At 66.1% G+C, this 56,160-nt stretch carries 54 protein-coding genes and 4 tRNA genes (1 of these 58 only partly in view); 18 read left to right on the top strand and 40 right to left on the bottom strand.

The window, feature by feature from the left end; all coding sequences use genetic code 11:
- The 11 genes from BW971_RS02790 to rplJ form a co-directional block, all read right to left on the bottom strand.
- A partial coding sequence (locus tag BW971_RS02790) for an MlaD family protein (protein WP_143690168.1) occupies window positions 1-623 on the bottom strand: 623 nt, incomplete at its 3' end.
- Window positions 620-1,936: an MCE family protein gene (locus BW971_RS02785; protein WP_083709189.1), complete on the bottom strand. Its 1,317-nt coding sequence runs from the start codon at window positions 1,934-1,936 to the stop codon at window positions 620-622. The genes BW971_RS02790 and BW971_RS02785, both read right to left, overlap by 4 nt.
- Complete coding sequence (locus BW971_RS02780; protein WP_407701182.1) at window positions 1,936-3,243, bottom strand: MCE family protein; 1,308 nt, start codon at window positions 3,241-3,243, stop codon at window positions 1,936-1,938. The genes BW971_RS02785 and BW971_RS02780 overlap by 1 nt, the downstream gene beginning before the upstream one ends.
- Complete coding sequence (locus BW971_RS02775) at window positions 3,243-4,289, bottom strand: MlaD family protein (protein WP_076476454.1); 1,047 nt, start codon at window positions 4,287-4,289, stop codon at window positions 3,243-3,245. Before BW971_RS02775 ends, BW971_RS02780 begins: the two co-directional genes overlap by 1 nt.
- A gap of 78 nt (window positions 4,290-4,367) precedes the next feature.
- Window positions 4,368-5,435, bottom strand: coding sequence for an MCE family protein (locus tag BW971_RS02770; protein WP_076476185.1), 1,068 nt, complete (start codon window positions 5,433-5,435; stop codon window positions 4,368-4,370).
- Window positions 5,432-6,769, bottom strand: coding sequence for an MCE family protein (locus BW971_RS02765; protein WP_076476183.1), 1,338 nt, complete (start codon window positions 6,767-6,769; stop codon window positions 5,432-5,434). Before BW971_RS02765 ends, BW971_RS02770 begins: the two co-directional genes overlap by 4 nt.
- 1 nt (window position 6,770) lies before the next feature.
- Window positions 6,771-7,631: an MlaE family ABC transporter permease gene (locus BW971_RS02760; protein ID WP_076476181.1), complete on the bottom strand. Its 861-nt coding sequence runs from the start codon at window positions 7,629-7,631 to the stop codon at window positions 6,771-6,773.
- 14 nt (window positions 7,632-7,645) lie between these two features.
- Complete coding sequence (locus tag BW971_RS02755; RefSeq protein ID WP_076476179.1) at window positions 7,646-8,452, bottom strand: MlaE family ABC transporter permease; 807 nt, start codon at window positions 8,450-8,452, stop codon at window positions 7,646-7,648.
- A gap of 46 nt (window positions 8,453-8,498) precedes the next feature.
- Entirely contained in the window at window positions 8,499-9,710 is a 1,212-nt protein-coding gene (locus BW971_RS02750) for an ABC transporter ATP-binding protein (RefSeq protein WP_076476177.1), read from the bottom strand.
- Between the two features lie 259 nt (window positions 9,711-9,969).
- Window positions 9,970-10,362: a 50S ribosomal protein L7/L12 gene (rplL, locus tag BW971_RS02745; RefSeq protein ID WP_076476175.1), complete on the bottom strand. Its 393-nt coding sequence runs from the start codon at window positions 10,360-10,362 to the stop codon at window positions 9,970-9,972.
- Between the two features lie 81 nt (window positions 10,363-10,443).
- Window positions 10,444-10,977: a 50S ribosomal protein L10 gene (gene rplJ / locus BW971_RS02740; RefSeq protein WP_076476173.1), complete on the bottom strand. Its 534-nt coding sequence runs from the start codon at window positions 10,975-10,977 to the stop codon at window positions 10,444-10,446.
- 593 nt (window positions 10,978-11,570) lie between these two features.
- Here rplJ and BW971_RS02735 point away from each other — a divergent pair.
- Both BW971_RS02735 and BW971_RS02730 read left to right on the top strand, forming a co-directional pair.
- Window positions 11,571-13,574, top strand: a complete 2,004-nt coding sequence (locus BW971_RS02735; protein WP_083709188.1) for a CocE/NonD family hydrolase — start codon at window positions 11,571-11,573, stop codon at window positions 13,572-13,574.
- A gap of 257 nt (window positions 13,575-13,831) precedes the next feature.
- Entirely contained in the window at window positions 13,832-14,320 is a 489-nt protein-coding gene (locus BW971_RS02730; RefSeq protein WP_076476171.1) for a TIGR04338 family metallohydrolase, read from the top strand.
- A gap of 25 nt (window positions 14,321-14,345) precedes the next feature.
- Here BW971_RS02730 and BW971_RS02725 read toward each other — a convergent pair whose 3' ends face one another.
- Window positions 14,346-15,170, bottom strand: coding sequence for a DUF2786 domain-containing protein (locus BW971_RS02725; protein ID WP_076476169.1), 825 nt, complete (start codon window positions 15,168-15,170; stop codon window positions 14,346-14,348).
- A gap of 95 nt (window positions 15,171-15,265) precedes the next feature.
- On the opposite strand from BW971_RS02725, the gene BW971_RS02720 reads away from it, so the two are divergent.
- Window positions 15,266-15,958, top strand: coding sequence for an alpha/beta fold hydrolase (locus tag BW971_RS02720; RefSeq protein WP_076476450.1), 693 nt, complete (start codon window positions 15,266-15,268; stop codon window positions 15,956-15,958).
- A gap of 62 nt (window positions 15,959-16,020) precedes the next feature.
- On the opposite strand, the gene rplA is transcribed toward BW971_RS02720, so the two are convergent.
- The 10 genes from rplA to BW971_RS02670 all read right to left on the bottom strand — a co-directional run bounded on the left by rplA (window position 16,021) and on the right by BW971_RS02670 (window position 21,086).
- Window positions 16,021-16,734, bottom strand: a complete 714-nt coding sequence (gene rplA, locus BW971_RS02715; RefSeq protein WP_076476447.1) for a 50S ribosomal protein L1 — start codon at window positions 16,732-16,734, stop codon at window positions 16,021-16,023.
- 80 nt (window positions 16,735-16,814) lie between these two features.
- A complete protein-coding gene (gene rplK / locus BW971_RS02710) occupies window positions 16,815-17,249 on the bottom strand; it encodes a 50S ribosomal protein L11 (protein ID WP_076476168.1) in 435 nt (144 codons plus the stop codon).
- Between the two features lie 149 nt (window positions 17,250-17,398).
- Window positions 17,399-18,214: a transcription termination/antitermination protein NusG gene (gene nusG, locus BW971_RS02705; protein WP_076476166.1), complete on the bottom strand. Its 816-nt coding sequence runs from the start codon at window positions 18,212-18,214 to the stop codon at window positions 17,399-17,401.
- A gap of 85 nt (window positions 18,215-18,299) precedes the next feature.
- Entirely contained in the window at window positions 18,300-18,752 is a 453-nt protein-coding gene (gene secE / locus BW971_RS02700) for a preprotein translocase subunit SecE (protein ID WP_076476445.1), read from the bottom strand.
- Window positions 18,753-18,900: 148 nt separating this feature from the next.
- Window positions 18,901-18,973: transfer RNA gene (locus BW971_RS02695), tRNA-Trp, on the bottom strand.
- A gap of 198 nt (window positions 18,974-19,171) precedes the next feature.
- Window positions 19,172-20,239, bottom strand: a complete 1,068-nt coding sequence (locus BW971_RS02690; RefSeq protein WP_234974196.1) for a fused (3R)-hydroxyacyl-ACP dehydratase subunits HadA/HadB — start codon at window positions 20,237-20,239, stop codon at window positions 19,172-19,174.
- Between the two features lie 154 nt (window positions 20,240-20,393).
- Entirely contained in the window at window positions 20,394-20,561 is a 168-nt protein-coding gene (gene rpmG, locus BW971_RS02685) for a 50S ribosomal protein L33 (RefSeq protein WP_076476163.1), read from the bottom strand.
- Window positions 20,562-20,677: 116 nt separating this feature from the next.
- A tRNA-Met gene (locus BW971_RS02680) sits at window positions 20,678-20,754 on the bottom strand.
- Between the two features lie 36 nt (window positions 20,755-20,790).
- A tRNA-Thr gene (locus tag BW971_RS02675) sits at window positions 20,791-20,863 on the bottom strand.
- Between the two features lie 142 nt (window positions 20,864-21,005).
- Window positions 21,006-21,086 (bottom strand) — tRNA-Tyr (locus BW971_RS02670).
- 192 nt (window positions 21,087-21,278) lie between these two features.
- Between BW971_RS02670 and BW971_RS02665 the strand changes: the two genes are divergently transcribed.
- Together BW971_RS02665 and BW971_RS02660 are read left to right on the top strand one after the other, a co-directional pair.
- Complete coding sequence (locus BW971_RS02665; protein WP_076476443.1) at window positions 21,279-22,124, top strand: TIGR03621 family F420-dependent LLM class oxidoreductase; 846 nt, start codon at window positions 21,279-21,281, stop codon at window positions 22,122-22,124.
- Between the two features lie 73 nt (window positions 22,125-22,197).
- On the top strand, window positions 22,198-22,689 hold the full coding sequence (locus BW971_RS02660; RefSeq protein ID WP_076476162.1) for a YajQ family cyclic di-GMP-binding protein: 492 nt from the start codon (window positions 22,198-22,200) through the stop codon (window positions 22,687-22,689).
- A gap of 36 nt (window positions 22,690-22,725) precedes the next feature.
- Here BW971_RS02660 and htpX read toward each other — a convergent pair whose 3' ends face one another.
- Both htpX and BW971_RS02650 read right to left on the bottom strand, forming a co-directional pair.
- Window positions 22,726-23,595, bottom strand: coding sequence for a zinc metalloprotease HtpX (gene htpX, locus BW971_RS02655; RefSeq protein WP_076476160.1), 870 nt, complete (start codon window positions 23,593-23,595; stop codon window positions 22,726-22,728).
- Window positions 23,596-23,750: 155 nt separating this feature from the next.
- The gene (locus tag BW971_RS02650) at window positions 23,751-24,767 is read right to left on the bottom strand and encodes a polyprenyl synthetase family protein (protein WP_076476440.1); all 1,017 of its coding nucleotides are present in this window, start codon (window positions 24,765-24,767) and stop codon (window positions 23,751-23,753) included.
- A gap of 189 nt (window positions 24,768-24,956) precedes the next feature.
- Between BW971_RS02650 and BW971_RS02645 the strand changes: the two genes are divergently transcribed.
- Together BW971_RS02645 and BW971_RS02640 are read left to right on the top strand one after the other, a co-directional pair.
- On the top strand, window positions 24,957-26,216 hold the full coding sequence (locus tag BW971_RS02645; protein WP_076476438.1) for a geranylgeranyl reductase family protein: 1,260 nt from the start codon (window positions 24,957-24,959) through the stop codon (window positions 26,214-26,216).
- Window positions 26,213-27,427, top strand: a complete 1,215-nt coding sequence (locus BW971_RS02640) for an MFS transporter (RefSeq protein WP_083709187.1) — start codon at window positions 26,213-26,215, stop codon at window positions 27,425-27,427. The genes BW971_RS02645 and BW971_RS02640 overlap by 4 nt, the downstream gene beginning before the upstream one ends.
- Here the strand turns inward: BW971_RS02640 and BW971_RS02635 are convergent.
- Entirely contained in the window at window positions 27,387-28,079 is a 693-nt protein-coding gene (locus BW971_RS02635; RefSeq protein WP_076476159.1) for a demethylmenaquinone methyltransferase, read from the bottom strand. The genes BW971_RS02640 and BW971_RS02635 overlap by 41 nt on opposite strands.
- A gap of 106 nt (window positions 28,080-28,185) precedes the next feature.
- Window positions 28,186-28,962: an MBL fold metallo-hydrolase gene (locus BW971_RS02630; protein ID WP_083709186.1), complete on the bottom strand. Its 777-nt coding sequence runs from the start codon at window positions 28,960-28,962 to the stop codon at window positions 28,186-28,188.
- 71 nt (window positions 28,963-29,033) lie between these two features.
- On the opposite strand from BW971_RS02630, the gene BW971_RS02625 reads away from it, so the two are divergent.
- Window positions 29,034-30,023, top strand: coding sequence for a GlxA family transcriptional regulator (locus BW971_RS02625; protein ID WP_076476157.1), 990 nt, complete (start codon window positions 29,034-29,036; stop codon window positions 30,021-30,023).
- Between the two features lie 217 nt (window positions 30,024-30,240).
- On the opposite strand, the gene BW971_RS02620 is transcribed toward BW971_RS02625, so the two are convergent.
- A complete protein-coding gene (locus BW971_RS02620) occupies window positions 30,241-31,380 on the bottom strand; it encodes a glycosyltransferase family 4 protein (RefSeq protein ID WP_076476156.1) in 1,140 nt (379 codons plus the stop codon).
- A 71-nt stretch (window positions 31,381-31,451) separates the two neighbouring features.
- Window positions 31,452-31,922, bottom strand: a complete 471-nt coding sequence (locus BW971_RS02615) for a DUF3592 domain-containing protein (protein ID WP_076476154.1) — start codon at window positions 31,920-31,922, stop codon at window positions 31,452-31,454.
- A 92-nt stretch (window positions 31,923-32,014) separates the two neighbouring features.
- On the opposite strand from BW971_RS02615, the gene BW971_RS02610 reads away from it, so the two are divergent.
- From BW971_RS02610 to BW971_RS02600, 3 genes are all read left to right on the top strand, one after another.
- Window positions 32,015-32,782, top strand: a complete 768-nt coding sequence (locus BW971_RS02610; protein WP_076476152.1) for an HAD family hydrolase — start codon at window positions 32,015-32,017, stop codon at window positions 32,780-32,782.
- A complete protein-coding gene (locus tag BW971_RS02605; protein ID WP_234974195.1) occupies window positions 32,779-35,211 on the top strand; it encodes a glycoside hydrolase family 65 protein in 2,433 nt (810 codons plus the stop codon). Before BW971_RS02610 ends, BW971_RS02605 begins: the two co-directional genes overlap by 4 nt.
- A 90-nt stretch (window positions 35,212-35,301) precedes the next feature.
- A complete protein-coding gene (locus BW971_RS02600; RefSeq protein WP_234974194.1) occupies window positions 35,302-36,711 on the top strand; it encodes a lipase family protein in 1,410 nt (469 codons plus the stop codon).
- An 18-nt stretch (window positions 36,712-36,729) separates the two neighbouring features.
- Here the strand turns inward: BW971_RS02600 and menD are convergent, their stop codons facing one another.
- Entirely contained in the window at window positions 36,730-38,373 is a 1,644-nt protein-coding gene (gene menD, locus BW971_RS02595; protein ID WP_083709185.1) for a 2-succinyl-5-enolpyruvyl-6-hydroxy-3-cyclohexene-1-carboxylic-acid synthase, read from the bottom strand.
- A gap of 114 nt (window positions 38,374-38,487) precedes the next feature.
- On the opposite strand from menD, the gene BW971_RS02590 reads away from it, so the two are divergent.
- The gene (locus tag BW971_RS02590) at window positions 38,488-39,078 is read left to right on the top strand and encodes a TetR/AcrR family transcriptional regulator (protein WP_076476428.1); all 591 of its coding nucleotides are present in this window, start codon (window positions 38,488-38,490) and stop codon (window positions 39,076-39,078) included.
- 77 nt (window positions 39,079-39,155) lie between these two features.
- Here the strand turns inward: BW971_RS02590 and BW971_RS02585 are convergent, their stop codons facing one another.
- The 4 genes from BW971_RS02585 to BW971_RS02570 all read right to left on the bottom strand — a co-directional run bounded on the left by BW971_RS02585 (window position 39,156) and on the right by BW971_RS02570 (window position 43,127).
- Window positions 39,156-40,127, bottom strand: a complete 972-nt coding sequence (locus BW971_RS02585) for an alpha/beta hydrolase (protein ID WP_076476149.1) — start codon at window positions 40,125-40,127, stop codon at window positions 39,156-39,158.
- Between the two features lie 266 nt (window positions 40,128-40,393).
- On the bottom strand, window positions 40,394-41,524 hold the full coding sequence (locus tag BW971_RS02580) for a saccharopine dehydrogenase family protein (RefSeq protein ID WP_076476147.1): 1,131 nt from the start codon (window positions 41,522-41,524) through the stop codon (window positions 40,394-40,396).
- Window positions 41,525-41,570: 46 nt separating this feature from the next.
- Window positions 41,571-42,380, bottom strand: a complete 810-nt coding sequence (locus tag BW971_RS02575; RefSeq protein WP_234974193.1) for an SDR family NAD(P)-dependent oxidoreductase — start codon at window positions 42,378-42,380, stop codon at window positions 41,571-41,573.
- Window positions 42,381-42,413: 33 nt separating this feature from the next.
- Complete coding sequence (locus tag BW971_RS02570) at window positions 42,414-43,127, bottom strand: type 1 glutamine amidotransferase domain-containing protein (protein WP_076476143.1); 714 nt, start codon at window positions 43,125-43,127, stop codon at window positions 42,414-42,416.
- A gap of 143 nt (window positions 43,128-43,270) precedes the next feature.
- Here BW971_RS02570 and BW971_RS02565 point away from each other — a divergent pair, with 143 nt between their 5' ends.
- From BW971_RS02565 to BW971_RS02555, 3 genes are all read left to right on the top strand, one after another.
- Window positions 43,271-43,885, top strand: a complete 615-nt coding sequence (locus tag BW971_RS02565) for a TetR/AcrR family transcriptional regulator (RefSeq protein WP_076476141.1) — start codon at window positions 43,271-43,273, stop codon at window positions 43,883-43,885.
- 86 nt (window positions 43,886-43,971) lie between these two features.
- On the top strand, window positions 43,972-44,892 hold the full coding sequence (locus BW971_RS02560; protein WP_076476139.1) for an acetoacetate decarboxylase family protein: 921 nt from the start codon (window positions 43,972-43,974) through the stop codon (window positions 44,890-44,892).
- A 147-nt stretch (window positions 44,893-45,039) separates the two neighbouring features.
- Window positions 45,040-45,975, top strand: coding sequence for an NAD-dependent epimerase/dehydratase family protein (locus BW971_RS02555; RefSeq protein ID WP_076476137.1), 936 nt, complete (start codon window positions 45,040-45,042; stop codon window positions 45,973-45,975).
- A gap of 41 nt (window positions 45,976-46,016) precedes the next feature.
- Here BW971_RS02555 and BW971_RS02550 read toward each other — a convergent pair whose 3' ends face one another.
- From BW971_RS02550 to BW971_RS02535, 4 genes are all read right to left on the bottom strand, one after another.
- A complete protein-coding gene (locus BW971_RS02550; protein WP_076476136.1) occupies window positions 46,017-46,325 on the bottom strand; it encodes an antibiotic biosynthesis monooxygenase family protein in 309 nt (102 codons plus the stop codon).
- 50 nt (window positions 46,326-46,375) lie between these two features.
- Window positions 46,376-47,608, bottom strand: a complete 1,233-nt coding sequence (locus BW971_RS02545; RefSeq protein ID WP_076476134.1) for a metal-dependent hydrolase family protein — start codon at window positions 47,606-47,608, stop codon at window positions 46,376-46,378.
- Between the two features lie 95 nt (window positions 47,609-47,703).
- Window positions 47,704-48,564: a MurR/RpiR family transcriptional regulator gene (locus BW971_RS02540; RefSeq protein ID WP_083709184.1), complete on the bottom strand. Its 861-nt coding sequence runs from the start codon at window positions 48,562-48,564 to the stop codon at window positions 47,704-47,706.
- A 117-nt stretch (window positions 48,565-48,681) separates the two neighbouring features.
- The gene (locus tag BW971_RS02535; protein ID WP_234974192.1) at window positions 48,682-49,161 is read right to left on the bottom strand and encodes a MarR family winged helix-turn-helix transcriptional regulator; all 480 of its coding nucleotides are present in this window, start codon (window positions 49,159-49,161) and stop codon (window positions 48,682-48,684) included.
- A 90-nt stretch (window positions 49,162-49,251) separates the two neighbouring features.
- Between BW971_RS02535 and BW971_RS02530 the strand changes: the two genes are divergently transcribed.
- From BW971_RS02530 to BW971_RS02525, 3 genes are read left to right on the top strand one after another with little or no spacing between them, the layout of a single operon-like run.
- Window positions 49,252-50,361 (top strand): AbrB family transcriptional regulator, encoded by a 1,110-nt coding sequence (locus tag BW971_RS02530; protein ID WP_076476424.1) that lies wholly within the window; start codon window positions 49,252-49,254, stop codon window positions 50,359-50,361.
- 55 nt (window positions 50,362-50,416) lie between these two features.
- Window positions 50,417-50,557, top strand: coding sequence for a hypothetical protein (locus BW971_RS21435; RefSeq protein ID WP_159441823.1), 141 nt, complete (start codon window positions 50,417-50,419; stop codon window positions 50,555-50,557).
- Window positions 50,558-50,603: 46 nt separating this feature from the next.
- Window positions 50,604-51,908: a saccharopine dehydrogenase family protein gene (locus BW971_RS02525; protein WP_076476132.1), complete on the top strand. Its 1,305-nt coding sequence runs from the start codon at window positions 50,604-50,606 to the stop codon at window positions 51,906-51,908.
- 25 nt (window positions 51,909-51,933) lie between these two features.
- On the opposite strand, the gene pdxR is transcribed toward BW971_RS02525, so the two are convergent.
- From pdxR to BW971_RS02510, 3 genes are all read right to left on the bottom strand, one after another.
- Window positions 51,934-53,313: a MocR-like pyridoxine biosynthesis transcription factor PdxR gene (pdxR, locus tag BW971_RS02520; protein WP_076476423.1), complete on the bottom strand. Its 1,380-nt coding sequence runs from the start codon at window positions 53,311-53,313 to the stop codon at window positions 51,934-51,936.
- Between the two features lie 437 nt (window positions 53,314-53,750).
- Window positions 53,751-55,085, bottom strand: coding sequence for a UDP-glucose dehydrogenase family protein (locus BW971_RS02515; RefSeq protein ID WP_076476130.1), 1,335 nt, complete (start codon window positions 55,083-55,085; stop codon window positions 53,751-53,753).
- A gap of 108 nt (window positions 55,086-55,193) precedes the next feature.
- Window positions 55,194-56,160: the 3' portion of a sugar transferase gene (locus BW971_RS02510; RefSeq protein WP_327200236.1), read on the bottom strand. Its footprint extends 428 nt past the window's final position; the window shows 967 of its 1,395 coding nt (coding positions 429-1,395); the start codon falls outside the window, past its right edge; the stop codon is at window positions 55,194-55,196.

Here is a 56,160-nt window from a genome sequence, read left to right as displayed (position 1 = left end):
GTCCCCAACACCACATCACTGTTCTGGATCAACGACACCGTCTGCGGCAAACTGTCCAACCCGGCCTTCGACAAATCACTCAACGAATCCAACAACTTCCGAAGATTCTCCCCCTGACCGTTCAACGCCTTGCCCAACTCGGTCACCACCGTGGACAGATCATTCACCGGCACCGAATCAGTCAGATCAACCGCGCTCTTCAGCACATCCTGCAACGGAGTCGGAATCTGCGTATTCGTGATCACCGAATTCTGCTTGAGGTACGGACCCGCGGTGTTGGCCGGCCGCAGATCCACGAACTGCTCACCCACCGCCGACCGATCCGCCACCACCGCCACCGCCGAGGCCGGGATCTTCGGACCACTCGAATTGATCAGCAGATCGACCGCCACACCATCCTGCTGCAACCGCAACGTCCCCACCTGACCCACAGGCACACCCTGATACGTCACCTCGGCGTTCTGGAAAATGCCACCCGAGTCAGGGAAAATCGCCTTCACCGTGTACGTACCCACACCCAGCAACCGATCCACCCGGGCATACGTGATCGCCGTATACACCAACGCAGCAATACCGACGATCGCAAAGATCACCAACTGCCACTTCGCAACCCTGGGTATCACGCCGCACCCTTCCCGTTTGTCAGCATGGCCGCCGCACCGGCCAGGAACGGCTGGTTCTGTGCCGGTGTCGGCAAGACCGAGTACTGGCCACCCGATGGCGGTGTGTTCGGTCCGGGTCGCGCGTTGAGCAGCGGCAGCAGCGTGATGGTCGGATAACCCAGCCGCGGCCCGTTGCCGTTGTAGTAGGGGTTCTTCGGATCGATCTTCGGTTGAGGTCCGGAATCCGGCGCCCGGTACACCGGATCACCCTGGCCCACGCCCAGATCGTCGAGCTGGTTCAACAGTCGTAGATCCAGCGTGGCGTACAGGTTGGTCGAGTCCCCGTGCACGCCCGGCAGCAGTGAGTCCGGGAACGGGTACGTCGGCAACAGCGGGAGCGCGGTGATCAGATCCGGCGCGGAGTCCGCCAGCGCCTGCAACGTGGGGCGCAGCGCCTTGAGGTCGGTGACGATCTCGTTACGCGCTCGTCCCAGGACGTCCACGCCCACCTGGCCCAGCTTGTCCAGCTGCTGGAGGAGGCTCACCAACTGCGGGCGCTGATCCTCGAGGACACCGATGCCGGCAGGCAGATCCCGCAGGATCGCCTCGATCTGTGACTTCTGTGCGACCGCACGGTTGGACAGTTGCGCCAGGCCGTCGATGGCGCTGACGATGTTGTCCTTCTGCACGTTCAGGCCGTTGATCAACGTGGCCGTCTGATTCAGCAGGGACTTGACGCGGTCCTCGCGTCCGCCGAATGCGGTGTTCAACTGGTCCACGATCGGTTTCAGTTGCGCCAGACCACCACCGTTGAGGAGCATCGACAGCGCACCCAACACCTGCTCGACGTCGGTGGCGGTCCGGGTACGAGCCAGCGGAATCGGCTGCGCGGGGTCTTGGCGCGCCGCCCCCTGGGAGTTCTTCGACTCCTCCAGCGAGATGAACTTCTCACCCAGCAGGTTGGTCTGCTGCACCTCGGCACGCGACTGATCGGAGAGGTTGACGTCGTCCTTGACCTCGACCTTGACGTTGGCGGTCCACTGATCGGGCGCGATGCTGATCTTCTTCACCGACCCCACCACCACACCGTTGAACTTGACGGCCGACTGCGGCACCAGGTCGAGTACGTCGGCGAACTGGATGTTGTACGTGCGCGGGTGATCGCCGGTGTCGGCGCCGCCCGGCAGCGGCACCGAGGAGATGCCGCCACAGCCGGTGATCCCCGCCGCGGTGACCACCGACACGGCGGCCAACACGATTCGACGTGGACCGATGCGGTCCAGCCCCGCCGCCAGCTGCTGCGCGCGAAGCGGCCAGATCGTCGCTTTCGACATCAGTTGGTCCCCGTTCCCTGCGAGGGGTTGTTCGGCGCGGCAGGGCCCGAGGGCACCGCGCCCTGCAGGTCCGGCGCCGGGGTACCCGGCTGCGTTCCCGGGACTCCTCCGCGCTTGTTGTTGTAGTAGTTGCTCATGATTCCGAAGGGGAGATTGAGCAACGGGGTCTGCACGTTGTTGTTGATCTGCTTGGCCACGTTGCCGCACTGGTCCAGCAATGGCCGCAAGGTGTTGGAGAACTGCTGGAAGGCCGGGTCGCCGGGCTTCAACTTGCCAAGGTCGAGCAACTTGCACGCCGCACCCGGGATGTTCTGCAACTCCGGGATGACCAGCTGCAGATCGAGGGTTCCCGATTCGGCGTTGTACGAGTTCACCAAGTTGTTCAACACCAGCGGCAGCAGCGTCAGGATCTCTTTCTGCTTGGCCTTGGTGTCGGCGAGAGTCTTGGTGGTGGGCAACAACTCGTTGACCCGGTCACCGAGTGCGTCGCGGTTGTCCTGGACGAAGGTAGCCACGTCACCGAGTGCGATCGACAGCTTGTTCAGTGCCTCACCCAGCTGACTGCGCTCACCGGCCAGGAAGCTGTTGAACGACGCCATCTGCGTGTTGAAGGTGCGCACCTGGTCGTCGTTCTGCCGCAGCATCCCGACAAAGCTGTCCAGGTTCTTGATCGTGTCCACCAGGTTTCCCCGCGACTCGTCGAGCGTGTTGGCCGCCTTGGTGAGTTGGGTGAAGGTGTTGCCCAACTTCTCGCCGTTGCCGGCCAGGTTCTGGGCGGTGGTCGTCACGAGGTTGGTCAACGCACCGTCTTTGTTGGCGCCTTGGGGACCCAGCGAGACGGACAACTTCTTGACGCTGCTGTACAGCTCGTCGACCTCCACCGGGATCATGGTCTGATTCAGCTGGAGCGTGATGTTCTTGTCCGCCTTGGGCTGACCCGGTTGCCATGTCGGGGTGAGCTGGATGAACCGGTCGGCGACGATCGACGGCGTGATCTGTACGGCCCGCACGTCACGGGGCAGCTTGATGTCGCTGTCCACCGACATGGTCACCTTCACCCGGTCGCCCTGGGGGGTGACGCTGTCGACGTTGCCCGCGGGCAGGCCCAGGATCCGTACGTCGGACCCCTTGTAGATGCCGATCCCTCGTTCGAAGTACGCGGTGATCTTGGTCTTGCCGGCGGCGTTGAACACCCACCACAGCGCCACCGCGACGATCAGGGCGAGCACCAGCGCGATCACGATGACGACGACATGGCGGGCGGTGAACCACTTGCCCGGACCCGAGTTGGTCTGGCTGTTGGCCATCATCCGGTCGCCTCCGTTCCACCGTTGTTGAGTTGCTTCGTCTTACCCGGCGGACGCGTGGTGTTCGGCGCGCCGACCAGCGGACCCTGCGGCAGGCCCGGCGGCAGGATGTTGGTGATCGCGGCGTTGAACCAGCGTCCGTTGCCCAGCACGTTGGAGTACAGGCGATAGAACGGCGCCAGGTAGTTGATGGAGTCGCGCAGGTTGTTCTGCTGACGATTGAGCAGTGCCGTGACCTGCTTCAGCGAGTCCAGCGTCGGACCGATCTGCTTCTCGTTGTCCCGCACGATCCCGGTCAGCGTGGTGGACAGCGCCGTGGTGCTGGACAACAGCTGCGAGATGGACTTCTGGCGGTTGTTCAGCTCGGTGAGCAGACCACCCGCGCCGGCGATGAGCTTCTGGAACTCGTCGTTGCGGTCGGCGAGCAGCTTCGACGTGTCCTTGGTGGTGGCGAGCAGGGTCTGTACCTGCTGGTCACGACTGGAGACGGTCTGCGACAGTCGGGTCAGGCCGTCGAGCGCCGGTCCGAGGTCGGACGAGGTTCCCGACAGCGAATCCGACAGCGTCCGGAAGCTGGTGGCGAGCTGGTCGGTGTTGATGTTCGTGACCTGTCGGCTCACGTCCGAGACCGCCTCGATCACGTCGTACGGAGACGTGGTCCGGGTGATGAGCTTCTTGGGGTCCGCCAACTCCGAACCGTTCGGTTCGAGCGCCAGATACTTCTGACCGAGCACGGTCTTGATCTGGATGGACGCCGATGTCTGATCACCGATCCAGGCGTTGTTGACCTGGAACTTCGCGATCACGCGGTTGTTGTCGTCGTTCAACTCCACCGAGTTGACCTTGCCGACCTTCACACCGGCCACTCGCACCTCGGCACCCTTGCGCAGACCAGCGGCCTCGGTGAAGGAGGCGCTGTAGGTCACACCGGCGCCGACCAGCGGCAGCGAGCTCAGATAGAACGCCGCCACCGTCACCATCAGCAAGATCAGGATGCCCAACGCACCCACGGTCACCGGACTACGTCCCTCAGTCCTGCCGGCCATGGTCACCTCCCCTGCTCACCGTTGGTCCGTCGATCCCCGTTGGTCTGTCGTTCGCGGTCTGCTGCCCTGCCATCGCCGTCAACCCGGCCGATTGTCTGACCAGCAACGCGTCGCGGCGTTGGTGTACAGCACGTGGTTGATGTCCGGCAGCGGCACCAGCGGCTGGGTGAGCACGGTGCTCTTACCGTTGCCCGCCACGATGTCGAGTCCGCACAGATAGAACTGGAACCACGAGCCGAAGGTCGCGGCACGGCCGATCTTCTGCGCCTTCACCGGCAGGGTGGACAGGGTCTTCTCCAGATCCTTCTGGCGACTGTTGATGACCCCGGCGACCTGGTTCAGCGCTGAGATCGAACCCTGGATTGCCGGCCGGGTGGGCGACAGGATCGAGTTGGTCACCCCGGTCAAGTTGGCCAGCGAGGTGATCGCCGATCCCACCGAGCCGCGCTGCGCGGCGAGCCCGCTCACGAAGGCCGATGTGTTCTGCAGCAACGAGGTGAACTGATCGTCGTGGTCGTTGACCGTCTTGAGCACGGTCGTCAGGTTGGTGATCAGCTCGCCGATCACCCGGTCGCGATCGGCGAGGGTGTTGGTCAGGCTCGAGGTGTCGCTGATCAGCTCGCTGACCGTGCCGCTCTCACCCTGGAACACCTGGATGATCTCGTTCGACAACTTGTTCACGTCGTCGGCGGTCAGCTGCTGGAACAGCGGCTTGAGCCCGTTGAACAGATCGTTGAGGTTCAGCGACGGATGGGTCTGTGACAACGGGATGGTGCTGCCGCTGGAGATGGTCGACGACGGGTCTCCGGCGCCCTTCTCCAATGCCACGTACCGCTGGCCCTGCAGGTTCTTGAACCTGATGTAGGCCTGCACGCCGTCGGGAAGTGTCTTGCGGTTGACGTTGAACTTGACCTCGGCCTGGGAGCGATCATGGATCTTCACCTCGGTGACCTGACCCACCCGCACGCCGGCGACGCGGACGTCGTCACCCTTGTTGAGCAGCACCGCGTCGGAGAAGATGGCCGTGAAGTCGTCGTCTCCGGACGTCCCGGAGTTGGCCATCGTGATCCCCAGCAACGCGGTGGCCACCACGGTGACCACCGCGAAAACCACCAGCTTGACGAGTGGACCGAGCAGACCTCTCACTGGACCGTCACCTGCGCTCCCTGCATCGTCGGGGCGATGATCTGTCCGATCCAATCGGGAACATCGGCCGGGTCGGTGCCCGCAGTGGAGGCGATGATCGCCTTCAGCGCCAGCTTGTTACGTGGGTCGTTGTACACCGAGGGCGTGATCGTGCCGGCAGGCGTCGGGGAGAACTGCGGTTCCGCGAGCGTCTTGACCGTTGCCGGTCCGGGGTTGCGCGACGGCGGCTGATAGGAACCGTCGTTGAGCGATCCGCCGGGATACTGACCGAACGGGCGACCCGGGGTCGGCTTGTCGTAACAGATCGGGCCGCGGTCGGCGAACAGTCGGGGCTCGTCCTGGTTCGGCAGATAGCGTCCGCGGGGGTTGGAGAACGTCAGGGTGACCTTGACGCCGGGGTTACGCGTGCCTTCACCGGTGATCTTGCTCGACTCCGGGACGATGCCCGCGAAGTTCTTGAACGTGCAACCGAACGCCGGTGACTGCTTGGCCAGCGTTGTGAGCAGCGGCTCGGACTTGATGAACAGGTCGAGCAGGTCCTGCCGGTTGGTGCTCAGGAAATTCGTGGTGTCCACCGATGCCTGCGAGAGCGTGGAGATCAACGAGCGGAGGTCACCTTGCTTCTCCACCAGGGTGTTGCTGGTGGTGCGCAGCGTGTCCAGAGCGTCGATGACATCCGGCAACGCGGTCTTGTAGGTCTGCGAGAAGCTGGCCAGTCCACGCAACGTCCCCTGCAGTTCGGGCATGTTGTCGTTGACCTGGGTGAACACCGTGTTCAGCTGGTCGACCGTCGTCCCGAGCTTCTCGCCGTTGCCGTCGAGCGCCTTCGACAGCGCGCCGAGCGTGATGTTGAGGTCCTGCGGCGGGATGGCTTTGAGGACCGGCAGCAGCCCATCGAAGAACTGCTGGATCTCGAGTGCATTACCGCTGCGGTCCTGCTCGATGGTGGTGTTGTTGCTCAACGCGGGCTTGGTGTCCACCTGACCGTCCGGGACCTGCAAAGCCACGTAGCGTTCACCGAACAATGTCTTCGGCAGGATGCGTGCGGTGGTGTCGCGGGGCAGCATCTTGGCCATGTCCGGCTTGAGGCCGAGAGTCACCACCACCGAGCCGTCGGCCTGGTCGGGTGCGACCGAGCGCACCTCCCCGACGACCACGCCACGGGCCTTCACGTCGGCCCGGTCCGGCAGGGCGTTGCCTGCCGAGTCGGTGACGAGTTTGACGTCGGTGAACGAGGTGAACGTCTGCGTGAACTTGAGGATCGCTCCGCCGATGAAGACGATGACGACGATGAAGAACACGAGGCCCAGCAGGCGCGTACGCAGTGCCTTCATGTCAACCCGCCACTCGAACGGTCGTCGTGGTGCCCCAGATGGCGAGACCCAGGAAGAAGTCCAACAGGGCGACGAGCACCAGAGCCGTTCGCACGGCGCGACCGACGGCCACACCCACCCCGGCCGGACCGCCGCTGGCGTTGTAACCGTAGTAGCAGTGGATGAGGATGATGACGAAGGCGAAGATCAACACCTTGCCGAACGACCACAGCACATCTTCCGGCGGCAAGAACAGATTGAAGTAGTGGTCGTAGGATCCCGTCGATTGCCCGTTGAAGGTCACGTTGATCAATCGAGAGGCGATGTAGGCCGAGAGCAGTCCCAGGACGTACAGCGGGATGACGGCGACGAACCCGGCCACCACCCGGGTGGTCACCAGGAACGGCACCGACGGGACGGCCATCACCTCGAGCGCGTCGATCTCCTCCGAGATGCGCATGGCGCCGAGCTGTGCGGTGAAACCACAACCGACGGTGGCCGACAGCGCCAGACCGGCCACGATCGGGGCGACCTCACGAGTGTTGATGTAGGCCGACAGGAAGCCGGTGATGGCCTGCGAACCGATCTGTTCCAGCGCCGAGTACCCCTGTAGGCCCACCACCACACCGGTGAAACCCGACAGCAGCACCATCACGCCCACGGTGCCGCCGATCACGGCGAGGCCACCGGATCCGAAGGCCACCTCGGCCAACAGTCGGAACACCTCTTTGGGGTACTGCTTGATCGTTCGCGGTCCCCAGCCGATGGCGCGACCGTAGAACGACAACTGTTCCCCGGCACCGTCGAGTGTGTTCAGCGGTACCTGCGCGACCTTGCGGGTGCGTGCGGCGAGGGCGTCTGATCTGCTCTTGGCGATTGTCATGGTGTGGCCACCTCCTACGATCCCTTGGCAGGAATGACCTGCAGATAGACGGCGGTGAGAATCAGGTTGGCGAAGAACAGCAGGAGGAAGGTGATGACCACACTCTGGTTCACCGCGTCGCCGACACCCTTCGGACCGCCCTTGGGATTGAGCCCCTTGTAGCAGGCGACCACCGCGGCGAGCACACCGAAGATCGCCGCCTTCAGCTCGGCGACGTACAGGTCCGGCAGTTGGGCGAGCGCGCTGAACGAGGCCAGATACGCACCCGGCGTTCCCTGCTGGATGACGACGTTGAAGAAGTAACCGCCGCCGATGCCGACCACACAGACCAGACCGTTGAGCAGCACGGCGACCAACACCATCGCGAGCACGCGCGGGACCACGAGGCGCTGGATCGGATTGATGCCCAGCACCATCATCGCGTCGATCTCCTCGCGGATGGTGCGGGCACCGAGGTCGGCGGCGACCGCCGAGCCCGCCGCACCGGCGATGAGCAGCGAGGTGACCAGGGGCGAGCCCTGCTGGACGACCACCAGGACGCTGGTGGCGCCGGTGAACCCTTCCGCGCCCAACTGCTTGATCAGCGAGCCGGTCTGCAGCGACACGATCGCGCCGAACGGAATGGCGACGAGGGCGGTCGGCAGAATGGTGACGCTGGCGATGAACCATGCCTGCTCGATGAACTCCCGGAGCTGGAACGGCCGCGCGAAGATATTACGTGCAACATCGATGAACAGCTGAATCAGATTGCCGGCCTGCGTCATCGCAGAGTTTCCGGCCTTCGTCACCCGATCGATGCCACGCGTGGTGGCTGAGGTCATCTACTTTTCTCCGGCGCGATCATCGTCGGTACGGATGGGCACCACGTCACCGCCCGGGATGGTTGCCGGGTCGGTACGCAGGGAACTGCTCGGTGTTGGCCTCGGACGGCTCGTAGCCGCTCCCCGACCCAGAATTGGCGTAGGCCTCGTCGCGGTCGGTGTCTCCGCCGCGCTCGTCGCCTCGCCGCTCGTTGTTGTTGTTGTCGGAACCGTTCTCGTCACCGGAACCGTTCTCGTCGAGCTGGTCGCCGACTTCCTGGCGCTTCTCCTCGAGCTCCTGCTCGTCTTTCATGCTCTCCTCGATCGCCCGCTGGGCGTTCTCGGGGAGGGTGTGCATGATCTCGCGGACGCGTTCGCGACGTCTGGCGACGGCCTTGCGCTCGGGCATTCCCGGGGTGGGCTGGACCTGCGGCTGGATTCCCTCGGAGAGCTCGGTGCCGCCGTCGGTGTGGCCGGCGTCGACCATTGCCTGCTCTTTTTCCCTGGTCGCGTCGTCCTTCTCCTCGGACATGCCGATGGGGCCGAGTCGAGAACCGGTGAGGAACTGCTTGATCACCGGCTCCTCGGAGGTCAGCAACACCTCACGCGGACCCATCATCACGAGCTGCTTACGGAACAGCATCCCCATGTTGTCGGGGATGGTTCGTGCGATGTTGATGTTGTGACTCACGATCAGCATCGTCGCGTCGATCTGCGCGTTGATGTCGATGAGCAGCTGCGAGATGTACGTGGTACGAACCGGGTCTAGGCCGGAGTCGGGCTCGTCGACGAGGATGATCTCCGGGTCGAGGACCAGTGCGCGGGCCAGACCGGCGCGCTTGCGCATACCACCGGAGATCTCACCGGGAAGCTTGCTCTCGGCGCCGTTCAGGCCGACGAGCTCCAGCTTCTCCATGACGATGTCACGGACTTCGTCTTCCTTCTTCTTGGTGTGCTCGCGCAACGGGAACGCCGTGTTGTCGAAGAGGTTCATCGAGCCGAAGAGGGCGCCGTCCTGGAACAGCACTCCGAAGAGCTTGCGGATCTCGTACAGCTCTTTCGAGCTGCACTCCGTGATGTCGGTGCCGTCGATGATGACTTTGCCCTCGTTGGGCTTCAGGAGGCCGATGAGCGTCTTCAGGAACACCGACTTGCCGGTGCCGGACGGTCCGAGCAGCACCGAGACCTCGCCCTTGGGCAGTGTGAGCGTCACATCACGCCAAATCGTCGACGACCCGAACGATTTGGTCAAGTGTTCAACACTGACTTCAACACCCACGGAATGACCTCTCGACTTCCCCCAAGCCCCTGTGGCTGGAGTCACTCTAACCTACGTCTGCGTCAGGTCCGACACATATCGGATCATTCGCCACGGCAAGATTGCCGATCGTTTACGGCATGCGTGCCATCAGCAGCGCTGACCTGCGTAAACGACCTTCGGAATGCGGATACGAGGCCGCGATGACACAGGGCCGGTGTGGGGTATACCCCACACCGGCCCTGTGAACGCCTGATCCGCGGCTGCGGACGCGGCGGAATTACTTGACCGAGACCTTCGCGCCGGCCTCTTCGAGCTTGGTCTTGGCAGCCTCGGCGGACTCCTTGTCGACCTTCTCCAGCAGCGCCTTGGGCGCGCTCTCGACGAGGTCCTTGGCCTCCTTCAGACCCAGACCCGAGACGATCTCGCGGACCACCTTGATGACCTGGATCTTCTTGTCGCCCGCACCCTCGAGCACGACGTCGAACTCGTCCTGCTCGGCGGCGGCGTCGGCGCCACCGGCGGCCGGGGCAGCACCACCGGCGGCAACGGCGACCGGAGCGGCCGCGGTGACCTCGAAGACTTCTTCGAACTTCTTCACGAAATCGCTGAGCTCCAGCAGGGTCAGTTCCTTGAACTGATCGATGAGCTCGTCAGCGGTGAGCTTCGCCATGGTCGGCGTCCTTCCTCTTTGTTTCCCCCGCGGGGGTTGTGATCCCCACGTGAGGGTCAGATGTGGTGAAGCGGGCGAGGACTACTCGCTCGCCCCGCTTTCGGTGGATTGCTTCTCCTGCAGGGCCGCCGCCAGGCGAGCGACCTGCGATGCCGGCTGGTTGAACAGTCCGGCGGCCTTTGCCAAATTGCCCTTCATGGCACCGGCGAGCTTGGCCAGCAACACCTCACGGGTCTCCAGGTCGGCGATCTGCTCGATCTCCTGCACGGACAGCGCGCGGCCGTCCATGTAGCCGCCCTTGACCACGAGGGCCTTGTTGTCCTTGGCGAAATTCTTGATCGCCTTCGCCGCAACGACCGGCTCGCCCTCGATGAAGGCAATCGCGGTCGGTCCGACGAACAACTCGTCGAGACCCTGCACGCCCGCCTCATCGGCAGCGCGCTTGACCAGGGTGTTCTTGGCGACGGAGTAGGTTGCGCCTTCGCCAAGGGAACGTCGCAGCTCGGAGATCTGCTTCACCGACAGTCCACGGTATTCCGTGATCACAGCCGCCGTGGCGCCCTTGAACTGCTCGGTGATCTCCGCGACTGCGGCGACCTTCTCGGACTTGGCCATACTTCGCCTCCTCTCGTGTCGATGGAGTTGGCCACCCGACATCGACATCGTCTGCGCGACACACGCACAGACGACAAACGCCCCGGCCGCAGAGGGCACGGGGCGCACTGGAGACGGCAACCGAGGTCACCACCGGTACTTCCACGTTCTCCCTGCGTGGGCCGCCGACGATGTCGGACCTTCGATCGGCGCCCTCACGGACTCCGACGACCAACGGTCTCTGGTTGAACCGGCTCAGAACAGGACACTTCCCGATCTGACCTGCGTCGAGAGTACCCGAACGGGCAGGTGAGGACCAAATCGCCGTCGCCGCAGCGTCATCGTGGATGTGCACCCCATCCGCCGTTACCCGTTCGAGACCGAGTCAAGATTTGCTCACGACTGGTACGCGGGATGGGCACCGAGCGGACGGTCGGTTACATTGTGCTGACCCGCCGGGAGTGATGTGCAACACATCGAGGTGCTCCCGACGACACACCAGGTGAGCGGCGGATCGGCCCCCGTCGTCACCTCACCTTCGAGGGAGGTCGCGGCCGACCCCGCACGCTCGGTGCTCGCCAGACGAGGCCCGAGCTCCGCACCAGGAGGACACCGTGGCCTACCAGCCCACCCCGTTCGACACGCGGCCCATCGCAGCGCCCGTGCCCACGCGACCGACCCTGCCGCTCGGCGACCCGACCGGTGGCGCCGACGGACTCCGGTGGCGTAGCACGGTCGACGGTGAGCAGACCCACCCACGCGTGCACCTCGACCGCGACATCGAGATCACCATGAGCGACGGGGTCCGGTTGCGAGCCACTCTGGTCCGTCCCGCGGACCGGACCGGGACACCGGTGTCCACGCCGTATCCGGCCATCGTCAACGTCAACCCCTACAACCGCGCCCTGGTCGACGTCATCGATCAGGTGCTGCATGCTCCGGTGCTCGGCAAGGCGCTGCACACCGCCTCGGCCCGGATCGACCTGTCGGGCACACCGTTGGAGGGGGTCACCGACTTCACCAAGGTGCTCGCCGGCGGCGTCTTCGACGCGTTCGGCATCAACCGCAGTCTGGTTCGCTCGGGGTACGCGCAGCTCATCGTCGACGTTCGCGGCACCGGTGCGTCCCACGGCAAGTGGCAGATCCTGGGTGACCGCGAACAGCGGGACTCCGTCGAGATCATCGAGTGGGCCGCCGCCCAGATCTGGTGCAACGGCAAGGTCGGGATGGCCGGCTGGTCGTATTCGGCCATCAACTCCCTGCAGGCGGCCGACAAACGTCCCGCCGCTCTGGGTGCGGTCTTCGCGGTGGAGGGCTGCGAGGACATCGTCCGCGACATCTACATCACCGGTGGCATGCCGTCGATGTTCATCCCGTTGTGGTTGTCCGTGGTCAACGCCCTGAAGTGGGTACCGCATCCGGCGACGGCGCTGCGCGACGCCGCCCGAGGCAACCTGCACCGTTGGCTCCGCGACCGACTTGCCTCACCCGCCACCGAGGTCGGGTCGCTGGCCTGGGGATTCCTCACCGGACGCGACGACAGGATCTACGACGACCAGTACTTCGACGAGCGCGACCCTCAGGTCGACCGGATCACCGCACCGACCTTCCTGTTCGGAGCCTGGCACGACCTGTTCGGCCGCAGTGCGACCACCGTCTACAACCGGCTGAACCTCCCGCCCGGGCACAAACAGCTCATCATCGCCGACGGCTACCACCTCGACGCTGGGGCCGGGTTCGGCGGTGCCGGTTGCCCACCGCGTATCGACGTCCTCGAACGCGCCTGGTTCGACCGCTGGCTCAAGTCCGACGACAACGGCGTCGACGAATACGGACCCGTCACCCTCCAGCAACAGGGCGGGATCTGGAGCTCGGCAGACTCCTACCCCCGACCGTCGGCGACGCTGCACCGCCTGTATCTCAACGAGCGGCGCTCCGGCACCGCCGAGCACAGCCAGTTCGACGGCGGGCTCAGCCATTATCGACCGTCGACCGTGACCACCGTCGCGGCCCGGCCGGACATCCGCGGACTGCGGTCGCGGGACATGACGCAGGTAACCGCGGGCGCATCGATGGTGTTGGGCCGGTCGTACACCCACGACGCCCGGTTCCAGGAACGCGGTGCCCTGTCGTTCACCACCGCGCCGGTGGACGTGCCCACCCAGCTGACCGGTGCGATCAACCTGCGGCTGTACGTCAGCACCAGCGCCGACGAGGGGATCTGGGCCGTCACTGTCAACGACGTCGCGCCCGACGGCACCTCCACGGTCCTCACCAACGGCGCGCTGAGCATGTCCAACCGCGCCATCGACCCGGCGTTGTCGGAGTACGCGGAGGACGGCAGCCTGCTGATGGCCCATCACTTCCTCAGCCGTGTCCGTAAGCTGCCGGTGCCCTCGGACGTTCCGTTGGCCCTCGACGTGGACCTGGTACCCACCGACGCCCTGATCGACATCGGGCACCGCTTGCGGGTCGACGTCTACGCGGCGAGTTTTCCGCGCTACATGACCACCGTGCCGGATCTGATCAAGGCCCGCGGTCGTCATCAACAGCTGGTCCTCGACCCCGACAAGCCCGGTCACCTCACCTTCCGCGCCATCGGCACCCCCGGCTGGTGAGCACCGGCTCAGCCGGGCCTCACGTTCCACACCGCCGTCACCGACCGGTCGACGGCTGGCTGTAGGTGACCCGCCACGTCCGCTCCTGTGCGCCCACCAGCACTTTGTTCAAGCAATGCCGTTGCGTCCCAAGGCAACCCAACGCGACACGACACGAGTGGTCATATCCTGGGTGCTACGCTGGGCCCGCACAGGTACAACCGTGGGGGTGTTGTGGGCGACGGCCGGGTTCCGCTCTCCGGCGGCAGGTGTGCGGTGTGAGCGCGTCGGCGGTCTACGAGGCCGAACAGCTCTGGTCCGCGGTTCTCGACCGGGGCGGTCTGGTGGATTTCCACGGGTCACAGCTCTACATCGACGCCCAGAAGCGATTCGCCGACATCCCGTCGGTTCAGCGATATGCCGACCGCGTGCTGGCCCTGCCATCCGTGCGTGACGCGTACCCCAGCGTCGCGCCGGTCCGCGTCCGCGAACGTCGCGGGCAGGCTGCGGCGCATTACGAACCGTCGACCGCGACGATCGCGATTCCCCTGCACAACAGGGAATACGGGCGGGAGAGCACCGTGCTGCACGAGCTCGCTCACCATCTGACCGTCGGCAAGGGCCTCGCCGCCGGTCCGTCCGGGACGCGTTGGCACGGGGTGGAGTTCCGCGAGGCCATGCTCCATGTGGTCGGCATCGTGGTGGGAGAGCCCGCGGCACTCCTGCTGCGCGCGTGGTATCACGATTCCGGGGTGCGCAACAGTTGACGCGACGGGACTCCTGCCCATTCCGTCAGGAGCCCAGTTGCCCACCCGGAGCGCCGAATTCACGGTCGTTACCGATCCTGGCCCGACGTCCCGCATGGTCACCCGCCCGCCGAGCCGCCTCCGAATAACCCGCCGAGGCGCTGCTCGATCGCCAGGAACCCCGCGCCTGCGACTCACTGCGATGAAAGTCCACCACCTCGATCTCCTTGTCGCGTAACGCTATCGCGGTACTGCCACCGGACGCGCCGGTCTCGGCACCGGTCGCCTGCGCCCGTGCCTGATCGCGCGCCTCGGTCAGCCGGGTACCGATGCGGTCCGCGAACGCGGTCTGGAAGTTCAGGCGTGCGGTTATGGGCGATAAGGGTTTGTGTTCGACCACCCGCCTGCTGACCCATCGGCCGTGCTGGGTGACCACCCGTGCCGCGGTCTCGCCGCGATATGCCCCCGACTTCAGATAGCCGTCGCTGGCGGCGACCATCTGGATCACCAACGACGAGTACAGCGCCTCCACGCTGTCGATGTCGCCGGCGAAGCCGTACGCGATCACGTAGGTCGAGTTGCCTGCCACATCGACCTTGAGATCGTTGGCGTGCGCGATGGCCACGAACAACAGCACGTAGGTGCGCAGTCCCTTCTTGCCCGCGGTGCCGATGCGCACCTGACGGGAGACGGGGACGGTCGCGGCGCGGGCGTTCGGGTCGTGTGCCCGAGCAACCGCGAGGTCGATCGACGCCGCGGTCGCCAGTCGTTGCGCGGCCTGCATGAACGTCTGCGCCTCGTGCTCGTTGTCGGTGCCCTCGGCCTGGCGGAGGAGACCCGAGATCCGGGTGAGCAACTTGTCGTCTCGCATACCCGTGAGACTAATGAGCACGGCACCCGGTTCCCCAACCCGACGATGTGTCGTTCGGCGGAGCGGCGTGGATCCGGCGTGCTAGCTTCCGCGCCATGGCCACCTACGTACTCGTTCCCGGGGCGGCATCGGATCCCGCGTACTGGCGGTTCGTGATCGACGAGTTGACTGCACTCGGGCACACGGCCATCCCGGTGGATCTGCCGTCGGAGGACGACACCGCCGACCTGACCGATTACGCCGAGACGGTGGTCACGCAAGTGGTCCACGCGCGGCCGCCGGACTCCGACGACCCCGTGGTGGTGGTCGCGCACTCCTTCGGCGGCTTCACCGGTCCCCTGGTGGTCGACCGACTGGCCGCGGCAGCGCTGGTCTTCGTCTCCGCGATGGTCCCGCGACCGGGCGAGCGGCCCGCCGACTGGTGGTCGAACACACAGACCGCATCCGCCCAACGACGCGCCGCCGCCGAGGGCGGCTGGGACGCATCCGACATGGATGCGCTGTTCTACAACGGCGTCGACGCCGCGCTGGTGGCCACGGAGATCGAACGGGGCCAGTCCGAGACCCCGTCGCGGGCGCCATGGCCCGGCGTCGGTCTACCCGAGGTCAGCACCAGATTTCTGGTGCTACGCGACGACCGCTTCTTCCCCGAGGCGTTCATGCGTGGAATGGTCGCCGAGCGGCTGCCTGGGGTCGAACCCGACATCGTCGACGGCGGGCACATGGCGATGCTCTCGCACCCACGCGCCATCGCCCGCTACCTCCATGACGTGGCGTCGAGCCTGTGAGACGACGACAGCCGCGGAGGATCGTCAGATCCTCCGCGGCTGTCTGGGACTTGCGACTCTCGCTACGCTTCGTCGTCCGCGTAGTTGCGGGTGCGCGCCGGGTCGACCGGGATACCCGGGCCCGACGTCGTCGAGACCGTCACCTTCTTCACATAACGACCCTTGGCCGCCGACGGCTTGGCCCGCAGCACCTCCTCGAGCGCGGCACCGTAGTTCTCGGCCAGCGCCTTCGGCTCGAACGACGCCTTGCCGATGACGAAATGCAGGTTCGACGCCTTGTCGACGCGGAAGTTGATCTTGCCGCCCTTGATGTCGTTGACCGCCTTGGTGACGTCGTTGGTCACGGTGCCGGTCTTCGGGTTCGGCATCAGACCGCGCGGCCCCAGCACGCGGGCGATGCGTCCCACCTTGGCCATCTGATCCGGGGTGGCGATCGCGGCGTCGAAGTCGAGCCATCCGTCCTGGATCCTGGCGATCAGATCCTCGGCACCCACCTCGTCGGCGCCTGCGGCCTCGGCCTCTGCGGCCTTGTCGCCCGCGGCGAACACGATCACCTTCGCGGTCTTGCCGGTACCGTGCGGCAGGTTCACGGTGCCGCGCACCATCTGGTCGGCCTTGCGGGGATCCACACCCAGACGAACCGCGACCTCCACGGTCGGGTCGTAGTTGGTCGACGCGGTGTCCTTGGCCAACGCTGCAGCCTCCAGCGGGCTGTACAGCTTGTCTCGGTCCACCTTGGCGGCGGCGGCCTCGTAGGCCTTGCTCTTCTTGCTCATGTTGCTCATTCCTTCTCCGCGCGGACGCGGATGGGTGGTCGTCGGGCCGAAGCCGGCCCTCCCACTACTGGTGTTTTTTGTCAGCCCTCGACGGTGAGGCCCATCGACCGGGCGGTGCCGGCGATGATCTTGGCGGCCTGTTCCACGTCATTGGCGTTGAGGTCCTCGGCCTTGGTCTTGGCGATCTCACGAACCTGGTCCATGGTGACCTTGCCGACCTTCTTCACGTGCGGCTCTCCCGAGCCCTTCTGCACGCCTGCCGCCTTCAACAGCAGCTTGGCCGCGGGTGGGGTCTTCAACTTGAAGTCGAAGGACCGGTCCTCGTAGACGGAGATCTCGACCGGGACCACGTTGCCGCGCTGCGACTCGGTGGCCGCGTTGTAGGCCTTGCAGAACTCCATGATGTTCACGCCGTGCTGACCGAGCGCCGGACCGACGGGCGGTGCAGGGTTGGCCTGCCCGGCCGCGATCTGGAGCTTGATGATGCCGGCGAGCTTCTTCTTCTTGGGGGGCATCTCTCTTCGTTCCTTACTCGTTCTCGGTTCTCCGCGTCCGCTGGAGACGCGGAAGTCTCGTGCTCAGATCGGCGATCTGAGAAATCGTCAGATCTTCTCGACCTGCGATCTGATGAGGCCTGCGACGACCTGACGCGCGCACGCTCTCATCAGATCTTCTCGACCTGATTGAAGGCCAGTTCCACCGGCGTCTCGCGACCGAAGATCGACACCAGCACCTTGACCTTGCGCTGCTCGGTGTTGACCTCGCTGATCGAGGCGGGCAACGTCGCGAACGGCCCGTCCATGACGGTGACCGACTCGCCGACCTCGAAGTCGACCTCGATTCCTGCCGCGGCGGCTGCTTCCTCGACGCTCTCGGCGCCGGTCTTCGACGTCGATGCGGCTTTCTTGGTGTCGGCACGCGGCAGCAGGAACTGCAGCACTTCCTTCATCGACAACGGCGACGGCTTGGACGTCATACCGACGAATCCGGTCACCCCAGGGGTGTTGCGCACCGCGCCCCACGACTCGTCGTTCAGGTCCATGCGCACCAGGATGTAACCCGGCAGCACCTTGCGGTTGACCTTCTTCTGCTGGCCGTTCTTGATCTCGGTGACCTCTTCGGTGGGCACCTCCACCTGGAAGATGTAGTCACCCACGTCCAGGTTCTGCACGCGGGTCTCGAGGTTGGCCTTCACCTTGTTCTCGTAACCGGCATAGGAGTGGATGACGTACCAGTCACCGGGGGCACGGCGGAGCTGCTTCTTCAGCGCCTCGACCGGGTCCTCTTCCTCCTCCACCTCGACGTCAGCGGTCGGGGCGTCAGCGGTGTGGTCGGTCGACTCGATCGATTCCGCCACCGTCTCGGTCAGCTCTTCGGTCGCCGCGACGTCGACGGGTGCGTCGAGCGCATCCGCGCCCGACTCGATCGCCTCGACATCGGCGTCCTGGATGCGCTCGGTGTCGTTCTCGGGGGTGCTCACTGCAGCCCACTCTCCCTTTCCTGGTGGTGACGCTTCGCCCGCTGTGAATCCGCCCGCTGCGAGTCCGTCACCGACGGGTCCGGCGTCAGCCGAACAACCACAGCACGGCCTTGGCGAAGCCCACGTCGAGTCCGCCGATGATCGCGGTCATGATCACCACGAAGATCAACACGACGATCGTGTACTGGATCATCTCGCGCCGCGAAGGCCAGATGACCTTCTTCAGCTCGCCGACGACCTGCTTGAGGAAGATCCAGATCCGGACGAACGGATTCCGGGACTCCCCCGTGCGCTTCTTGGTCTTCTTCTCTTTCACGGCGACCGCCGAGGCGTCAGCCGCCTCGGTGCCCGTCGCCTCGCTCCGCGAGCGTTTGCCGCGCGGAGCCGCACGCTTACCCGAGGGGCGCTGAGCCTCGACCGCGTCGTCACCGGATGAGCCGTCGAGGTCAGCCGCATCGACGTCGGTGTCGTCGACCTTAGTGACACCGGCCTCGTCCGCGGCTTCCTTGGCGCGGATTGCCCTGTCGCGCTTGCTCAACCTGTTCCTCTCGTCGCGAGCGTGCGGTCGCATGCTCCTCACGGATGCGCGCCGTACGGTCATCGACCCGGGATACACCGGCGACGGCGTGCGTACGCGCACACGTGATGCCCTTCGGCGCCGACCGTCGTGCCCGATCGGCCAAGGGCAGGGGCGACAGGACTTGAACCTGCAACCTGCGGTTTTGGAGACCGCTGCTCTGCCAGTTGAGCTACGCCCCTCTGGGCCGTCCGCATCGCTGCGGGTGACCCACGTCCGGTGCATCGCTACACCGCACAGATGTTTCTGCGCTACACAAAACCAACGCGCCACCCTAGCGGGTAGCGCGCAAGTCCAGTATCAGACACTTGAGTGTACGTCACCGCACGCACCGAACTCCAACTCACCTGTTCACGACCACGGGCAGTGCCGTCGACGCGTCAGTTGAACTGGACGTTGGCGGTCGCCCGACCGAAGATCTTCCGGCCGTCCTGCTTGGCGACGATGGCGATCTGACCGCGCCGCGTCTCCGGGTCCAACGACTTGATCTTGCCGGTGAACTCCACCTCGGCGAATCCGGCCGCGGGCACGTACACCGGGCTGGTGAACCGCACGTTGTACTCGTAGAAGGCGGCCGGATCACCGACGAATCCGCCGATGTAGCTGCCGCCGAGGCCCATGGTCTGCATTCCCTGCGCGACGACGTCGTCGAGGCCTGCGGCCCTGGCCACGGTGTCCGAGAAATGGATGGGATTGGGGTCGTAGGCGACGCCGGCGTAGTTGACCAGGTTGCCGCGGGTCAGGGTGAACACCCGCGTCGGGAGTTGCTGACCCACGGTGAGGTCGTCGAAGGAGATCGCCGAGTACGGCTTGGGATCCACCTGCGGATCCGGGAGGTCGTAGCGACCCTCGGGACGCTCCACGGTGCGGCCGCCACCGGGCTCGACGATGCTCTTGATCATCACGTGGTCGAGCACGTCGAGCAGTTCGGGGTCCACCTGCACGCTGGCACGGGCGACCAGGCCGGTCCACGTGGTCATCACCGGCTCGTCGTATTGGTTCCAGATCACGTTCTTGGTGACCATCACGTCGGTGCCCGCCACCTGGCGGAACGAGTCCAACGAGACGTCGCACACCAGCTGGTCACCCACCTTGATCGGCTGGTGGTACTGCAACCGCTGGTCGCTCTGCATGATCTGCCAGAACTCGTAACCGGTGATGTGCTCCTGAAACAGTTTGCGCTGAGCAACCAGTCCGAGCACCGAGACGAAGGTCGGCGCGGCGATCAGGGTGTCGTGGCCCATCTCCTTGGCCGTGGCCTCGTTCCAGTGCACCGGGTTGTCGTCCTGCACCGCGAACGCATGCTTGCGCACCTCTTCACGTCCGACCTCGTAGTAGTCGTCGACCGTGTAGTGGAAACCCACCAGCGCGGAGTTGTGCGCGGCGATCTCGTCGGCGGACAGCGGTGACTGGTCGGCGTCGTCGACCTGCGTCTGGATGTCGGTCACGGCAACCTCGGTTTCTGTGCTCGGTGCTTCGTCTGCGGGCGACAACGGCGCGTTCACGGGCATATGACTGATGGGGACACCGCAAGCGGTGCCCCCATCAGTCGGGATCGGTGTGCGGGGCTCTCGGTTCGGCGAGGCCGGAACGCGGGAGCCGTCAGCGCGATTCTTTGTGGCTCTGGTGTGTACCGCAGTTCGGGCAGAACTTCTTCATCTCCAGGCGATCGGGGTCGTTACGCCGATTCTTCTTGGTGATGTAGTTGCGGTGCTTGCAAACCTCGCAGGCCAAGGTGATCTTGGGGCGCACATCTGTTGAGGAGGCCACGGGATTGCCTTTCGATCGGTGTTCGGTACAGCGTCGTCGCGAACTCGGATGCCGTGGCTCGGCCCACGAGTTCGTATGTCGCCGCTGGTGCAGTGCGCTCCTGGTAGCGCCCACTGTGGTAGCGATGGCCGGACTTGAACCGGCGACCTAACGATTATGAGTCGTTCGCTCTAACCAACTGAGCTACACCGCCACGGTGGCCCAAAACCAGGTGGTCCTGAGTCCAGCGAGCCCCCTAACGGAATCGAACCGTTGACCTTTTCCTTACCATGGAAACGCTCTACCGACTGAGCTAAGGGGGCGTGCCCGGGGCGGTTCACACCGTCCCGAAAGCCTTGTCGAGGTTACACACCGGCGACGTCGAGCACCAAATCGCTGTGCGAGCCCCTCCGCACAGTTGCGGCCCCGAGCTGATCTCCGCAGCTCAGGGCCGTTCTGCACGGGTGGCAGGTATAGGATTCGAACCTATGTAGCTTGCGCGACGGATTTACAGTCCGCTCCCTTTGGCCGCTCGGGCAACCTGCCGTGGGTGATCTCCGCCGGAGAACATCTCCGCGGGGAACAACCGGGAGAACAGTACAACGGCTCCCCGATCCGGAGGAAATCCGCAGGTCAGATCATCTTCCCGGAGCGAGCGACAACCCCCGCGACGCCGTGGCCGCGCATCGTTTCCACCATCGCAGGAATGTCCAGCCGCAATGGCGCGCTGACGTGACCATGACCCCACCTCTGCGTTTCGGCGTGAATCTCATGGGCACCGGCACCGGCGCCGAATTCCTGGATCGTGTCCGAGCGTCGGCGGACGCCGGCGTCGACGTGATCATGGTTCCCGACCACCTCGGTCTCATCGGTCCCGCGCCTGCTCTGGTCGCTGCGGCCGCGGCCGCACCGCACGCCAGAGTGGGCACCTTCGTGCTCAACACCGCCTTCTACCGACCGGCCCTGCTGGCCCGGGATCTGGCCAGCGTCGACCAACTCACCGGAGGACGCCTGGAGATCGGTCTCGGCGCCGGCTACGTACGCGACGAGTTCGACGCCGCCGGTATCCCGTTCCAACGAGCGGGCGCGCGGGTAGAACACCTCGAGGAGACCGCGCGGTTCCTCCGCGACGCCGCACGCGGTGACGACCACGTACCCGCGTTCGTACAGTCGCCGCCGCCGATCATGATCGCGGGCGTCGGCGACCGGGTCCTGCGCCTGGCCGCGCGGACGGCCGACATCGTCGCGTTGTCCCAACTGCCCGACGAGGCCACCGCGATCGAACGGGTGTCGTTCATCCGCGCGGCCGCCGGCGAGCGCGCCGACGCCCTCGAGCTCAACGTGATCATCCTCGACCTCGCCGTGGACCGGGCCCCGGTACTGCCGAGCCTGCCGGGCACCGACTACGACAGCAGCGAATCCGCGGCTCGTCGATCGATGAACACCCTGTCCGGATCGGTCACCGAGGTCGCCGCGGAGATCACCCGCCTGCGCGACGAGGTGGGATTGAGCTATTTCACGTTCATCGAGCCCGACGAGACGCAGATGGCCCGGATCGCGGAGATCATCACAACGGTGCGGTGATCAGCCGGCTCGCGGTGCGACGCGCCCAGGTGGGGCCACCTGCGCTCGGCACCCGATGACTACGCTGGCCCTCATGGCAGATTCATCCTTCGACGTGGTCAGCAAGGTCGATCGACAAGAGGTCGACAACGCGCTCAACCAGGCCGCCAAAGAGCTGTCCCAGCGCTACGACTTCCGCGGCACCAACACCACCATCGCCTGGTCGGGTGAGGAGGCGATCGTCATCACCTCCGACGCCGAGGAACGCGCGCAGGCCGGTCTCGAGGTGTTCAAGGAGAAGCTCATCCGCCGCGACATCTCGCTGAAGGCGTTCGACGCCGGCGACGTCGCCGCATCCGGCAAGCAGTACAAGATCACCGGCTCGCTGGTCCAGGGAATCGACTCCGAACACGCCAAGAAGATCTCCAAGAAGATCCGCGACGAGGGCCCCAAGGGTGTCAAGGCGCAGATCCAGGGCGACGAGTTGCGGGTCTCCAGCAAGAAGCGCGACGACCTACAGGCCGTCATCTCCTTGCTCAAGGGTGACGACTTCGGCATCGCGCTGCAGTTCATCAACTACCGGTAGATCCCCCGGACGGCGGACTCCCGCAGCGGCGGATGCTCAGCGACCGTCGCGTGCCATCTGCTCGAGCCGATTGATGCGGTCGTCCATGGGCGGGTGTGTGGAGAACAGAGCGCCCACCCGGTCGCCGCCGCGGAACGGGTTGGCGATCATCGCGTGCGACTGCGCTGCGATGTCGGGTTTGGGTGGTAACGGCGCCGCCTGCACCCCGCCCGAGATCTTGCGCAGCGCCGAGGCCAGCGCCAGCGGATCGCCGGTCAGCTCCGCGCCGGACGCGTCGGCCTGGTATTCCCGCGACCGGGACACCGCGAGCTTGACCACCGTCGCCGCGATGGGCCCCAGCAGCGACACCAGGATCAGCGCGATCGGATTGGGACCGTTGTCCCGGCTACCGAACGCGCCGAACAGCATCGCGAAGTTCGCCAGTCCGGTGATCACCGCCGCCATCGCGCCGGCCACCGAGGAGATGAGGATGTCGCGGTTGTAGACGTGCGACAGCTCGTGACCGAGAACCGCACGCAGTTCGCGCTCGTCGAGGATCTGCAGGATCCCCTGGGTGCAGCACACCGCCGCGTGTTGTGGGTTGCGGCCGGTCGCGAACGCGTTCGGTGCCTCGGTCGGGCTGATGTACAGCGCGGGCATGGGCTGACGTGCCGCGGTCGCGAGCTCCCGCACGATGCGGTAGATGACCGGTGCCTCCACCTCGGTGACCGGCTGGGCGTGCATCGCCTTCAGCGACATCGAGGCGCTGTTGAAGTACACGTAGGCGTTCATGCCCACCGCGAACAGCACCGCGAGGACCAGGATCAGCGGATTGCGGAATGCCGCGCCGATGGCGACGATGATCGCCGACATGACCCCCAGCAACAGGACGGTCTTCAGTCCGTTGGCCCCGCCATGTCCGTGCATCTTCCTCGCGCTCCTCAACTCTGTGGTGAGCGACCGCGGTCTCCGGCCGCCCTCGGGCGTGATCACGGTGCCGTGATCAACCGGTCAACGACGGACGCACCGACAAAGTTTCAGCGAGCCCCCCAACCCATCCGGTTTCACCAACCCGACCCCGGTCAGCCGACACGGTCGATGGTGTAGCGCACCAGCGATGCCATCGCCGTGTTGGCCGCCCCCTGGGGCAGCTCCGACAACACGGCCGTCGCCTGGTCGGCCAGCTCCTGCAGCGTCGCCAAGGCCTGCGTCATGCCCGGACTGCGGACCAACAGCTCCAGCGCTTCGGCGACCAGGTCGTCGTCGTCCAACGCGACCGCGGTGCCGTCGGCGGTCAGCAGGACCTCCCGTAACCGGTCGGCGGCGGCACCGGATTCGCGCAGCGCGTACAACACCGGCAGGGTGTGTACGCCCTCCCGCAGATCGGTGCCCGGCGTCTTACCGGAGTCGTCGGCCACCGAGCGGATGTCGATGATGTCGTCGGAGATCTGGAACGCGGTGCCGATGATGTCGCCGAGCCGCGACAAGCGCTCGGTGTCGTCGGCGTCCACTCCCGACGTCCGCGCGCCGAAACGGCCCGCCGCGGCGATCAACGACCCCGTCTTCTCCCACACCACACGCAGGTAGTGGTCCACCGGGTCGGCGCTGCCCTGGGCCCCGACGGTCTCCCGCATCTGCCCGGTCACCAGCTCGGCGAACGTGTCCGAGACGATCCGCACCGACTCCGGCCCCAGCGTGGACACCAGTCCGGACGCCTTGGCGAACAGGAAGTCACCCGCCAGAATCGCGACGCTGTTGGACCAGCGGGCGTTGGCGCTCGCCGCACCTCGGCGCATCTGCGCCTCGTCCATCACGTCGTCGTGATACAGCGTGGCCAAGTGGATCAGCTCCACCACGGTCGCCGAGGTCACCACGTCCGGCGACTCCGCATGTGGACCGAAGTGCGACGCCAACAGTGCGAACATCGGCCGGAAGCGCTTGCCGCCCGCACGCGCGAGATGGGTCGCAGCCTCGGTCAGGAACGACTCCCCCGACGACAGTTCCCGCAGCAACAGGGCCTCGACCTCGGCCAGCGACTTCGCGATCTCGGCGGCGAACTCGTCCGACCCCAACTTCAGGCCGGCGAACGTGGTCTGCACGGTGGTGGCGCTCCGTCCGGTTGCACTCACCCCCTGATGGGGCGAGCGGGCAGGGTGATCATCTACCAGAGGTGATCACATACTCGCCCCGAGGGTAGCGGGGGCGCCCGTACCGGCGCGACCCAGTCGTCCACCCAGGTCAGACCCCTGGTCGGGCCGCGAGGCGGCGTGCAGCGGATACTGGCTCGGGTGAGCGCCGACCCCGTACCGCAGCCGCCCGCCACCGCCGACGTCCTCGTCGTCGGGGCTGGTCCGGCCGGTTCGGCCGCTGCCGCCCATGCCGCCCGCGCAGGTCTCGAGGTGGTGTTGCTCGACGCCGCGACGTTTCCGCGCGACAAGACCTGCGGCGACGGTCTGACGCCGCGGGCCGTCGCCGAACTCGGCCACCTCGGTCTCGGTGCCGTCCTCGCCGACCGCCCGCGGATCGTCGGACTGCAGCTCAACGGGTGGGGTGTGCGGCAGGAGGTGCGCTGGCCGTCGGGCGCGTTCCCCGGTTACGGCAGCGCCGTACGGCGCACCGAGTTCGACGATCTGTTGCGCGCACACGCCGTCGACTGCGGCGCCACCATGGTCGAGGGCGCGCGCGCCGTCGACGTCGAGCGTGACGGTGACCGGGTGTCCGAGGTGCGCGTACGGACCGACCGGGACAGCCAGGACACTCACACCATCCGGGTGCGCACGCTGATCGTCGCCGACGGTGTGCGCTCCACGTTGGGGAAGACCCTGGGCCGAGAATGGCACCGGGACACCGCGTACGGGGTGGCGGCCCGCGCGTACACCCGGTCGGCGCGATCCGACGACCCGTGGATGGGGTCGCATCTGGAACTGCGCGACGCCGACGGCGGACTGCTCCCCGGTTACGGCTGGGTGTTCCCGCTCGGCGACGGCACAGTCAACATCGGGGTCGGTGCGCTGGCCACCGCCCGGCGTCCGGCCAACATGGCAATGCGACCGATCCTGCAGCACTACAACCGTTTCCAGCGGGACGATTGGCAGCTCGACGGTGACCCGCAGCACATCGCATCCGCGTTGCTACCGATGGGCGGCGCGGTCAGTGGGGTCGCCGGGTCCAACTGGATGCTCATCGGCGATGCCGCGGCATGCGTCAACCCGCTCAACGGCGAAGGCATCGACTACGGCATGGAGACCGCACGCCTGGCCGTCGGGATGCTCGACACCCCCGAGCTCGCGCGGGTCTGGCCTGAGGTGTTGCGCCACCACTACGGTCCCGCGTTCTCCGCGGCGCGCCGTCTCGCGTCTCTGCTGACCGTCCCGAAAGCCGTTCCGATACTCGGCCGTCCGGGCATCCGGTCATCGGCGCTGATGTCCACCGTGGTGCGGGTGATGGGCAACCTCATCACCCCCGACGATGCCGATGTGGTGGCCCGACTGTGGCGTACCGCGGGCCTGGCCTCGTCCCGTCTCGACAGCCGGCCACCGTTCACGTGACCGACCCGACGGTGGACCGCACCCGCGCGATGATCGCGGTTTTCGCAGTCACCTCCGCCGCCTTCGGCGCTTTCACGTTGCTGCTGCAGGTGATCCCGATCGAGTTGTCCCGGCTCGGCGCCGGTGACGGTGTCGCCGGATCGGCCACCGGGGTGTTCATGGCCACCACCGTGGTCACGCAGTTGATCACGCCGACGGTGTTGCGCCGCTTCGGCTATCGGGCCGGATTCCTGGCCGGGACGGTGTTCAGCACGGTGCCCGCTCTCGGCTATCTCCTCGACGCCGGTTCGTCGACCGTCCTATTCTTCCTCGTCCTGACGGCGTTGCGGGGCATCGGTTTCGGGTTCATCACCGTGACCAGCGCGGCCGCCGTCGCCGAACTGGCCCCGCCCGGTGCGCTGAGCAGGTACTCGGCCGTCCAGGGTGTCGCGGTCACCCTTCCGCAGCTCGTCGGACTGCCCGTCGGCAGCGCACTCGCTGCCGCACACCATTCCGACGTCGCCTATGTCCTCTCGGTGGCCGTACCGCTGGCCGTCGGTGCGGCCGCGTTGTCGGTCATGCCCGACCTGCGTACCGTCGCGCCGTCCACCGGGGCGGGTCGGGGCCGCATCGTCTCCGACCGGACCGTCGCGATCACCGCAACCACCAACCTGCTCGCGGTCGCGGCGGGATACGGCGCGGTCAGCACCCTCAGCGTGCTCGCCGCACCGGGACGCACCGCGATCATCGGGGTCGCGATGGCCGCCGCCGCGGTGGCGATGACCGCGGGCCGACTCAGCGTCGGCCAGCTGGAATCACGCTGGGGCACCCGCACACTGATCGCGACGGGCGCGGCCCTCGGGGCGGCGGGATTGGCGGTGCTCGCCGTCGCCGTCCGCGACGACGGCAGCGTGGTGCTGCTGTTCGTGGGCACGATCGCGTTCGGCTGGGCGTTCGGGATGGTGCAGACCGCCTCGCTGGTGATGGTGTTCGGCGTCGTGTCCGCATCACGACGCGGGGCCGCCAGCGCGGCCTGGAACGTGGCCTACGACGCCGGTACCGGACTCGGCGCGACCGCATTCGGGGCGCTGGTCGCCGTCACCGGCTACCGCGGGATGTACTTCACCGCAGCCGCAGTGGTGGTGTTCACCGGCGCGCTCGGTGCCGTGGCGGCGATGTGGTCGAACGGGTTCAGGCCACGCCGCGATGCAGAGCGGCGATCCCACCGGTGAGGTTGCGCCAGCGCACCTGCCCGAATCCGGCGTTCTCGACGCGGGTCGCCAACTCGGCCTGATCGGGCCAGGCCCGGATCGATTCCGCGAGGTACACGTAGGCTTCCGGGTTGCTCGACACGGTCCGCGCCACCGCGGGGAGGGCCTTCATCAGGTACTCCAGGTACACGGTCCGGAACGGCCCGAAGGTGGGGGTGGAGAACTCACAGACCACCAGCCGGCCACCCGGGCGCAGCACCCGACGCAGCTCCGACAGGGCGCGGTCCACGTCGTTGACGTTGCGGAGGCCGAAGGAGATGGTGGCCGCGTCGAAGGACTGGTCGGCGAAGGGAAGGTGCAGTGCGTCGGCCGCGACCTTGGGCACCGGGCGGTCGGTGCCGGCCCGCAGCATGCCCAGCGAGAAGTCGGCCGCGACACAGGTGGCACCGGACTCGGCCAGCTCGACCGTCGAGACCGCGGTACCCGCGGCGAGGTCGAGGACCACGTCACCGGCGCGCAACGCCAGCGCCTCGCGGGTCGCGCGTCGCCACATTCGGTCCTGCCCGAACGACAACACGGTGTTGGTGATGTCGTAGCGGCGGGCCACCCGATCGAACATCGCCGCGACGTCGGTCGGCTGCTTGTCGAGGCCCGCGCGGGTCGATGAACTCATGGCTGTCACCGTACCGACCCCACCGGTCGTCGCCGGAGTCAGTCGGTCCAACAATCAATGCTGAAGCGCGGATGCCGTGCGCGGCGTGCGGATCTGGGTGGTGAGTTCAGATCACGGTGCGCCGACCGGGCGTCGCGTCGATGAGCAGGCGTTCGATTCCTACTCGCTCGAACGCGGTGCGCACAGCCGTCGCATCCTCGGTGAAGTGCGCCCACCCGTCCGTGTGTACCGCGAGCACCCGATCGGCGGCGAGGAGGCGTGCTGCTTCGGCCGCCTCGTCACTGGTCAAGGTGAGAAATCCGTCGATCAGCGGTGTCCGCGCCGCCCCCGCGAAGAGGACCGCCACACCGATGGTCGGGAACCGCTCGGCGACCTGTCGGACGACAGCGAGCAACGCGTTGTCACCGGAGACGTAGACGGTGGGGGCGCCCGGGCCACTGAGGACGAATCCGATGACGGGACCGGTGAGTTCCTCGGTTCCGTTCGGGCCGTGCTGTGCCGGGACCGCGGTCACGGTGACGTCGCCGACGCCGGCGGTCTCCCACGGCTCGAGTCCGCGGCAGACGCCGTCGAGTCGGCTCGCCGCCAGTGTCGTGGTCAGCACGAGTGGAGCAAGTCCCAGGAAGCGTCGGCCCCCGCGGTCCAGGTTGTCGGCGTGCTGGTCGTGCGAGAGCAGCACCGCATCGATGGTGCCGATGTCCTCGGGCCCGAGGACCGCGTCGAACGTCTTCATCAATGCACGAGAACCGATCGGGTACTCGCCTGCCGGGTCGAACGTCGGGTCGACGAGCAAGCGGACGCGCCCGAGTTCGATGACGACACTGGGACCGCCGAGAGCGGTGAAGGCGGCAGGGACGGGCATCGCGGTGGACGAGGCGGTCATGATCGCAATCCTCGTCGGCCCTTCCCGCGGCCACCACTGGCTGATAAGCCGTTTACCGATAGGATCGCGCCATGCGGCGGGATCCCACGATGGCGGCGGTGGTCGTGCCCGATGGCGTGCCCCTCTTCGAGGCGGCGATCCCGATCAGCGTCTTCGGCGTGGACAGGACCTCGACCGGGGGACCACCACTCCGTGTCGCCGTCACCACGGCCGACACGGGTTCCACGGCGCAGACGACCGCCGGGTTGGTGTTGTCGGGGTTCAGCGGCCTGGACGTACTGGGCACGGCGGGCGTCGTGGTCGTGCCGACCTGGCCCGAGCCCGCCGTCGAGCCGCCCGATGAGCTGGTCGCCGCACTTCGCGGTGTGGTCGACACCGGAGGGACCGTCATGGGTCTGTGCCTCGGCGCCTACGTGTTGGGGTACGCCGGGCTTCTCGACGATCGGCGCGCGACCACACATTGGCATTGGCTGGACGACTTCGCCCGACGGTTCCCGAGCGTGCACGTCGATGACTCCTCGCTCTACCTCGACGAGGGCCCGGTCGTCACCTCGGCGGGGTCCGCGGCCGGTCTCGATGCCTGCCTGCATTACGTCCGGCGCGAATGGGGTGCCGCAGCGGCGAGTGCGATCGCTCGTCGGATGGTCGTCGCCCCGCACCGCGCGGGTAACCAGAGTCAGTTCAGCGAACCGGAGCCGCCCCGAGTCACCGACTCCTCGATCGCCGCGGTCCAGCTGAGAGCACTCGAACACCTCGCCGATGGCGTCGGCGTCGATCGTCTTGCGTCGTGGTACGGAACCAGCCGTCGCACCTTCGACCGCGACTTCCGCTCGGCGACAGGCCAGTCACCGCTGCGATGGTTGCTGCATCAACGGATCCTGCGATCACAACGGCTACTCGAGACCACCGATCTCACCGTCGACGAGATCGCTCATCGGGTCGGGTTCAGCAGTGCTGTCACACTCAGACCCCACTTCCGCGGCATCCTGGGCGTCAGCCCTCGCCACTACCGCGACACGTTCACGACCGACCCGCACCCTGCCGCCCCGACACCGCAGTGACCCCCGAACCCGCACCGCCCACCCGACGCGAACAACGGCCCGCCGAACATGAACTGCGGCCCACTCGACGTGCACAAGGGCCCGCTCGAGGCGAACGAGAGCTCGCTCGACACCCTCCGCCGTCGAGCGTGCCCTTATCCACGTCGAGCGTGCCGTTATCTACGTCGAGCGTGCCCTCGTGCGCGTCGACCGTGCTCTCGACGCGCCAGAATCGACGTCAGGCCGGACGGCGCAGGCTGCCTTCGCGGCCGAGTACCGCGTCGTAGTGACCGAGCAGCTCATCGCAGACGCCCGCCCACGTGCGACCCTGCACACTGCGCCGGGCGGCCGCGCCGAATCCGGCCCGCACCACGTCGTCGGCGAGAGTGTCCACCGCAGCGGGCAACCGATTCTCGAACTCCGGTACCGGGAGCAGGAACCCGGTCCGGAAGTGGGCGATCAGGTCCCGCGGACCGCCGGCGTCGGGACCGATCACCGGGACCCCGCTGGCCAGCGCCTCCTGCACCGCCTGACAAAACGTCTCGTGTTCACCCGCGTGCACGAACACGTCCATGCTCGCGTAGGCCTCCGCCAGTTCGACTCCCGACAGCGCGCCGGTGAAGATCGCGTCGGGCATCAGCCGCGCCAGACGCGCGCGTTCGGGTCCGTCGCCGACAACCACGATCTGCACGTCCCGACGACCCGACAACGCCGCGATCCGTTCCACGTGCTTCTCCGGCGCCAACCGCCCGACGAACCCGACGATCAGCCGGCCGTCGGCACCCCACCGGGCCCGCAGATCGGCGCTGCGCCGCTCCGGGTTGAACCGCTCGGTGTCCACACCGCGACCCCACCGGAAGACCCGGGGAACGCCGTGCCGCTGCAGATCCGTCACCGAGACCGACGACGGGGCGAGCGTCCGGTCGCACACCGAGTGCAGTCGCTTGGTCCACCGCCAGGCCGCCCGGGTGGTCAGACCCATGCCGTAACTCGACGCGAACCCGGCCACATCGGTCTGGAACACCGCGACCGACGGGACCTGCAGACGCCGCGCGGCATACGCACCCGCACCGCCGATGACGAACGGTGAGGCCAGGTGGACCACATCGGGCTCGTGCTCCGACAGCGCGCGGTACAACGACCACGTCGGCACACCGACCGGCAGCGACGACACCCGCGGAAAGTTCACCGACGGCACCAGGTGCACGGGAACCCCGTCCACCTCGCGGGGTGCCGACTGTTCACCGCGCGGGGTGTCCGGGGCGATGACGACGGCCTCGTGACCGGTACGTTCCAGATGTTCCAACACACGGAGCACCGAGTTGACGACGCCGTTCACATTGGGCAGGAAGCTCTCGGAGACGATGGCGACCTTCACCGCCCGAGTGTCACCGGGCGATCTGACCAGGACACATCCTCGACATGACGTGTCGAACACCCGAAGATGAACTACCGGTCGGCCAATTCATCGGCAGGCAACTGGGGTTTCACCGCCCGGCGTTTCTCGGACTTGCGACGCCACTCGGCCAGGGCCACCATCAGCACGGCGATCACCCCCCACGAGATCGCGGCGATCGACAACGCCGGCCGGAACGACAACGAGGCATCGCGACCCGCGACCCGCACCACGTCGGGGTTGGTGGTGTCGTATTCCACGGTGATGCGCTGCCCCACAGCGAGTTGCGTGGGATACAGCACTCCGAGACGCGGGCTGTGGAACTGCCCGTCCGGGGTGTAGAAGTTCACCGCCGACGTGAGGGTCCCCGCCGACACCACATCCCCCACCGCGACGGCACGATGCTCGTCGATCCGACGGTCGTCGAGATAGCTGCCCGCGACCATCACCAGCATCATCACGCTGATCAGCGCACCGACCGACAGCAGCGTGATCTGGCAACGACGGAGCAGGGTGGCGTTCATGTCGCGGCCAGGGTAGTCGCCCGGCGAGACGGATTCACCCGAGTCGTCGAGTCACCGCTGCGACCAGCGCGATCGCGAGTACCGTCAGCACGATGATCGGACTCCCAGACCCCAGCGACTCCTCCATCACCGCTGCCCTGTTCGACCTCGACGGTGTTCTCACCACCACCGCCGAACTCCACCAGACCGCATGGAAAGCCGTGTTCGACGAAGTGATCGCCGCGCAGCATCCAGCCGACGACCGGCCCTTCTCCGAACGTGACTACCTCGATCACGTAGACGGCCGACCGCGCGACGACGGCGTCCGCGAGTTCCTCAAGTCCCGCGGCATCGAACTGCCCGAGGGATCCCCCGACGACAACGGACTCGACACGGTTCTCGGGATCGGTCGCCGCAAGAACGACCTGTTCCTGAAGACACTCGACGAGAAGGGGGTGGACCCCTATCCGGGATCGGTGCGCTACCTGCGGGCCGTCCGCGACGCCGGGTTCGCGATCGCCGTGGTCACCTCCTCGGCCAACGGTGCGGCGGTCCTCGAAGCCGCCGGGTTGACCGATTACATCGACGCCCGCATCGACGGTCTGACTCTGGCCGACGAACACATCGCGGGCAAACCCGCACCGGACTCCTACCTCGCCGGCGCGAAGGCGCTCGGTGTCGATGCCGCAGCCGCCGCGGTCTACGAGGACGCGGTCTCCGGGGTGCGTGCCGGTGCGGCCGGGCATTTCGGGGCGGTGGTCGGAGTGGACCGGGTCGGCGACGGCCGGCACGACGAGGATCTGCGCGCCGGGGGCGCGACTGTGGTCGTCCGCGACCTCGACGAGTTGCTCGACGACGCGGCGAAAGGTGACCGGGCGTGACCGACACGGAGACCCGCACCTCGGCGGACGAGAACGAACAGACTTTTCCCGACGGTCGCATCTTCGACATCGACCCCTGGACGGTCACCTGGCGCGGTGACGACCTCGATGAGATGGACCGCACCGAGTCGGTGTTCGCGCTGGCCAACGGACATGTGGGGCTGCGCGGCACATTCGAGGAGGGCGAACCGGTGGTGCAGCCGGGCAGCTACCTCAACGGCTTCTACGAGGAACACGAACTCCCCTACGCCGAAGGCGGTTACGGCTACCCCGAATCCGGACAGACGGTGGTCAACGTCACCGACGGCAAGGTGATCCGGCTACTGGTCGAGGACGAGCCGCTGGACCTGCGCTACGGCAAGGTCATCGACCACGTGCGAACGCTCGATCTGCGGTCGGGCACCCTGCGTCGGCATGTCATCTGGGTGTCGCCGACCGGTCGAGCCGTCCGAATCACCAGCGAGCGGTTCGTCTCGTTCACCGAACGGTCCATCGCGGCAATCCGGTACGCGGTGGAGCCGGTGGACGGACGCAACGTGAAGGTGGTCATCCAGTCGGACCTGCTGGCCAACGAGCCGGTCGCCAAACCCGAGGACGGTGACCCCCGCCGTGCCGCCGCACTGGACGCACCACTGGTCGCCGACTTCGCTGCGGCAGAGGGTATGCGCGCAGTTCTCGTGCACCACACCCGACAGTCCGAGATCCGCGTGGCGGTGGGTATGGACCACGAGCTCGTCGCACCGCATGTGACGGACCGCAACGGTGACCACGACCCGGAGCGATGCTCGATCGAAGCCCAGGACGACCTCGCGCGGCTCACCATCAGCACCACCATCCCGGAGGGCCAGAAGCTGGAGCTGACAAAGTATCTCGGCTACGGATGGTCTGCGCGACGTTCGGTGCCCGCGCTGCGCGCCCAGGCCGACGCCGCCCTCGCCCTGGCCAAGGACACCGGGTTCGACGAACTCCTCGCCTCGCAACGCCACTTCCTGGACAGCTTCTGGGAGGCCTGCGACGTCGAGATCACCGGTGACGCCGAACTGCAGCAGGCGACACGGTTCGCCCTGTTCCAGGTGCTGCAGGCCGGTGCCCGCGGCGAGACCCGGGCGATACCGGCCAAGGGCCTCACCGGCCCCGGATACGACGGACACGCGTTCTGGGACACCGAGTCGTTCGTGCTGCCGTTCCTCACCTACAACGTGCCGCTGGCCGCCGAGCAGGCGTTGCGCTGGCGCCACTCCACCCTGGACAAGGCCAGACAACGCGCGCATGAGCTCGGGCAGGCCGGTGCGATGTTCCCGTGGCGCTCCATCAACGGCGACGAGTGTTCGAGCTACTGGCCCGCAGGTACGGCCGCGGTCCACATCGGCGCCGACATCGCCCGTGCGGTCGCCCAGTACGTCAACGCCACCGGGGACGACGAGTTCGAGGCGGAATGCGGTGTGGAACTCCTGGCCGAGACCGCGCGGATGTGGGCGGCCATGGGGCACCACGATTCCGACGGCAGGTTCCGCATCGACGGGGTGACCGGACCCGACGAGTACTCCGCCGTCGCCGACAACAACACGTTCACCAACCTGATGGCCCAACGCAATCTCGAGGACGCGGTGTCGTCGTGTAGGCGCAATCCCGAGGTGGCGTCGGCGCTCGGGGTGAGCGACGACGAGTTGCAGACCTGGGAAAAGTGCGCATCGTCGATGACGGTGCCGTTCAACGAGGTCCTCCAGGTGCATGAGCAGAGCGAGGCCTTCACCAAGCTGGCACCGTGGAACCTGCACGGCACACCCGCGGAACACTATCCGCTGCTGATGCACTATCCCTACTACGACCTGTACCGCAAGCAGGTGGTCAAGCAGGCGGATCTCGTGCTCGCGCTCTACATGCGCGGCGATGCGTTCACCGCCGACGAGAAGAAGCGCAACCTGCATTACTACGAACCGCTGACCGTCCGTGATTCGTCCCTGTCGGCATGTTGTCAGGGGATCGTCGCCGCCGAGGTCGGTTACATGGATCTGGCCTTCGACTACTTCGTCGAGACCGCCCTCACCGATTTGCACGACCTGCATCGGAACGTGTCCAACGGTTTGCATGTCGCGGCGATGGCCGGTACCTGGTTGAGTTGCGTCGCCGGTTTCGGCGGCATGCGCGATTACGACGGCAACATCACCTTCGCGCCGCGGATGCACCCGGCTCTGGGCACACTGACGTTCCGGCTTACCGTGCGTGGCAGCACGATTCGGGTATCGATGACCGAATTCGAGGCGACCTACGATCTGCTCGCGGGCAAGCCCATCGACCTCGCCCACCACGGCGAACAGTTCACCCTCGACGGCGACACCGTCATCAAGTCGATCCCCGAGCTCGACCCCGGACCAGCGCCCGCGCAACCCCCGCACCGCCCGCCGTACCGGCGTCCGTCCCCTCGGTGACATCGTCCCGGCTGACGACTGCCGGTCACCGATCGAACCTGTTCGCTCGTTACGGCTGGGTAGCGGCTCGCGACGACCTACCCTGAGCCGATGACGATGCGCTCGGCGATGTCGAAATGGATGACCGCGGGATTGGCCGCACTGGTCGCGATCGGGATGGCGGTCGGTCCCGGTGTGATCGAGGCACCGACGGCTTCGGCCGAGCCGGCACCCCCACGTGACGCGTTCTACGACCTGCCCGGAGGTTGGGCGTCCACGGCCCCAGGGGCGATCCTCAAGTCGCGGCCGGTGAACATTCGAGCCGCCCAGCTGTTGCCGCTGAACGTACGGGCATGGCAACTCCTCTACCGCAGCACCGCGGCCGACGGCAGTCCTTACGCCGCGGTCACCACCGTGATGATCCCCAAGGGAACGGTGAAACCGCGGCCACTGCTGTCGTATCAGGCAGCGACGGATTCGGTGCTGCGCATCTGCAATCCGTCGTACGCACTCGTCACGGGTTCGATCGTCAACACAGCCGATCCGGCTGGACCGGTCACCTTCGCTCTGCCCGCCGCGGAGATCGCCTTTGCGGCGGCCGGGTTGCAGCAAGGCTGGGCGGTGGCGATGCCTGATCACGGCGGGGTGGACAACCGCTTCCTCACGCCGCGGCAACCCGGGTTCGCGGTCCTCGACGGCATTCGCGCCGTTCAACACTTTCAGCCGGTCGGTCTCAACAGCAGGGTGCCGGTCGGGTTATGGGGTTATTCGGGCGGAGCCATCGCCAGTAGTTGGACGGTGGAGGAACAACCGACCTACGCACCGGAGGTGAACATCCAGGGTGCGGCTTTCGGTGCGGCCGAACGTGATCTGGCCGGGTCGCTCCGGGCCGTCAACCGCACCCCGTTAGCCGGACTGGTCCCGCTCGCCTTCGGCGCCGTGCTCAAGGATCAGCCCGAACTCGATCCGGTGCTGGCCAAGTACGTCACCCCACAGGGGCGCAGGATCATCGCCGAGACGCGCAATCACTGTCTGGCGCAGAACGTCTTGTCCAACCTGGAATTCGACTACCGGCCCTATCTGACGAAGCCGCTCGATGTCGTGCTGGCGGATCCGCAGGTCAAGGCGGCATTCGATTCACGTGGGATCAGCGGTCGACATCCCACCGCACCGGTCTACGTGTACAACGGCGTGACCGAGGAGGTCAGCCCGATCGCCGGTGAGGACAAGCTGGTGCAGTCGTACTGTTCGGGGGGAACGCCGGTGACCTATCGGCGCGAGCAGATTCCACCCCGGCCCGTTCCGGAACTGATGACCACCCACGGGGTGGTGGCGATCACCGGTGCCCCCAACGCGTTCGCATGGCTGAAGACACGGCTGGCACCCGGTGCGTCGCGACCGAAGGGATGCGACATCCAGACGGTGCCGACGTCGTTGCTGACGCCACAGGCGCTGGCCACACTGGGACCGTCGTTCATCGGTAACACCCTGCTCGCCGCGATCGGTCAGCCACTGGGCTGACGGGCCACGCCCTCGCCCTCACCCCACGTGGGTCGCGATCGCCGCGTGCAGATCGCGCAACCGATCTCGGTTCGTGGGCACCTCGACGATCTCGATGCCCACCGACGGCTCGGCGAGTGCCGCGGCCAGGTCGGGGAGTTGCACCCGCCGGTGGGTCACGTGGAATCCGGCGCACAACGCGGCGAGATCGGTGCGATGCGGGGTTCCGAAGACTCGCTCGAACGCACCGTCCCACTCGGTGCTGGTGAACCGTCGTTCCCCCTGCTCGAGCAGCGAGAAGATGCCACCGCCGTCGTCGTTGGCCACCACGATGGTCAGCGATTCCGGCCGCGGCTCGGTCGGCCCGATGAGCAGTCCGGATGCGTCGTGCACGAAGGTCAGATCACCCATGAATGCGATGGTCCGGATGTCGTTGCGCGCCAGAGCGGCACCTATAGCGGTGGACACGTTGCCGTCGATGCCGGCCACCCCACGGTTGGAGAGGACCCGCACACCCGGACCGACCCGACCGGCGATCGCGATGTCGCGCACCGGATTCGACGCACCCACCAACAACTGCTCGCCATCTCGCGCCGCGGCCGAGACCACGCGCGCCACATGCAGCCCGGTCGGCGGACCGGGCGCATCGAGTTCGGCGTCCACCGCCGCGACCGCTCGCTGGTGCGCGTGTGCGGAGGACTTCAGCCAGTCCTCGTCGGCCACTCCCGAGACCACCGCGCGGGTCCCGGTCTCGACCACGTTTCCGGACACGTCCGGCCAGCGTGGACCGGTGGTCAGCGCGTACACCCGCACCTCGGGGTCGGCCAGCAGCCGCGACACCTGGCGATGGAGCGTCGGACGGCCGCAGATGATGGCCTGCTTGGGGCGCAGCGCGCCCAACGCCAACGGATGCAGTGGATTCTCCGGCGCCGGCGCGGTCGGCTCGGCGACCGTCGGGACGCCCGCCAGCTCCGGCCGCACCCCGGCACCGTGCCCCGACACCACCACGGTGTCGACGGCGAGGTCGATCTCGACCGGGACGTCGAGGGTGCCCACCGACGCCGTGGTCCAGGGGGCTCCGTCAACCCTGCCCGACCACTCGCCGAGGTCGTCGGCGGGCCCAACCCCCTGCTCGGGCACCAGGGGTTCGCGCAGCGGGATGTCGAACTGCACCGGCCCGGCGTTGCCGGTGCGCGCGCCGCGAGCGGCCGCCAGCACCCGACCGACCGCTGAGCGCCACTGACTGTTGGTGTCCAGGCCCTCCTCGGCGACCCCCAGACTGATCGCGGCGCGCACCTGCGTACCGAAGATCCCGAACTGCTCGACGGTCTGATTGGCCCCCGACCCCAACAGCTCGTACGGACGGTTCGCACTGACCACCACCAGCGGCACCCGCGCATAATTCGCCTCGAGGACGGCCGGACCGGTGTTGGCGACGGCGGTACCGCTGGTCATCACGATGGGTACCGGTGCACCCGACGTCGTGGCCAGACCCAGAGCCAGGTAGCCGGCGGTGCGTTCGTCCACCCGGACATGCAACCGCAACCGACCGGCCACGTCGGCAGCATGCAGCGCGAACGCCAACGGCGCGTTACGCGACCCCGGGCAGAGCACCGCCTCGCGGACGCCGCCACGAATCATCTCGTCGACGATCACACGGGCCTGCACGGTCGAGGGGTTCATTCGCTCCAGGGTATGTGTCATGGCCGACCAGCCCCAATCGCTCATTCGTGACGCAAGCCACCCGCCGGGAGACTCGAGGTGGTGTTGCTCCGACCCCTGGGTAACATCGGGCTCGTGCCTCCCGCTGCTCGCTATCACCACGGTGATCTCCCGACCGCGCTGGTGGAGGCGGCCATCCAGCTCCTCGAGGAGAACGGCGGCGAAGACCTCTCACTGCGCGCCGCGGCACGCCGCGCCGGGGTGTCGACCGCGGCCCCCTATCGGCATTTTCCCGACCGTACCGCCCTCCTCTCCGCGGTCGCGGCCGTCGGCTACAACGAGCTCGGGAGGGATCTCGTGGCGGCATGTCCGGAGCCCGAGACCGTCGATGACCTCGCAACGATCGCTCTCGCATATGTGCAGTTCGCATTGCGCCGGTCCGGGCTGTTCCGGGTCATGTTCACCGAGGGTTGCGATACCACGAGCCCCGATCGTGTGGCGGCGGTGGCGGCGATACACGAGTACCTCCATCACATCGTCAAGTCTGTCAGCCCGAAGAGTGATGCCGGTCCGACGGCGGTCGCGATGTGGGCCCTGGTGCACGGGCTCGCGTTCCTGCACTTGGACGGGAAATTGGACTCCACGACCGACTCGGCCGTCGAGAACAGTGTGCGCGACGCCGTACGCGCGGTCTTCACCGTCGGGCAGACCCGATCTGACTCATGAACCGGAGGCCGGGAGCCACCGTCAGTGTCGCTCCCGGCCTCCGGTTCTGGGTCGCGGCCCGACTCACATACCGATTCCTAGCTGTGCAGAGCGTCCCGGAGGGCATCAATCGCGAGCTTGCGTGCAACATTGGCAGCGCGCGTGTCGCGGAGGCTGTCGAGCAAGAGGAAATCGTGCACCATTCCGGCCACCCGCACGGAGGTCACGTCCACGCCCGCCTCGCGCAGCTTGTTGGCGTACTGCTCACCCTCGTCTCGGAGAACATCCGCCTCGTCGGTGATGACGAGGGTCTTGGGCAGTCCTTGGAGAACGTCCAACGGTGTCTGCAATGGGGATGCGTGCGGCTCACTGCGCTGAGCCGGATCGTCGGTGTAGGCGTCCCAGAACCATTGCATGCCATCGCGGGTGAGGTAGTAGCCCTCGGCGAACTGTAGATAGGACGGCGTGTCGAAGTCCGCGTTGGTGACCGGGTAGAGCAAGACCTGTGCCTTCAGGTCGATGCCCCCTCGTTCCTTGTTCATCAGGGCGAACACAGCCGACATACATCCGCCCACTGATTCACCGGTGACCGCGATACGCGACGTGTCCAGTCCGTGTTCGGCACCGTGTTCCACGACCCATTGACCGACTGCGTAATTCTGTTCCACCTGGGTCGGGTATTTCGCTTCGGGCGCCCGGTCGTAGACGGGAAAGACTCCCGCGGCACCCGCGCCGACGACGAGTTCCCGGAACAACCGGTCATGGGTCTGGGCGTCTCCGAAAACCCAACCAGCACCGTGGATGTAGAACACGACGGGCAGTGCGCCCGTCGAGCCTTTGGGGCGGATGATGCGAGTACGAACCGTTCCCCACTCGCCGGCGTCCACGTCGACCCACTCCTCGTCGACCTCCGGTCGGGGAACACTGTCGTCGCTCTGCAGGTCCAGCAGGATCTGACGACCCTTCTCCGGGGGCACCTCATAGATCCGCGGGTGCGGATCGGTGTCCTCGGACAACTGCTTGGCTGCGGGTTCGAGATACGGAGTGACGGGAGGCGGCAATTCGGTCATGCTGCGATTCCTTTCGATGCGGTGTACTCGTCGGACTGAATGTTGTTGCGTCCGTGCAAATGCGGGCGAGATCGTGACACCGACCCTCATCGGCTCGACCCTTCGACATGATGTGCTGACAGCTCGTGCCACAACACCGAAGTTCACGCCTCTTACATAGAGGACTCAACCATCCCGCCCCGCCGGAGTCAACAGGTCCCCACTGCGGCCCGAGACTCGATGAACCGTCGCGAGCACGACGGCAGCTCACCATCACACTGGCGACATCAATGCGAGTGCTGTTCACTCTCAACAGGTTTCAGACCAAGACCGGAACACGCCGCGGCGAGCTCATCGGCACCGAGGCCACTGATCGGGCCCACCACTCCCGCTGCCTTCCCCTGCCCTCGTGACAGACGGTCTGCGGCCATCGCCATCAGCTCTGCGGTCACCGAATAAGGCGACGGTCCCTCCACCACCACCTCGGTCAGTTCCTCACCCCCGCGCGATCGGACGACAGCCACCGCGAGACCGCGGATGCCGGCACGGGCGGACTCGTCCGGACCTCCCGGAGGTCCGACCAGTCGCGACGATGCGCTCTCCAGCGCACGCCTGCTCAGATCCCAGCGGGCGATCAGCGATGCCCCGAACGAGGCGATCTGCATCACTCGCGCCAACTCGGGAAACCAGCCGTTGAAAACCCGCACCCGACCGACGCGGGGATAGAACCGCGGGAGTTCGAGAACCTCGGTACCGGTCGCCAGGATGGCGCTCCGCATACCGCCGCCGACCGGGAATCGAACCACGTCCTGGGCGGCACGCCGATCCACCACGACGCCGTCGTCGAAGGCCGCAACCGGCAGGATCAACCCGTCCATCATGGTTTTCCGGGTTCCCTGGCTCAAGCCGTTCCTGAGCGACCCGGTGGCGAAGTATCCGACGTCCACCGAGTACGCGTGATCTCCCGCCCGATCCAGTGCGATGGATCCCGCCAGTACACCCGGGACGTAGTCGTAGCCGAATGCGGGCATCATCATCGATCCGGTCTGGCGGGCCTGCGCGTCGTGACGTCGGTGCAGTTCTCGGACAAACCCCACCTCACCGGTCGAGTCGACGTAGTGGGCGCCGACACGAGCAGCGGCTTCCGCGGCGACCCAGCCAACGCGCTCGAACGGTCCGACGCCGGTCACCAGGACGTCACCGGGACCGACCAGCGCTCGCACGCTGTCGGGGTCGGCGACGTCGGCGACCTGGTAGTCCAATTCCCCGTATCCCTCGGCCAGCTCCGCGAGCTTCGTCGCGGAACGCGCCGCCAGAACGGGGCGCAGCCCCCGGCGAACCATCGCCTCCACGGCCAGACCACCCGCGTATCCGGTGGCCCCGAAGACCACGATCCGCCCGGGCGCGGGTTCGATCATGGCCGTGCTCCCTGTCGCAGCTGCGATCCGACAGCGGGATTGGAGATCATGCGAGCGACCTTCCCGCCACCGCGGTAGCGACGGCCCGCGGAGCCAGTCGTGCCGCAATCGCCGTCAGAGCATTTCCTCGGCCGGAGACGATACCTGCGCGCGGGTGGCGACGGTCGAGCTCGGTCAACGCGTTCGCCACCACTTCGGTCGCGGTCTGGAATCGTCCGACCGCGGCATCTTCACCACCGACGACCTCGAAGAATTCCGTTCTGGTCGGGCCGGGGCTCAATGCCAACACCCTCAGCCCAGAGTCCTTGGTCTCGTAGGCGATGGCCTCGGTGAACGACAACACATACGCCTTGGACGCACCGTAGACCGACATTCCCGGTGTCGGCTGGTGAGCGGCCGTACTGGCGATGTTGATCAACACACCACGTCCCCCGGCGATCAGATCAGGAAGGAATCGGCGGGTGAGGTTCGTCAGCGCGGCCACGTTCACCGCGACCAGGTCTGCGACGCGCTCCGGGTCTGCGTCCGCAAACGGACCCTTGAGTCCGAAGCCCGCGTTGTTGACCAGGGAATCGACGGCGATGTCGCGGTCCACGAGAGCGGCGTGCAGCTCAGAGGCCGCTGCCGGTCGCGACAGATCCATCGCGATCACGGCGACGGTGGCGTCGTGGACTCGGCGCAGACGGTCGGCCAACTCGCGCAGTCGATCCTCACGTCGGGCGACCAGGACGATGCCGGCACCCCGCTCCGCGAACTGTTCGGCGAATTCCGCACCCAACCCCGAGCTGGCGCCGGTGATCAACACCGTGGTGCCCGAGTAGTCGGTGGGCGTGGGACGCCGCCATCGTTCGATCACAGTCCGTCTCCTCATCTCACCCGAACTGCGAGGTCATGGCTTCGCGGCCGCCTTGAAATCGTCGAGGATGCGGCCGGCCAACGCATCCGCTGACTGCGGGTTCTGACCGGAGTAGAGGTTGCCGTCCACGACCACATACGGACGCAGCGGGATCTTGCCCTTCTCGTACTTCACACCCGCATCGATCAAAGCGTCCTGCAGAAACCACTTCGCCTTCCAGGCAAAAGTATTGAGCTTTTCCTCGGCGTTGGAGAGTCCCGTCATCCGGCGCCCGGCGAACGCGTTCGAACCGTCGCTGTTCTTGGCGGCGAGGACGGCCACGGGGGCGTGGCACAGCAAAGCCAACGGCTCACCGGAGTCGAGCCGGCGTTTGAGCAGTGCGCCCGAGACCAGGTCGAACGCCAAATCCTCCATCGGTCCATGGCCGCCGGGGTAGAACACCAGGTCGTACTGCGTCTCGTCGACGGTGTCCAGACTCACCGGATGGTCGAGAACGTTCTTGATCGAGTCAAGGTAGGCACGAATCTGCTTGCGCTTCTTGGGCAAACCTCCGGCCACTCCCAGGCTCAACTCGTCGAGTGTCGGCGCGACACCTCCGGGCGTGGCGACGGTGATGTCCCAGCCCGCCTCGCTGAACAGCCGGTAGGGCTCGGCAAGTTCTTCGGCCCAGTACCCGGTGGGGTGAACGGTTCCGTCTTTCAGAGTCCAGCCGGTTGCGGCGGTGACGACGAGCAGAACGTTGGTCATGGCAACACCCTCCCTTGGTTGTGTAGACCACTCTGTCAGATGTTTCTCGTGTTGACATCGTTCGTCGGCAAAAGAATGTGCCGCGCGAGACGTGGACTGTTCGCTAACGTTGACACCGTCAACACTGCGCGAGGAGGTGAGGCATGACAACCTCGACCCGCCCATCTCACCACCACGGGAATCTGCGAGCCGCTCTCGTCGCCGCCGGCACTGCCATGTTGGAAAGCGACGAAACATTCTCTCTGCGTGCGGTGGCTCGCCGCGTCGGCGTCTCGCCGACCGCGCCGTACCGGCATTTTCCAGACAAAGAACATCTCGAGGCCGCGGTGGCGGCCGAGGGTTTCCGCGCCTTGCGGTCCGATCTGATGAAGACGATCGCCGGACACGAAGGGGCGGACCGTATACCCCTCGCAGACTTGGCCGCGACCTATGTCGACTACGCGGTCCGCAACCCAGCGCTCTATCACCTCATGTTCGGCCAACCGTGTGGTCAGTTCGACGAGCGTCGCCGAGCCTCCTCAGAGGTCTTCACCCTCATCGAGCGGTCGATCGGGCGCGTCGACGAGGATGTCGCGGCCCGGGGGCTCGCCACGGCCGCATGGGCACTTTCTCACGGCCTGGCGTCGTTACACCTCGACGGCAAGTTGGACACCGCAGCGAAGGATGGTGTCCAGGCGCGGGTGCGTGAAGCGTGTGCCGCCATCGTCGCCATCTGGGGACGCGACGGTGGCCGATCGCGAACGCGGTGTCGGCAGTGATCCGATCGACGCGTTGTTGACGCTGTTAACATAGCGTCCTAGACTCGCCTCCAGATCAGCACACCCCCGAGAAGGAGAGCCGCGACATGAGCCAGACGCAGAATGCGACAACGACAGAGACGGTCGATGTCGCGTTGGGTGACCGCACGGTGAGCGTCCCGAAGGGCGGCCTTTACGACCGGTACCGCATGCAGACGGATCTCGACGAGGTGGCGCGCGACCCACGCGTTGCCGGAGTCGACTTCTTCCGGAGCCAGCCGAAAGTGGAGGTGCAGTCGAACATCGGACCGACGTTCACACCGAACTTCTACTACGCGATCTCCGACGCTCGGCTGACGTTCCTCGCCCCGACCGCCGCTCTGCGCAAGCGCTTGCCGCGTGAGCTCGACCCACTCGAGGTGCTCCCCGGCTTCGGTCTCGCTTCCCTGGTGCTGTTCCGCTACGACGTCGCAGACATCGACTTCTACACCGAGGCCGCCGTGGGCATCGGCGTCAAGCCGGCCAATCACGGTCGCCTGGGCACCGTCGATCTCATTGCGGCTCTGAAGAACAACAATCTCGACTCCTACGTGCTGTCACTGCCGGTCAACACCGAGATCGCCCAGGTTCGCGGTCACGATGGGTACGGTTTCCCGAAGTGGGTCACCGACATTGATGTCGAGATCGACGACCAGACGACCTACGGGCGTATCACCAACGACAGCGGAGGCACCGACCTCGAGCTGAAGGCGCCGACTCCGAAGCAGACGAAGCACCGCACCGGCACTGCACTGTCGTCGCTGACGTCGTACACGCATTTCAACGGCGGGTGGCACGCGACGTTCAACCAGACGAACGCACTCGCTTCCGGCAGCAGGCTCTTCCCCCGCGACATCGACCTGACGTTGGGCGAAGGACGGATCTCGGACGACATCCGATCACTCAAGCCCGTGCGCAAGTTGGCTTTCGACGTGATCACCTCTGGTCAGCTCGCCCTCCACATGCCGCGCGTCATCGCGCTCGGCTGAGAACTCGCACGCGGTACCGCCCGCCGTCAGTATGTGGATCTCCGACGACGATCGTGGACGTGACGGCTCGCATGAAACTCGCCACCCGCACAACACTCGAGCTTCTCCCCGGCGTGAAGCAACCCACAGAAAGCACTGATCACACGCATGCAGACCATACTTGGCGCCAACGGGCAGATCGCCGAAGAAGTGACGCGCGAGCTGTTCCGCGATCACACCCACGACATTCGGTTGGTGAGCCGGAATCCGCGCAAGGTGCACGACACCGACACGCTCGTGTCGGCCGATCTCACCGACGCCGAGGCCACCGACAGAGCCGTCCGCGGCAGTGACATCGCCTATCTGACGGTCGGGCTACCGATGGATTCGGGTACGTGGGAAGAGAAGTTCCCGGTGATCATGCGCAACACCATCGACGCGTGCGAGAAGCACGGCACCAAGCTGGTCTTCTTCGACAACACCTACATGTACCCCGGGACCACCGAACCGCAAACCGAGTCAACCGGATTCGCGCCAAACGGACGCAAGGGTCGGGTTCGCGCGAAGATCGCCACGATGCTGCAGGACGAAATCGCCGCCGGCAGGATCGAAGCCACGATCGGTAGGGCACCGGAGTTCTACGGCCCGGGCAAGACGCAGAGCCTGACCAATTCGATGGTCTTCAACCGGGTGGCTGCGGGCAAGAGGCCGGTCGTGCCGGTGAGCGCCAAGACCCGACGGTCCCTCATCTGGACGCCGGACGCGAGTCGGGCCATGGCCCTCATCGGCAACACGCCTGACGCATACGGCCAGACGTGGCACCTGCCGATCGACCCGGATCGCAAGACCTATGCACAGCTGATCGAACTCGCGTCCGAGATCACGGGTGGACGCGCGTCCTACACGGTTCTGCCGCCGCTGGTGTTCACGGTGGGTGGCCTGTTCGTTCAGCCGCTCAAAGAGATCCAGGAGCTGCTGCCCCGCTATCACGGGGACAACATCTTCGACACATCCAAGTTCGCGAACCGGTTCCCGGACTTCGACGTCACCACCTACAGCGAGGGGATCTCCCAACTCATGAACCATCCGCGCACTGCCGACTGACGTGAGCCAAGCACCGGATCGTCTCCGTTTCCATGCGGGTCTCAGTCATTGCCGGACACGTACTGGACCACCCGCAGCTCCTGACTGCCACCACCGATGGATGCACCGGCAATGCCGGTTATCCCGCGGTTGAATGCGTCACGCTCGGGTGCTTGCTGCCATGCCGTGTACGCCTCGGGGTCCGTCCACCACGCAAGGACCACGATGGTTCCGGGATCTTTGACGTCGACGAGCAGTTGTGCGGCCGCCGCGCCCGAGGTCTGCAGGATGCGCTCGCGCTGGTAGTAGCCGATGACGTCCGCGGCCTTGTCGGCCGGAACCCGAAGGGTCAGTACGCTGACGCTGTTCATGTGGATGTTCTCGCTTTCTGCGGCGATGAGAACTGTTGCAGGCGGCGTACTCACAACTGGTCGCGGTATACCACGCCGTTCTTCATCACCAGCGACAGATACTGCTCAGGCTTGGTCAGAATCGAAATATCTTCCAACGGATCACCGTCGACGATGATGAGGTCGGCATAGGCTTGCGGCGCGACTACGCCGATCTTGTCCGGCAAACCCACCAGTTCGGCGGCATTGGTGGTGGCCGCTCGGATCACGTCGATCGACGGCTGCACCTGCGCGCGGATGGTGAACTCCTCGAGCTGGTAGACCTGCTGCGGCCCGATGAGGTCGGAACCGTACACCAGCTTCACCCCGCCCCGGTGAGCCATTTCCAGCGCGGAGAGACCGGAGCTCAACACCTCGGAGTTCTTCGCGTGACTGGATGCCGACAGGCCCATCTCCAGTCCGAACCTGTCCATCGTGTTGTAGGTCACCAGGGTCGGTACAAGGAAGGCATCGTTGTCGACGAAGTCCTGCACCGTGCTCTCGTCGATCAGGTTCCCGTGTTCGATGCATCGCAATCCGAGCCGCAGCGCGTTGCTGATCGCACCGGCCAGATAGGTGTGCCCGGTGACGTAACGTCCCTGGGCCCTGGCGACCTGCACCGCCGCGGTGATCTCCTCGTCGCCGTACTGCACGGAGGAGATGCTGTCCGAGGGCGAGGTGACCCCACCGGAGAGCATCAACTTGATGTGATGCGCTCCTGTCCGCAAGATCTCGCGGGCCCCCTTCCGTACCTCCTCGGGCCCGTCGGCGATCAGCCCGATGGTGGGACAACGGGTGCACTGGGTGGTGCTGATGTCGCCTGGTCCCCGCCCGTCGGCATGACCGCCCGTCTGCGTCAATGCCATACCGCCGAAGATCAACCTCGGCCCATCGACGAGGCCCTCGTCGATGGCCTGGGCCAGCGCGAAGTCGGCACCACCGGTGTCACGCACGGTCGTGAACCCCCGCTGCAGCATGTCACCCAGCGAACGGGTCGCCTTGGACACCAGATAGGAGGGCATCCACCCCATCAGTTCCTCGGTCTTGAATGACTGGAAGTACACATGCACATGGCCATCGATCAGACCAGGCATCAAGGTGCGACCACCGGCGTCGATGACGCGGTCCGGATTCGTCGACGTCACCTCGGTGGTGGAGCCGACCTCACGGATCAATCCGTCCTCGACCAACACCGCCTGATCGGGCCGGATCTCCCCGGCTCCCACATCCAACACGGCCGCATCACGGAACAACGTCAACGTCATCGGTACCTCCGGAGCTATTGCGCGGTAATGCAAACATATTTGCACAATCTGATGCTGCGCACAGTTCATTGCAGAATGTGGGGGTTGTGCGCTGGCTATGTGCGCTTCAGGTCGTCGTCCATCAGGTCGAGTTCCTGCCACATCTCACCGGCAGCGGAGATGGCCGCGCGGACACGCTCGGGATCGTCGGCGACGATCTGGTTGAGGATCGCGTTGATCAGCGACATCGCCGGCGTCAGGGACGGGAAGTATGCCGGCCCCTCGCTCGGCACGGTGACGACGTGATCTCCCAACTCGGCCAACGGAGACGAGCGCCGGTCGGTGATGACCGCGGTCACCACCCCGCGGTCTCTCGCCACACGCGTGATGGCCAGGACGTCTCGTGGGAGCCGCCAGACGTTGAAGATCACCAGGCAGTCGTCCGGACCCATTCGCGCCACGAGGGTGGCGCGGTGGGTGCCGCCCACGTCGTCGTAGTCGATGTCGAGACCCGACAGGCTCCCGACGTGGGCGAGCATGATCGCCGGTGCCAGATAGCTCCCGGAAGCGATGACAAGGGTGCGTCGGGCCCGTCGGATGGTGTCCGCGAGTCGTCGAACCGTCTCGATCTCGATGGTGCGGGTCGCCAACGCCAGATTCGCCATGTCGGTGCGGAAGGCCGCGGTGACGGGATCCGTCGTACCGTCGGCGTGATCGGTCAAGATCTCCTGTGCCGTCATCGTGTCGAGGTAGCGGTTGCGGATTTCCAGTTGCAGCGCCGGCCATCCGCGGAAGCCCAGGCTCTGCGCTGTGCGGGTCACCGTGGAGATGTCCACGCCTGCCTCATCGGCCACCTGGCGCGCCGGCGCGTACGACGCGAACTGCGGCTGGGAGGTCAACACATCGATGACACGCGCCGCGCCGACTCCACCGGCACGGCCGGACTGGCGGCCCCGAATCCAGTCCTCGATCGACATCGATGGCTCCTTCCACTGCTGCGATCACACCAGGCTCGCACGGCACAGCCGAGCGGCACACGAGACCCGCATCACGGCGCCGATCGGAAACGGGCAACGATGAGGCCCCGGCGCAGTTCACCGTTCCGATCCGACCACCTTCCGCAACAGCGGGACACACAGATCCAACAGGGCGCGTTCGGTGGTGTCGAGCCGTTCGGCCATCGCCTCGGCCAGCCATTCGTCGCGCTGTCTGCGGTCGGCGAGCAACGTCGTCCGACCCCGGTCGGAGAGCTCGATGAGCTGGCGGCGACGATCGGTCGGGTCCGCGGTGCGGGTGATCATCCCCAGTTCGTCGAGCCGGTTCATGCTCAGTGTCAGCGACTGCACCCGCACCTGCGCGCGCTCGGCCAGATCGGCCACGGTGCTGATGCCATACCGATCCAGATCGCCGAGCAACGTCGCCTGCGTCATGGTCAACCCGTGATCGGGGCGATGCCGCCGAGCCAACCGGGCCACGTCCATCATCGCGTCGCGCAGACGTGTGGCGGCCGCCAACGACTCGGCATCGATGCGTCCACCATCGACGGCTACGGGACGATCTCCGGTGGTGGACACACCAAGACAATACTCAACAATTCGGACAGATAGCCACAGATCGACGCGGTTGGACCCGGGAAATTAGTAAGCGTAAACTTGCCAATCATGGTGATGCGCTGGATCGGTCTGCTGTGCTGCACCGCGCTGCTCACCGTCGGTGTCGAGAGGCTGAACGTACCGTCGGCGCCGCTGTTCGCCGGACTGCTGATGGCCGCGGTTCTCGCCATAGCCGGCCTGGCCCCGCGCGGCCGCGACGCCACCGACGACCGGCCGGCCAGACCCCCGCTTCCGCGCAACCTCGGGTTGTTCGCGCAGGGGATCCTCGGCGTCTACATCGGCACCATGGTTCGCTCCGACACCCTCTCCAGCCTGGGATCCTCCTGGCTGCCGGTGGTGGTGGTCGGATTCGGCACCCTGCTGCTCTCGGTGATCGCCGGGGCACTGCTCGGCCTGCACCGCCGGGTGGACCCGCTCACCGGATCACTGGCCCTCGTCGCGGGCGGCGCCTCCGGACTGGTCGCGCTCACCCGCGAACTCGGCGGGGAAGAGCGTCTGGTCGCGGTGGTTCAGTACGTGCGCGTCGCCCTCATCACCGCGACGATCCCGTTGGTCGCGAGCCTGGTCTTCCACACCCACTCGGCTTCGTCGACAACCACGCACGCGACCGGTGACCAGCGGTGGGGACTGCTGCTGGTCGTCGTGTGTGTCGGCGCCGGTCTCCCCCTCGGACGTCTCATCCACCTGCCCGCGGCCGGACTTCTCGGGCCGCTGATCCTCTCCGTCGCGGGCGAGCAATTGCACCTCACCTCCGGCGCAGCGGTGCCCACCGTGCTGGTCACCGTCGCCTACGCACTGATCGGCTGGCAGGCCGGTCTCGGTTTCACGATGCAGAGCCTCAAGGCCATCGGCGCCGTGCTCCCGCACGCCCTGGGGCTGATCGTCGGCATCAGTGCGGGGAGTGCCGGACTCGGTGTGCTGCTCAGCCTCTGGACCGGGGAGTCGATGTTCGACGGCTACCTGGCGACCACACCGGGTGGCATCTACGCGGTGCTCGCCGCGGCCGCGGCATCCGGCTCCAACATCACTTTCGTGGTCGGTGCGCAGATCATCCGAGTGCTGTTGATGCTGTTCATCGCACCGTTTGCCGCTCGCGGTTATCACCGGTGGATCTCGACGCACCGACGTCGGAGCACCGAGGATCGGCGAGTCGGCGTCTGAGAAGTCGTCATCCGTTCGACGTCGTCTACTCTCGCCGAGGAGAGGACGGTGAGGAATGGGTATCCGCGGTCGACGCCTGAGCTGGCGCGAACGGATCGAGGGCAAACGCACCATCCGCGGCGTGCTGGTCGGTCTGGCCATCGGCGCCACCGCATGGGTGGTCATAGCTGTGGTACTGATCCTGGTCTTCGCCTGACCCGTTACGGCGGAACGACCGGCCGCACCCATTACTCTCGGTTCTCATGAGCGATAACTCACGTGAGTTCGACATCGTCGTCTTCGGGGCCAGCGGATTCGTCGGGGCCCTCACCGCTGCCTATCTCGCTGAACACGCCCCCGATGACACCCGGGTCGCATTGGCGGGGCGCAACCGCGACAAGCTGGCCAGGGTTCGCGACGCGTTGCCCGCCGCGGCCCGCGACTGGCCGTTGCTCATCGCCGACGTGGAGTCCCCCTCGACCCTCGACGCGATGGCCGCTCGGACCCAGGTCATCTGCACCACCGTCGGCCCCTACCTGAAGTACGGCGAGAACCTGCTCGCCGCCGCGGTCACCGCGGGCACCGACTACGTCGACCTCACCGGCGAGGTGCCGTTCGTCCGTTGGTCCATCGACAAGTTCGGCGACCAGGCCGCCGCCAACGGGTGCCGCATCGTGCACTCCTGCGGATTCGACTCCATCCCCTCCGACGTGGGCGTCTACCTGCTGTATCGCGCCATCGAGGCGGACAACGCGGGATCCGACGGTGACGACGACAAGGGAGGCGACGGGAAGACGAACGCCGGCCAGATGACCGACACGACCATGGTGGTGAAGTCGATGCGCGGTGGCGCCTCGGGCGGGACCATCGACTCGATGCGGGTGATCAGCGACCTCGCCCGCGACACCGAGAACCGACGGATCCTGCTCGACCCACACGCACTGTCGGGTCCGCCCCACGACGGCCGTCGCACCCCGCGATCGGCCGAGCCGTCGGACATCGCGATCCGCGACGCCCGCAAGGTGGACCCCAGTCTCCAGGGCACCCTCGCCCCGTTCTTCATGAGCAGCCACAACACGCGCATCGTGCGACGGACGGATGTGTTGCTCGACAACGCCTACGGACCCGATTTCCACTACGGCGAGGCGATGGCCGTCGGCAAGACGCCCGTGTTGTCCACCGTCGCCGCGAGTCTGGTCAGCGCGGGTACCGGGGTCTTCCTGGGGGCGATGGCCTTGCCGCCCACCCGCTTCGTGCTCGACAAGGTGCTCCCCAAACCCGGTGACGGGCCCGACGAGAAGTCCAGGGAGAAGGGCTACTTCGTCTGCCAGACGTTCACCCGCACCACCACCGGGCGCCGGTACCGGTCACAGGTCAGCGCCAAGGGCGACCCCGGTTACAAGGCGACCGCAGTGATGCTGGGCGAGAGCGCGTTGACCCTCGCACTGGACCGCGCCAAGCTCCCCGACCGTCACGGGATCCTCACCCCGGTGGCGGCGATGGGCGACGCCCTCGTCGACCGCTTGCGCATGGCCGGGATGACGCTGCGCGCCGAACGTCTGGACTGAGTCGCGGGATCGGCGGGAGCGAGTCTCACGGCGACGCATACGGTCTCAGCACCTCACATTCCGACAGTCGGGCGACCGCCGCCCGTAGCTGCATCGCCGGATGCCGCGCGTAACCGAGGACCAATGCCGGCGACGTAGGGTCGGGCACCATTCGATGTTTGTCCAGCGTCTCGACGTTGATGCCGGCCAGGTCGGCCTCCACCAGCAACTCCTCTGCGTCGATGTCGGGCTGGAGTTCGGCCACCAGGAAAAGTCCGGCGTCGAGGCCACGGATGGCCCGCACCCACTGTCGTCGCGTGAGTTCGTCCACCAGCACCCGACGGCGATCGGCGTAGATCCGCCGCACCCGGGTGACGTGGCGGGCAAGGTCACCGGTGCGCAGGTAGTGCGCCAGGGCTTTCTGCGCACCATTGTTCACGGTCGACCCCAGCCCCCAACGGATCTCCCGGACCTCGTCGAGCAGCGATCGCGGCACGCGCATGTAACCGACACGCAACCCGGGGTCGAGGATCTTGGCCGCGCTACCGAGGTGGATGACCGGCGCACGCGGGTCTATGCTCGCCAACGCCGCGACCGGGGGTATGCCGTAACGGAACTCACTGTCGTAGTCGTCCTCCACGAGCACCGTGCCGGTCTGGGCGGCCCACTCCACCACATGCGCGCGGGTGGTGTCGTCGTAGCGGAACCCCATCGGGAACTGGTGTGCGGGCGTGAGATAGACACCGACGGGCGGCGGGTCCATCTCGCGTAATCGTGTGACCACCTCGGCCGGGCGATCGACAGGTAGCGGCACAACATGCACGCCGATCCGCTGCAGCAGCAGGCGCACGGTGCGGTAGCCGGGATCCTCCATTGCGACGGCCTGCCCGATCCATCCCAGCGCCAGCGCGAGGATGGTGACCGCTTCCGTGCTGCTGGTGCAGATGACGACCTCGCGAGCCTCACAGGGCACTCCCCGTGACGACGCCAGGTAAGCCGCCAGTTGTCGGCGCAGTTCGTTGTCACCCGCCCCGTCGATGGCCGCCGCCGCCGGAGTGTTCCAGCGCCACGCCGATCGCCAGTTCTCCCGTATCACCAGGTCCGGATCCATCGCCGACGGCACCAACTCGAAGCGGTACGCGTCGAACTCCATGATCGGACGGACAGCGGATGCGTCCACGGCCAGCCCACCGAACGGCTTGCCCACAAAGGTCCCCGCACCGTGTGTGCTGTGGATCCACCCCTCTCCCTCGAGTTCGAGGTATGCGGCCACGGCCGTGCCGCGCGAGATGCTGAGCACCGCGGCCAAGGCGCGGGTAGAAGGCAACGGGTCGTCGGCGACGAGCACCTCGTCCGCGATGGCCGCCTTCAACTGATGGACCAGTTGGGCACGCAACGGCACCGATGATGCGCGATCGAGCGACACCGGTAAGTCCGATTCGCCGGTTTGTTCGTATTCTTCGATGGTCTTCATCCGTAGGTCAAAGTGGTGTATCCGCTATTGGACCAGTGGTCCACTTCCCATGCACACCTTGAATAGCACAATTCACCCAGAGCGCGTCACCGCGCGCTCGGTTCCGTTCGCCGGCAGTGGCGGTCCGGGGGGAACACCCACTGTCCAGACAGGGGTGGCGGACGGATGAGAGCCGGTGGCGATGCCGGAATGGTGACTGCTCGGGGGGAGCGGCACTCGAGGGGTTCCGGCATCGTCATCGGTTGTTCGCGCTTCGACGCGGCCCCGAGTCAAAGAGGCGCGACGGTCGCAGTCGATCAACCCTCCGAAGACCGCCAGTGCGGTCCGAACCGGTCTCGAAATGCCATGGACCCAGCATGGGCACTCGCCGCACCCGCCGCGCCCTCCGGTCAGGCTCGTTCGCCGATCGAGATGCCGAGTCCACGGTACGTCCATCCGACGTCCATCCACCTCTGTTGATCCAGGCAGTTGCGTCCATCAATGATTCGTGGGGTACGCACCACGTCCATCAGATGTCCCGGATCAACGGTGGTGAACTCTTCCCATTCCGTGAGAACAAGTACGACATCGGCGTTTCGGCACGCATCATCAATTGATGCTTGATAATCGAGAGTAGGAAATATTCTCTTGGAGTTCTCGATCGCTTTCGGATCGTAGACGGCAACCGCAGCACCTTGAAGTTGCAATTGGCCCGCGATATTGAGCGCCGGCGAATCGCGCACGTCGTCCGAGTCCGGCTTGAAAGCCGCTCCCAACACTGCTACTCGCGTTCCCAGGATCGAACCGCACATCTGCCTGACGATCTCAACTGTCTTGGTTCGTCGCCTGACGTTGATGTTATCTACTTCTCGCAGGAAGGTGAGCGCCTCATCCGCACCGAGTTCACCAGCTCTCGCCATGAATGCCCTGATGTCTTTGGGGAGACACCCACCGCCGAAACCAATTCCCGCCTTGAGGAACTTTTTTCCAATGCGATCATCGTATCCGATCGCTTCGGCGAGCAGCCGTACGTCCGCGCCTGCCGCCTCGCAGACTTCCGCGATTGCGTTGATGAACGAGATCTTGGTGGCGAGGAACGCGTTGGCCGAGACTTTCACCAACTCGGCCGTCGCCAGATCGGTGACCATGAACGGACAATCTTCTGCCAGTTGTGACGCGTAGACTTCGCGAGCGGCACGCTCCACACGATCCGACGTCGCAGAACCGACCCCGATGACGATTCGATCGGGCATCAAGGTATCGCGAACTGCATAGCCTTCACGGAGAAACTCTGGATTCCACGCGACTTCGACGTGGACACGCGCCGGTGAGCGCTCCCGCACCAACGCCCCAAGCCTCTCCGCAGTTCCGACGGGTACCGTCGACTTCCCGAAGATGACCGTCGGCTTCGAGATCAGGGGTGCGAGGCTATCGATGACAGAATCGACATGAGTCAGATCGGCGGCGTACTCCCCTCGCTTCTGCGGGGTTCCCACCGCGAGGAAGTGCACATCCGCGAAGTCGGCCGCCTCTTGGTAGGAAGACGTGAACCTCAATCTGCCTGCAGACAGGTTCCGTTGCACGATTTCTTCGAGCCCCGGCTCGTAGAACGGAACTTCTCCGGCCTGCAACTTGGCGAGCTTGGCTGCGTCCACATCGACTCCGAGCACCTCATGCCCCAGTTCGGCCATGCACGCCGCGTGAGTGGCACCAAGGTAACCGGTACCGAGAACGGTCAGTCGCATCTAACCCCCGTATGAATGGACAGTGTCGAGCTGGTGAACGATAGCCGTTGGCCAGCTGGGCATTTCATCCAGAGTGTGATGCACATGGACCACGTCCACAAGTCGGACTCAGTATGCGCCCTCTTTTCCCATCACCGCGTTGGCCGTTCGCCACAGGATCAACACGTCCTGCATGATCGACCAGTTTTCTACATAACTGAGGTCCAACCGAACCGATTCCTCCCATGACAGATCTGACCGTCCAGATACCTGCCACAAACCGGTGACGCCGGGCCGGACCAGCATCCGGCGGGTCACCACACGGTCGTAGTTCTCCACCTCCTCGGGTAGCGGTGGTCGCGGCCCCACCAAGCTCATCTGCCCACTCATCACGTTGAACAGCTGCGGGAGCTCGTCGAGGCTGTAGCGACGCATGAACCTGCCCACCGGCGTGACCCGCGGGTCGTCTCGGATCTTGAACAGCACACCGCTGCCCTGATTCAACCCTGCCAGCTCGCCGCGAAGCTTGTCGGCGTTCTGCACCATCGAGCGAAACTTCCACATGCGAAAGGCCTCGTTGTTCAGCCCCACACGCATGCCGCGATAGAACACCGGTCCTGGCGAGGTAACCTTCACCGCGATCGCACATGCGAACAAGACCGGGCCCAGCATCAGCAGCAGCAACGCAGTAACCGAGCGGTCGAAGGCCGACTTGAGGAACTTGTTGGCCCCTTCGTACCGGGGTCGGTCGATGTGCAGGAGCGGCAGCCCTGCGACCGGTCGCACCATCATCCGCGGCCCGGCGACGTCGGTGACGCCAGGCGAGACCAACATCTCCACGTCCATCCCCTCGAGATCCCACGAGAGCTCCCGCATAGCCGAGTGGCCCAACACTTCAGCGGATGTCACCGCGACGGTCGTCGCCCCGGAGAGTGCCACCGCGGTGCGCGCGTCGGAGAAGTCACCGAACACCGGAATCTCCCGGCCACGGGATTGCAACATCTCGGGTCCCCGTCGCCGCTCGACGGGAACGCACAGGCCGACCACCTCATAACCGAGCGCCGGGGTGCTCTCCAACCGGTCGATTAAAGGCTTC

This window comes from Williamsia sterculiae, from assembly GCF_900156495.1.
Taxonomy (GTDB): domain Bacteria; phylum Actinomycetota; class Actinomycetes; order Mycobacteriales; family Mycobacteriaceae; genus Williamsia_B; species Williamsia_B sterculiae.
The sequence above is the reverse complement of the archived record's forward strand: the minus strand, read 5'-3'. Positions and strand labels throughout refer to the sequence as shown.

What these genes read in the sequence shown, in the direction of transcription:
- BW971_RS02785 (WP_083709189.1), bottom strand. Translation starts at nt 1,936, where the DNA reads ATGTCGAAAGCGACGATCTGGCCGCTTCGCGCGCAGCAGCTGGCGGCG.
- BW971_RS02780 (WP_407701182.1), bottom strand. Translation starts at nt 3,243, where the DNA reads ATGGCCAACAGCCAGACCAACTCGGGTCCGGGCAAGTGGTTCACCGCC.
- BW971_RS02775 (WP_076476454.1), bottom strand. Translation starts at nt 4,289, where the DNA reads ATGGCCGGCAGGACTGAGGGACGTAGTCCGGTGACCGTGGGTGCGTTG.
- BW971_RS02765 (WP_076476183.1), bottom strand. Translation starts at nt 6,769, where the DNA reads ATGAAGGCACTGCGTACGCGCCTGCTGGGCCTCGTGTTCTTCATCGTC.
- BW971_RS02760 (WP_076476181.1), bottom strand. Translation starts at nt 7,631, where the DNA reads ATGACAATCGCCAAGAGCAGATCAGACGCCCTCGCCGCACGCACCCGC.
- BW971_RS02755 (WP_076476179.1), bottom strand. Translation starts at nt 8,452, where the DNA reads ATGACCTCAGCCACCACGCGTGGCATCGATCGGGTGACGAAGGCCGGA.
- rplL (WP_076476175.1), bottom strand. Translation starts at nt 10,362, where the DNA reads ATGGCGAAGCTCACCGCTGACGAGCTCATCGATCAGTTCAAGGAACTG.
- rplJ (WP_076476173.1), bottom strand. Translation starts at nt 10,977, where the DNA reads ATGGCCAAGTCCGAGAAGGTCGCCGCAGTCGCGGAGATCACCGAGCAG.
- BW971_RS02725 (WP_076476169.1), bottom strand. Translation starts at nt 15,170, where the DNA reads ATGCGAGACGACAAGTTGCTCACCCGGATCTCGGGTCTCCTCCGCCAG.
- BW971_RS02720 (WP_076476450.1), top strand. Translation starts at nt 15,266, where the DNA reads ATGGCCACCTACGTACTCGTTCCCGGGGCGGCATCGGATCCCGCGTAC.
- rplA (WP_076476447.1), bottom strand. Translation starts at nt 16,734, where the DNA reads ATGAGCAAGAAGAGCAAGGCCTACGAGGCCGCCGCCGCCAAGGTGGAC.
- rplK (WP_076476168.1), bottom strand. Translation starts at nt 17,249, where the DNA reads ATGCCCCCCAAGAAGAAGAAGCTCGCCGGCATCATCAAGCTCCAGATC.
- BW971_RS02665 (WP_076476443.1), top strand. Translation starts at nt 21,279, where the DNA reads ATGACCCCACCTCTGCGTTTCGGCGTGAATCTCATGGGCACCGGCACC.
- BW971_RS02660 (WP_076476162.1), top strand. Translation starts at nt 22,198, where the DNA reads ATGGCAGATTCATCCTTCGACGTGGTCAGCAAGGTCGATCGACAAGAG.
- htpX (WP_076476160.1), bottom strand. Translation starts at nt 23,595, where the DNA reads ATGCACGGACATGGCGGGGCCAACGGACTGAAGACCGTCCTGTTGCTG.
- BW971_RS02635 (WP_076476159.1), bottom strand. Translation starts at nt 28,079, where the DNA reads ATGAGTTCATCGACCCGCGCGGGCCTCGACAAGCAGCCGACCGACGTC.
- BW971_RS02630 (WP_083709186.1), bottom strand. Translation starts at nt 28,962, where the DNA reads ATGACCGCCTCGTCCACCGCGATGCCCGTCCCTGCCGCCTTCACCGCT.
- BW971_RS02625 (WP_076476157.1), top strand. Translation starts at nt 29,034, where the DNA reads ATGCGGCGGGATCCCACGATGGCGGCGGTGGTCGTGCCCGATGGCGTG.
- BW971_RS02615 (WP_076476154.1), bottom strand. Translation starts at nt 31,922, where the DNA reads ATGAACGCCACCCTGCTCCGTCGTTGCCAGATCACGCTGCTGTCGGTC.
- BW971_RS02610 (WP_076476152.1), top strand. Translation starts at nt 32,015, where the DNA reads ATGATCGGACTCCCAGACCCCAGCGACTCCTCCATCACCGCTGCCCTG.
- BW971_RS02600 (WP_234974194.1), top strand. Translation starts at nt 35,302, where the DNA reads ATGACGATGCGCTCGGCGATGTCGAAATGGATGACCGCGGGATTGGCC.
- menD (WP_083709185.1), bottom strand. Translation starts at nt 38,373, where the DNA reads ATGAACCCCTCGACCGTGCAGGCCCGTGTGATCGTCGACGAGATGATT.
- BW971_RS02585 (WP_076476149.1), bottom strand. Translation starts at nt 40,127, where the DNA reads ATGACCGAATTGCCGCCTCCCGTCACTCCGTATCTCGAACCCGCAGCC.
- BW971_RS02580 (WP_076476147.1), bottom strand. Translation starts at nt 41,524, where the DNA reads ATGATCGAACCCGCGCCCGGGCGGATCGTGGTCTTCGGGGCCACCGGA.
- BW971_RS02570 (WP_076476143.1), bottom strand. Translation starts at nt 43,127, where the DNA reads ATGACCAACGTTCTGCTCGTCGTCACCGCCGCAACCGGCTGGACTCTG.
- BW971_RS02565 (WP_076476141.1), top strand. Translation starts at nt 43,271, where the DNA reads ATGACAACCTCGACCCGCCCATCTCACCACCACGGGAATCTGCGAGCC.
- BW971_RS02560 (WP_076476139.1), top strand. Translation starts at nt 43,972, where the DNA reads ATGAGCCAGACGCAGAATGCGACAACGACAGAGACGGTCGATGTCGCG.
- BW971_RS02555 (WP_076476137.1), top strand. Translation starts at nt 45,040, where the DNA reads ATGCAGACCATACTTGGCGCCAACGGGCAGATCGCCGAAGAAGTGACG.
- BW971_RS02550 (WP_076476136.1), bottom strand. Translation starts at nt 46,325, where the DNA reads ATGAACAGCGTCAGCGTACTGACCCTTCGGGTTCCGGCCGACAAGGCC.
- BW971_RS02545 (WP_076476134.1), bottom strand. Translation starts at nt 47,608, where the DNA reads ATGACGTTGACGTTGTTCCGTGATGCGGCCGTGTTGGATGTGGGAGCC.
- BW971_RS02540 (WP_083709184.1), bottom strand. Translation starts at nt 48,564, where the DNA reads ATGTCGATCGAGGACTGGATTCGGGGCCGCCAGTCCGGCCGTGCCGGT.
- BW971_RS21435 (WP_159441823.1), top strand. Translation starts at nt 50,417, where the DNA reads ATGGGTATCCGCGGTCGACGCCTGAGCTGGCGCGAACGGATCGAGGGC.
- BW971_RS02525 (WP_076476132.1), top strand. Translation starts at nt 50,604, where the DNA reads ATGAGCGATAACTCACGTGAGTTCGACATCGTCGTCTTCGGGGCCAGC.
- BW971_RS02515 (WP_076476130.1), bottom strand. Translation starts at nt 55,085, where the DNA reads ATGCGACTGACCGTTCTCGGTACCGGTTACCTTGGTGCCACTCACGCG.